This window comes from Streptomyces sp. NPDC002324 (assembly GCF_053593335.1).
On sequence record NZ_JBSFCF010000037.1, the window covers coordinates 1 to 57671 of the forward strand.

Here is a 57671-nt window from a genome sequence, read left to right on the forward strand (position 1 = left end):
GCCGGCCACCAGCTGGACGCCGAGCGCATCGCCGTGGCCGGTGACTCCGTGGGCGGCAACATGACCGCCGCGCTGACCCTGATGGCCAAGGAGCGGGGCGACGTCCCGCTGGTCCACCAGATCCTCTTCTACCCGGTGACCGACGCCTCCTTCGACACCGGCTCCTACCACCGGTTCGCCGAGGGCTACTTCCTGCGCCGCGACGCGATGCGGTGGTTCTGGGACCAGTACACGACCAGCGAGGAGCAGCGCGCCGAGATCACCGCCTCACCGCTGCGCGCCACCCCCGAGCAGCTCACGGGGCTGCCCCCGGCCCTCGTGATCACCGCCGAGGCCGACGTGCTGCGCGACGAGGGCGAGGCGTACGCGAACAAGCTGCGCGAGGCCGGGGTGCCGGTGACCGCCGTGCGGTACCAGGGCATCATCCACGACTTCGTCATGCTCGACGCCCTGCGGGGGACGCACGCAGCCGAGGCCGCCATCGGCCAGGCGATCGCCACTCTGCGCACGGCCCTCGGCACCGGCTGATCGCGGGACCCGGGGGAAAACAGCCGACCCCGGCCGGGACTGATCCCGGCCGGGGTCGGCGTCATGCGTGGGCGTGGGCTCAGGCGAAGTTCGCCAGCGCCTCGTTCCACGTGGCCGACGGGCGCATGACCGCGGCGGCCTTGGCCGGGTCGGGCTGGTAGTAGCCGCCGATGTCGGCCGGCTTGCCCTGGACGGCGATCAGCTCGTCCACGATCTTCCGCTCGTTCGCCGTGAGGGTCTCGGCGAGCGGGGCGAAGGCCTTGGCCAGGTCGGCGTCGTCGGTCTGCGCGGCCAGTTCCTGGGCCCAGTACAGGGACAGGTAGAAGTGGCTGCCGCGGTTGTCGATGCCGCCGACGCGACGCGAGGGGGACTTGTCCTCGTTGAGGAAGGTCGCCGTGGCGCGGTCGAGGGTGTCGGCGAGGACCTTGGCGCGGGTGTTGCCGGTGGCCTCGGCGTACTGCTCCAGGGACGGGACCAGGGCGAAGAACTCGCCCAGGGAGTCCCAGCGCAGGTAGTCCTCCTTGACCAGCTGCTGGACGTGCTTCGGGGCGGAGCCGCCGGCGCCCGTCTCGAAGAGGCCGCCGCCCGCCATCAGCGGGACGACCGACAGCATCTTGGCGCTGGTGCCCAGCTCCAGGATCGGGAACAGGTCGGTGAGGTAGTCACGCAGCACGTTGCCGGTCACCGAGATCGTGTTCTCGCCGCGGCGGATGCGCTCCACCGACAGCTTGGTGGCCTCGACCGGGGCGAGGATCCGGATGTCCAGGCCCTCGGTGTCGTGCTCCGGCAGGTACTGCTCGACCTTGGCGATCAGGTTGGCGTCGTGTGCGCGGGTGGCGTCCAGCCAGAACACCGCCGGGTCGCCGGTGGCGCGGGCACGGGTGACGGCCAGCTTCACCCAGTCGCGGATCGGGTCGTCCTTGGTCTGGCAGGCGCGGAAGATGTCACCGGCCGAGACCGCCTGCTCGATCACCACGTCGCCGGCCTGGTCGACGAGGCGGACCGTTCCGGTGGTCGCGATCTCGAAGGTCTTGTCGTGGGAGCCGTACTCCTCGGCCTTCTGCGCCATGAGGCCGACGTTCGGGACCGAGCCCATGGTCGACGGGTCGTAGGCGCCGTTGGCGCGGCAGTCGTCGATCGCGACCTGGTAGACGCCGGCGTAGGAGGAGTCCGGCAGGACCGCGAGGGTGTCGGCCTCCTGGCCGTCCGGGCCCCACATGTGGCCGGACGTGCGGATCATGGCCGGCATCGAGGCGTCGACGATGACGTCGGACGGCACGTGCAGGTTGGTGATGCCCTTGTCGGAGTCGACCATCGCCAGCGCCGGGCCCTCGGCCAGCTCGGCGTCGAAGGAGGCCCTGATCTCGGCGCCCTCCGGCAGGGCCTCCAGGCCCTTGTGGATGCCGCCCAGACCGTCGTTGGGGGAGAGGCCGGCCGCGGCCAGCGTCTCGCCGTACTTCGCGAAGGTCTTCGGGAAGTACGCGCGCACCACGTGACCGAAGACGATCGGGTCGGAGACCTTCATCATCGTGGCCTTGAGGTGCACGGAGAACAGCACGCCCTCCGCCTTGGCGCGGGCGACCTGCGCGGTCAGGAACTCGCGGAGCGCCGCGACGCGCATCACGGAGGCGTCGACGACCTCGCCGGCCAGGACGGGTACGGACTCGCGCAGCACGGTGGTGGAGCCGTCGTCGCCGACCAGCTCGATCCGCAGCGAACCGGCCTTGGAGATCACCGCGGACTTCTCGGTGGAGCGGAAGTCGTTCTCGCCCATGGTCGCGACGTTCGTCTTGGAGTCGGCGGACCAGGCGCCCATGCGGTGCGGGTGGGTCTTGGCGTAGTTCTTGACCGAGGCGGGGGCGCGGCGGTCGGAGTTGCCCTCACGCAGGACCGGGTTCACGGCGGAACCCTTGATCTTGTCGTAACGGGCGCGGATCTCGCGCTCCTCGTCGGACTTCGGGTCGTCCGGGTAGTCCGGCAGCGCGTAGCCCTGGCTCTGCAGCTCCGCGACGGCGGCCTTGAGCTGGGGGATCGACGCCGAGATGTTCGGCAGCTTGATGATGTTCGCCGCGGGCGTCTTCGCCAGTTCGCCCAGTTCGGAGAGGGCGTCGGGGATGCGCTGCCCTTCCTCCAGGTACTCCGGGAAGACGGCGATGATGCGTCCGGCCAGCGAGATGTCACGGGTCTCGACGGATACGCCGGCCTGCGAGGCGTACGCCTTGATCACGGGCAGGAACGAGTGGGTCGCCAGGGCGGGCGCCTCGTCAGTGTGCGTGTAGATGATGGTCGAGTCAGTCACCGGGTGCTCCGCTCCACGTCTGCAACATTGCTCGACATCAAGATATCTCGTGCGGGGGAGGGACTCGACAGGGGTCGGTGTGTGCGGGGGCTCACCACCAATCTTTCTCGCCCCCGTCAAGGACTCGGGGCTCCGCCCCGGACCCCGGTCGCGCAGTTCCCCGCGCCCCTGAAGAGGGGCGCGGGGAAGCGCGCGGCTACGGGGCGACCTCGACCGAGGACTCCCGCTGGTGGGGGATCTCCACGCTGCCGCCGCCCGTCTGGAGGGTGATCGCGCGGCGCGGCACGGGCACGCTGATGCCCTCGGCGCGATAGCGCTTGTGCAGCCGCTTGATGAACTCGTGCTTGATCCGGTACTGGTCGCTGAACTCCCCGACCCCGAGGATCACGGTCATCCCGATGCGCGAGTCGCCGAAGGTGTGGAAGCGGACGGCGGGCTCGTGGTCGGGGACCGCGCCGTCGACCTCCTTCATGGTCTCGGCGATGACCTCGTTGGTGACCCGCTCGACATGCTCCAGATCGCTGTCGTAGCCGACGCCCACCTGCACGAGCAGGGTCATGTCCTGCTCGGGCTGGTTGAAGTTCGTCATGTTCGTGCCGGCGAGCTGGCCGTTGGGGATGATCACCAGGTTGTTGGAGAGCGACTTGATCGTCGTCTGCCGCCAGTTGATGTCGACGACATAGCCCTCCTCGCCGCTGCTCAGCTTGATGTAGTCACCCGGCTGGACCGTCTTCGAGGCGAGGATGTGGATGCCCGCGAAGAGGTTGGCGAGGGTGTCCTGAAGGGCCAGCGCCACCGCGAGACCGCCGACGCCCAGTGCGGTGACCAGCGGGGCGACCGGGATGCCCAGGGTCTGCAGGATCACCAGGCAGCCGATGGCGAGGACCGTGACCCGGGTGATGTTCACGAAGATCGTGACCGAACCCGCGACCCCGGCCCGGGACTGGGCGAGCGAGCGCACCAGACCGGCGATCACCCGGGCCGACGTGATCGTGGCGACCAGGATGAACAGAACCGTCAGGGACTGGTTCACGTTGTGCTGCACGGTCTTCGTCAGCGGCAGCACCGCCGCCGCGGCCGCCGCGCCGCCGACGAACGCGCTCCAGGGGACGAGGGAGCGCAGTGTGTCGACGATGACGTCGTCGCCGCCCCAGCGGGTCTTCGTGGCGTGACCGCCGAGCCAGCGCAGCAGCAGCCGCAGCAGGAACGCGGCCAACAGGCCCGCGGCCAGGGTGATTCCGGCCACGAGGTAGTCGTCGAGGGTGAGGGCCCGGGTCATCGGCCGCCTCCCGAGGGACGCGGGGAGCGGCTCCAGAGCCGTATGTGATGTGTCGTCACCTTGCCACCTGCTCGAAATCGAGATGCACGATCAGCGCCTGCCCGGACGCGTGTACGACGTCGGGCGCGACCGCTCATCCTGCCGTATCCGCACGACTGATCGGCACCGGACCTGCGCGGATCGGCCGACGACCGGCCCCGCGTCCCCGGGAATGTCCGGATGTGCACCGCGGTACGGCCACCCTCCCGTTCCGGGATCGCCCGCATCCGCCCCCGGGCCCCCTCGGCCGGCATCCGGCCCCTCGCCCCCCTGTCTCACCCCACGTCAGATCACCTTCAGCCGGACCAGCGCGCCGAGCGTCAGCGCGCCCGGCAGCAGGGGGAGCCAGACCGTGATGACCCGGAACGTCAGCACCACCGCCGTCGCCACGGCGAGCGGGCCGCCGGCCGCGACCAGGGCGACCACGAGTGCGGCCTCCACGGTGCCGAGACCGCCCGGAGTCGGTACGACGGCGACCGCGACCGTGGCCGCGAGATAGGCGAGTGCCATGTGCGCCACCGGCACGCGAAGCCCCAACGCCAGCCCCACGCTGACCAGTACGCCCGCCTGGAGGGCCGGGAACGCGAGCGAACCTCCCCAGAGCGCCAGGACACGCGCCGGCCGGGTGTGCACCGCACGGGCCTCGCCCAGCGCCGTGCGCACGAAGCCGAACACGGCCGCGCGCAGGCGTCGTACGAGCAGCACCACGGCCACGGCGGCGCACGCGACGGCAACCGCCGTGACCAGCAGGGGAGCAGACGTACCGGCAGGAAGGAGCGGTCCGAGCCGCAGCGCCCTGGGGAACGCCAGCAGCAGGGCCAGCAGCAGGCCGACGCGGGCGACGGACTCGGCGAGCACATACAGCGCGAGCGCCGCCGAGGAGCGGGGCAGCGACACCCCGCACACCGTCATGAACCGCAGGTTCACCGCGCTCGCGCCCAGCCCGGTCGGCAGCAGATGGTTCGCCGCGCCCGCCGCGAACTGGGTGGCCAGCAACCGCCCCGCCGGCAGCCGCTCCACGAGCGCCCCCTGCCGGGTCACGGCCGCCGCCACCCACGTCAGGCAGGTCGCGCCGACCGCCGCGGCCAGCCAGGGCCGGCGTGCCGACGCCAGATGGGCGAGACCCTCGACGAGAACGTCACGGTGCCGCACCGCGACCACCAGCACCAGGGCGAGGGGCAGCAGGCAGAGGATCCGCCGTACCGGTACCCGCCCGGCCGGGCGTCGGGGGAGTGGTATCGCTGTCACACCGGGAGAGGTTCTCCGTGCCCGGCCAACAGGGGGTTGCGGGCGCGCGGACGGCGGTCGACCGGCGGCGGACTTCACCGCGCCCGGGCCCACCGTCCCCACCACGCCCCGGCGTACGCCGTCCCCGGCTTGACCTCAAGCTAGGTCGAGGTCCTAGCGTCCTTCGTATGAGTATGGAGACCACCGCCTGGACCCAGCTGCAGGGCCTGATGACCGCCCGGCAGCACAGCCGCCCCTTCGCCCGCGCGACGCTACGGCGTATCGGCGCCTTCGCCCGTCCACATCGTCGCCGTATCGCGTGGTTCGTCGCCCTCAGTGTCGTGACCGCGCTGCTCGCCGTGGCGACGCCGGTGCTCGCGGGGAGCGTCGTGGACGTGATCGTGTCCGACGGTGACGAGACACGCGTCGTCCGCCTTGCCGTGCTCATCGCCCTCATCGCGGTCGCCGAAGCGGCGCTCGGACTGCTCGGCCGCCGCCTGTCCGCGACGCTCGGCGAGGGACTCATCCTCGATCTGCGGACCGCTGTCTTCGATCATGTGCAGCGCATGCCGGTCGCGTTCTTCACACGTACTCGTACGGGAGCGCTCGTCAGTCGTCTCAACAACGACGTCATCGGCGCCCAACGGGCCTTCAGCAACACCCTGTCCGGAGTGGTGAGCAACCTGGTCACCCTGCTGCTCACCCTCGCCGTCATGCTCACGCTCTCCTGGCAGATCACCCTCCTCTCCCTCGTCCTGCTGCCCGTCTTCGTGATCCCCGCCCGCCGCATGGGCCGCCGGATGGCCCGGCTCCAGCGGGAGGCGGCCGACCTCAACGCGGCGATGGGCACCCGGATGACCGAGCGCTTCTCGGCGCCCGGCGCCACCCTCGTCAAGCTGTTCGGACGGCCGGACGACGAGTCCGCCGAGTTCGCCGAACGCGCCGCCCGGGTCCGGGACATCGGCATCCGTACGGCGATGGCGCAGTCGGCGTTCATCACCGCCCTCACCCTCGTCTCGGCCCTCGCGCTCGCCCTGGTGTACGGCCTCGGCGGCTGGTTCGCGCTGCGCGGCACCCTGGACGCGGGCGCGATCGTGTCCCTGGCACTGCTGCTGACCCGGCTGTACGCGCCCCTGACCGCGCTGGCCGGGGCACGCGTGGAGATCATGAGCGCCCTGGTGAGCTTCGAGCGCGTCTTCGAGGTACTGGACCTCAAGCCGCTCATCGAGGAGAAACCGGACGCCCGCGAGGTGCCCGAGGGCCCGGTGGCCGTGGAGTTCGACGACGTCCGCTTCGGCTACCCGTCCGCCGACAAGGTCTCCCTCGCCTCCCTGGAGGAGGTGGCCTCCCTCGACACCCGGGGCGGCACCGAGGTCCTGCACGGCGTCTCCTTCCGCGCCGAACCCGGCCAGACCGTCGCCCTCGTCGGTTCCTCCGGCGCCGGCAAGTCGACCGTCGCCCAACTGCTGCCCCGGCTGTACGACACGGACGCGGGGGCCGTCCGCGTCGGCGGCATCGACGTGCGCGACCTCAGCGCGGCGTCGCTGCGCGGCACCCTCGGCATGGTCACCCAGGACGGCCACCTCTTCCACGACACCGTGCGGGCCAACCTGCTCCTGGCCCGCCCCGACGCCACGGACGACGACCTGTGGGACGTCCTGCGCCGGGCCCGCCTCGACGACCTCGTCCGCGCCCTGCCCGACGCCCTCGACACCGTCGTCGGCGAACGCGGCTACCGGCTCTCCGGCGGCGAACGCCAGCGCATGACCATCGCCCGGCTGCTCCTGGCCCGCCAGCGCGTCGTCATCCTCGACGAGGCCACCGCCCACCTCGACAACACCTCGGAGGCAGCGGTCCAGGAGGCCCTCACGGAGGCACTGGAGGGGAGGACGGCCGTGGTCATCGCCCATCGTCTGTCGACCGTACGGACGGCCGACCAGATCCTCGTGGTCGAGGCCGGCCGGATCGTGGAACGCGGCCGGCACGAGGAGCTGCTGGCGGCGGACGGGCGGTACGCGGAGCTGTACCGGACGCAGTTCGAGAAGACGGCGGAGCCCGAGGTGGAGGCGCCGGTCGGCGCCGTGTAGGACCGGCCGAGAGGACGTACTCCCTCCAGGAGTCGGGCGCCTGAAGCCCCCTCAGCCGCTCCTCGTCGTAGGCCGCCACACCCGTGCTCGACGCGGGGCGGGCGCGCGGCCCCACCCGCTGCTCCTCGTCCCACTCGCTACCGATGCTGTCCGGGTGCTCGGACTCCGGCGAACCGCGCCGCACCAGCCAGACCGTGAGCAGGAGACGGAGGAAGAACGGCAGGTACTCGGACTGCCGGCTCTGCCGCCGTACGCCGCCGGTCGACCGACCCGCAGCCGGTCGCCGGCGGCAGGACGGCTCCCGCCGCCGTCCCCCGTCCCCGCCGCCAGGGCGTCCAGGGCATCCCGTCCGGCCGTCCACCTCGGTGTCCGGGGGACGGTGACCCGGCCCCGGGGCACACCACGGGTGCCGCGCGAGGGGCCGGGGCCGCCGTCCCCCGGCCGGGGCAGCGGCCGTTACGGACCCTCCGGCCGCGTGGTGCGCGGCGGGTGCACCGGCAGCCGGTACACCGCGAAGGCGCGCCGGATGACCGGCTGGGCGACATTGCGCACCCGCACCCCACCGCTCGTGATGCCGTGCTCGGTGCCCAGGTGGGCATGGCCGTGGACGGCGAGGTCGGCGCCGGACTCGTCCATCGCCTCGGCCAGCAGATAGCTGCCGAGGAAGGGGTAGATCTCCAGCGGCTCACCGACGAGCGTGTCCGGTACGGGGGAGAAGTGGGTGAGCGCGATCCGCACCGCGCAGCCGTCCCGCGCCAACGCGTCGAGGGCCCGGCGCAGCCCGTCCGCGAGCCCCCGGGTGTGGCGGACGAATGCCTTCATCTCCGGTTCGCCGAACTCGCTGCCGCTGCGCCCGGCGAAACCGCCGCCGAACCCCTTCGTCCCGGCGACCCCGACCCGTACGCCGTCGACCCGGACGACGGTCCCCTCACCCTCCAGGACGGTCACGCCCGCGTCCCGCAGCACGGCCGTCACGTCCTCGGGCCGCTCGGCGTGGTGGTCGTGGTTGCCGAGGACGGCGATCACGGGCACCGGCAGTCCCGCCACCTCGCCGGCGACGACGCGGGCCTCGTCCGGTGTGCCGTGGCGGGTGAGGTCACCGGCGAGCAGCAGCAGGTCGGCGTGGTCGGGCAGGGTGTCGAAGGCCGGGCGCAGCAGACCGCGGCTGTCCGGCCCCAGATGGATGTCCCCGACGGCCGCGACGCGGATCACGACAGCTCCTCGGGACGGTGGTCGGGCGCGGTGACGTCGGCCAGCGCGATGTCCGCCCGCAGGGCCACTCCCGGCAGTTCCTCCGCCGCGATGCGCAGGACGGTGTCGCGATCGGCCGCGGTGGACGCCGTACCGGTGATGTGCACGGCGTCGCCGCGCGCCTCGATCCGCATCCCGAGTTCGGCCAGATCGCTCCGGGCGAGCCGCTCCTCCAGATGGGCGATGCGGTACTCGGTGTGCGCGGCCGGGCGGGCGGCACGGTCGCCCGGTCCGCCGGCCGGTGGGTGGTCAGGTCCTGTCGCCATCGCCGGTCTCCTCCGGCTCGATCACGTCGAGGCGCTCCAGCAGGTACAGGAAGGCGGCCGGCATCGGCTCGGCACCGCACTCGCGCCGCACCCGGCTCCAGTCGATCTTCTCGCGCAGGGCACGGGCGATCGGCAGCACGGCACCGAAGTCGCAGTAGTGCTCGGAGAACGCCAAGAGCCGGCCGACGAGCAGATCCGTCGCCGCGAGCACGGGCATCCACACGGACTGGACCGACAGCGTCTGCGCCCGGTCCAGCTGCGCGCGGCTGACGGGCGCCCGGGACGGCCGGAAGATCAGGTCGACCTCCTGGCCCTGGCTCCGGGTCTTCAGCAGCCAGTCCTCGGGCGGCTGGACCACGGCCAGCCCCGCCGTCTCCAGCGTGGCGGTGACCGCGTCGATGTCCTCCGGCAGTACACAGAAGTCGACGTCGTGCTGGAGCGTCCCCGGCCCGCCGTGGGCGTACACCGCGACGCCGCCCGCCAGCGCGAAGGGGTGCCCACCGGCCTTCAGCAGCGAAGCGACCTCCTTCGCCGCTTCGAGGATGGCCTGGGTCCGGTCGGGAGGAAGCCCGTCGTCGTCCGGGCCGGCGAGATCGCCCATGCCTTCCACGATAGTGCGGCCCGGACCGATGGCCAGGCGTGCGGGCCCGGACAGGCGAGAGGCCCGCCGTCGCGGCCGGGCCGCGGTGACGGGTCTCGCGCGAGGGGGTCGGTCGGTCAGTCCTCCAGCGTCACATCGAACAGATCCAGCTGCAGCAGCGGAGTGACGGTGACGTTCCTGGTCCGGGTGGACCAGCCCGACTCCACCTTCTGGTACCACAGCGGAATCGCCGGCATGTCCTGCAGGATCTTCTCCTCCGCCTGCTGGTAGAGCGCCCAGCCCTCCTGCTCGGTCGGGGCCGCGTCCGCCTCGGCCAGCAGCGCGTCCACCTCCGGGTTGGAGTAGCCGGAGCCGTTGACCGCCGCGCCCGTGCGGAAGATCGGGTTGAGGAAGTTCTCGATGGACGGGTAGTCCGCGACCCAGCCGGAGCGGAAGACGGTGGTGATCTTCCGTTCGTTGATCAGCTTGCGGAACTCGCCGAAGGTCGGGACCGGCGCGTACCGTGCCTCGACACCCAGGGCCGCGGTGATCGTTTCGCAGGCCGCGTCGATCCACACCTGGTTGGCCGAGTCGTCGTTGGAGGTCAGCTCGATCGGCCCCTGGAAACCGGACGCCTCGAACAGCGCCCTCGCCTTCTCCGGCTGATAGGTGCACAGCTCCCCGCCGGCCCCACCGCCGTACCCGGGCACGATCGGCGGCACCAGCCCGTCGGGGAGCATCTTGTCGCCGTCGAACGCCTTGTCGATCACGTACTGCCGGTCGATGGCCATGGAGAGCGCCTGACGCAGACGCGGGTCGCCGAAGCGCTCGTCGTGCATCGGGAACGAGATCGACTGCACGCCCATGTACGGCTTGGAGACGCAGCGCCCGGCCAGCTCCTCCTTGTACCGGCCACCGTCGAGCGCGTCCGCCGGGACGAAGTCGAGATAGTCGAGCTTGTTCGCCACCACGTCCGCGTAGGCGTCCTCGAGCATCCGGTAGAACCGGAACTCCACACCGTCGACGTGCGGTTTACGGACTCCGGCGTAGGCGTCGTAGCGCGTCAGCAGGATGTGCTCGCCGGCGGTGCGCGAGTCGAAGCGGAACGGCCCGTTGCCGACCGGGTGGGCCTCGAACGCCTCGCGGTCGGAGAAGAAGGCGCGCGGCAGCGGGAAGAACGCGGTGTAGCCCAGTTGGGTCACGAACGCGGAGAACGGCGCCGACAGGGTCACCTCGAAGGTGCTGTCGTCGATCACCTTCAGGCCCGACAGCTCGTCCGTCGATCCGCTCTGGGTCGCCTCGTAGCCCTGGATGTGGGAGAGGTACTCGGCGCCCTGCAGTCCGTTCGGGCCGTAGGCGGTGTAGTTCCAGGCGTCGACGAAGCTCGCGGCGGTGACTGGGGTCCCGTCGTGGAACGTCCATCCCTCGTGCAGGGTGATCCGGTAGACCCGGGAGTCGGCCGAGTCCATCGACTTCGCCACCGCCGGGCGGGGTTCGGCCGTGTGCGGGTCGTACTCGACGAGGCCGGTGAACAGGGCGTTCACGATCTTCACGCTGTCGCGCTCGGTCGCGTCGCCCGGCACCAGCGGGTTCTCCGGTTCGGTGCCGTTCCAGCTGATGATGTTCATACGGGTGCGTCTCCTCATAGGTGTTGTCGGGTGGCGGTGATCAGCCGGCCGCGTACGCCGGGCGCGGGTCCCGGGCGTCGGCCCGGGCGCCGTGCAGCCACTCGACCCGGTCGTGCAGGTCCCGCACGGACAGCGCGCCCAGCACGGCGTCGCGCCGCCGGGCCGCCTCACCGGTCGCGTGGTAGAGCCGGCGGCCCATCTCACGGGCGGTCAGCTGGGCGGCGGCGGTGCGGTCGCGCCGTTCGTCGGCGAACTCCTCGAAGTGCCCCTCGAAGTCCGCCTCCTCGGCGCCGATCAGGTCACCGAGCACCACCGCGTCCTCCAGGGTCTGGCAGGCGCCCTGGGCCGCGTACTGCAGCATGGGGTGGGCCGCGTCGCCGACGAGGACCACCCGTCGGTCGGTCCACCGCCGGACCGGGTCGCGGTCGCAGAGCACCCACGAGCGCCAGTCCTCGCCGAGGCCGAGCAGCCTGCGGGGGGTCTCGCCGAGCCGGGGGAACGCGGCGAGCACCCGGGCACGGGACACGGGGGTGCCCGTCACCTCCTCCGTGGCCCCGTCGTCGACGGTGGCGGCCAGGTTCAGGAACCTGCCGTTGCCGATGGGGTAGTGGACGAAGTGCCGGTCGGGACCGGCCCACAGGGTGACCGTGTTCCAGCGCAGTTCCTCGGGTACCGCCTCCATCGGGATCACGGAGCGGTAGATGGTGTGACCGGACACCCGGGGCCCGCCGTCCCCGACCAACTGCCCGCGCACGGCGGAGCGGATGCCGTCGGCGCCGATCAGCGCCGCGCCGCGCACCCGTTCACCGGAGGCCAGGTGCACGGTCACGCCCGCGTCGTCCTGCGTGTAGTGCGCCACCCGGGCGCGGGTGCGCAGCCGGACGGCGGCCGAGGCCCGGCAGGCCTGCAGCAGCGGTGCGTACAGGTCGACGCGCCGGACCACCGCGTAGGGGTTGCCGAAGCGCCGACGGTACGTGTCGTCGAGCGGCAGGCCGGCGATCCGCCTGCCCGTGGTCCCGTCCATGAGGCACAGCTCGTCGATGTGGACGGCCCGGGCCCGGACCGAGTCGCCGACGCCGAGCCGGTCGAGCGCGTGGAACGCGTTGGGCGCCAACTGGATGCCCGCGCCCAGCTCGGTGAAGTCGCTGCGACCCTCCAGCACCAGCACCCGGTGGCCCTGGCGGGCGATGCTCAGCGCGGTCGCCAGCCCGCCTATGCCGCCACCTGCGACGATTATCTGCGCCATCTCGCTTCCCGACTCCCTGGTCGTGGCGGTTCGTTCGGTCGTGCTCGGGCCGCCGGCGCAACGGTCTCGACGGCGGGAAAGGCCGTGCGGCCGCTCCGGAACGCTCGCGGAATTCACGCTTCTCACAACGGAATTCATGCTTCTCGCGTCATCCCGCCGTCAATCGGCGGAGTTCGCCCGGAACGAGCGCGGGGCATTCGCGGAACTCGACCGAATTCCCGCGCTCGTGGCGGCCTCGGCTCAGAGGGCCTTGAGGCCGATGTTGAGTGCCGTCGCGATCTCGACCGCGCGGCGGGCCTGGAAATCGATCGCATCCAGCTTCTCCTCGCCGGGAGCGGTGGTGTCGTGCGAGACGTGGCTGGTGCCGTACGGATTGCCGTTGGCGGCGGCGAACTGGATCGGGTCCGCGTAACCGGGGGCGACGATGATGGCGCCCCAGTGGTAGAAGGTGTTGTTCAGCGCCAGCAGGGTGCTCTCCTGGCCGCCGTGGGTGGTGGAGGTGGACGTGAACGAGGAGACCACCTTGTTCACCAGCCGGCCCTGGTTCCAGAGGTCGCCGGTGCTGTCGATGAACTGCTTCAGCTGGGCGGCCGGCAGGCCGAAACGGGTGGGTGTGCCGAACAGGAGCACGTCCGCCCATTCCAGGTCCTCCAGCGTCGCCCGGGCGATGTCGGCGGTGGCGGCGAGGTGCTCGGCCCATTCCGGGCTCGCGGCGACCACGGACTGCGAAGCGGTCTCCTCGACCCTGCGCAGGCGCACCTCGGCGCCGGCCTTCTCGGCGGCCACGGCGGCCGCCTCGGCCATCGTGTGCACATGACCGGTGGACGAGTAGTAGATGACGGCGACGTTGGTCACGATCAGAACTCCAATTCGCAGGGGCTGCCGGACGGGGCGAACCGATGAGCGGGCCGCGCAGAAAGGACTCTTCCGCGACGGCCGGTGCGGCGGCGAACAGTCGGCCACGATTTCGTCACCTTGCGGGTCGCAGAAGCGCGGCCCGATCACCGGAGGGAGAAAAGGCCGTGCGCGATCCGATTCACCGCCGGTCTATGTCAAGTCGGCGCGCCACCCCGGCGATCCGGCTCCTAAGCTGTCCCGATATCCGAAATCCACCCTCCGACGCGGAAGGAGCGTCAACGATCCATGTACACGGACCGAACCCCCGTGGGCCGGACGCCGCCCGCGGACGGAAGGGGCAACCGCGTGGCGGTGCTCGGATCGCCGGTGGGCCGCTCCCTGTCGCCCACGCTGCATCGAGCCGCCTACGCGGCGATGCGACTGCGCTGGGACTACGAGACGATCGACTGCGACGAACCCGCCCTGCCGGCGCTGTTCGACTCGCTCGACGACGACTGGGCCGGACTCTGTCTGACCACTCCGCTGAAGCGGGCCGTCCTGCCGCTGGTCGACGAGGTGTCGGACCTGGCCCTGGACGTGGGCGGCGCGGACACGGTGGTCCTGCGGGACGGCCGGAGTTTCGGTGACCACTGCGGCGTGCACGGCATCGTCGCCGCCCTACGGCAGGCCGGGCTCGGCGCGCCGGAATCCGCCGTGGTGCTGGGCGGGGGAGTCGCGGCCTGCGCGGCACTGGCCGCCCTGCGGGAGGTGGGGGTCAGGGAGCCCGTCGTCGTGGTGCGCGAGCGCGGTCACGCCAGGGAGGCCGAGGCGGCGGCCGGACGGCTGGGCGTCGCGGTCGACCTGCACCGCTTCGAGGAGCTGGGCCGGCTGCTCCGGGGTGTCGGAGTGGTGGTCTCCACCCTGCCGGCCGGCGCGGCCGACGCCCTCGCCCCGACGGTCGCCCGCTCCGGCGCGGCCGTCCTCGACGCGGCGTGTTCGGCCTGGCCGACCCGGCTGGCCAAGGCGGCGGGATTCGTCGGCGGCACCGTCGTCCACGGACTGTCCCCGCTGTTGCACCGGGCCGAGCGGCAGATCGAGCTGCTGACCGGTCTGACCGATGTGCCGGTCGCGGCGATGCGCGCCGCGGCCCATGACGAACTGGTCCGGCGAGCCGGCCTGGAGGCCGAGCCCGCCGTCTCAGGCGGACAGTTCGTGTGAGACGCCGGGGCGCTGCCGGCGTGCCGAGGACAGCACCAGGATCGCGTGTGCCACGGAGCAGAGCGTCACATGGCGGTGCCAGCCGGCGTAGGAGCGTCCTTCGAAGTCGCGCATGCCGACCCGGGTGCTGACCTCCGTGAAGTCCTTGTTCGCCCGCCGGGTCAGCCGTCCCAGGCGCAGCAGCGCGGCAGGCGGCACGTCCACCAGATTGGACAGCCAGAGCTCGGGTGACCCGCCCTTCTGCATGGGCCATCCGCCGACGAGTGTCAGCGCCTGGTCGGGCTGTGCGGGCATGCCCGGCCTGCGGGCGGCCGGCATGGTCACCCTGGTACCGCTCACCAGGACCGACCGGGTTATCGAGTACTCCGGGTCGACCCAGCAGACCGGCTTGGACAGCTTCTTACCCCGCTCGACCAACTGCCGTGCCTGGAACAGCTGTTTCCCCGAACCGGACTGACCGGGGTCGAAGCCGAGCACCCGGGTCGCCCCGTCGACGCGCATGACGAACGGGATCCCGCGGCGTGTGATCTCCTCCAGCAGGGCGGGGGAGTCCAGGGTGCGGGCGTCCAGGACGACCGGCCGACGCCGTAACCCCCAGGCCGCGTCGGCGAGTTCGGCCGCCGTGTGCACCGCGCCCGCCTCCACGCTCATGGCCGTGGCGTCGTCCGGGATCCGGGCCCTGCGTCGCCGCTCCGCGTTCTCCAGCCACTCGGCGGGCAGGTTGAGGCCCCAGTTGACGGGCACGCTCAACTGCTCGTTGGCCAGGGAGACCCCGTAGGCCTGCTGGCTGTTGACGACCCGGCCGAGGTCGAAGCGGAAGGACTCCTCGACCCCGACGGAGTGCGCCCCGGCCTTGGGGATGGCCATGGAGCCGATCACCCATGCCTGCGGCAGCAGGACCCGGTCCAGATGGCGGGCGAGCGCTTGCCGTACGGGTGCCCACGCCCAGGAGGAGTCACTGATGAAGTGGTGCAGACTCTGTTCGGCGGCGCCGTGGTCGGTCACCGCGGCCAGGGCGCGCATGGACTTGCGGCCCGGCACGGACAGCAGTCCTGAGACGTACCACTCACCTCTGGTGCGCTGGTCACGTCGCTTCAGTGAGGCCAGCATCCGCCGGCAGAAGTCGGTGACGAAGTCGTCCGCGACGTCTCCCCAGGTCTGCGCCAGGTCATCGCTCTCCACGCCTTCCATGGCTCTCCCTCCTTCTGCTGGGCGTCGACAGACCGACCATACAATACCGGACGGTTGGTTTTCTATACTTCGTCATGTCGTCTCGTCCTGCAAGCGGTCTCGGCTTGAGGCAATAATATACCGCACGGTTGGTTTATTGTGGGAGTGTTCACCGGCTGCACTCTGGCGCGGGCCCGAGGTGAGATCGCCGTGACGAGGGAGAGGCCATGCCACGCCAAGAGCGAGCCGAACGCACGCGCGAGCAGATCGTCCGGGCCGCGGCCGTGTGCTTCGACACGAAGGGCTTCGGGGCGACGAGCCTGAGCGACATCGTGGAGACGGCCAAGGTCTCCAAAGGGGCCCTGTACTTCCACTTCACCTCGAAGGAGAAGCTGGCCCAGGCCGTCGCGGCGCGGTCGAGCGCGGACTGGCGGATCATCCTCCGCGCGGCCAGGGCGCCCGGAGGGCCGGTGCTGCAGGTGCTGATCGACACGACGCACGGCCTGGCCCACCGGATCAGGCACGACGTCGTGTTCCGGGCGGGTCTGCGGCTCTGCGACGAGCGCCGGCCGGGCGGGAGCGGCCACCCCGGCGCGTACCCGAGCTGGCGGCGGGCCGTGGCGCTCGTGCTCGCCCGGGCCGGCCGCCGGGGCGAATTACTGCCCGGTCTGGACCCGCGGCAGGCCGCCCGCATGCTCACGGCGGCCACCGCCGGCGTCGAGATGCTCTCCCGCCAGGACCGGAGCTGGCTGGCCGCGGCGACCGTCACCAGCGTGTGGGAGTCCTTGCTGCCCGCCCTCGTGCCGCCGGAGCGGCTCGGCGGCCTGCGCCCCTCCGGGCGACCGACGCTCCCGGCCCCGCGCGGGCCGTCACCACGGGGCGCCGGACCGCGAGAGCGCGGGCGCCCGGGGGAACGGGCCGGCGCGCCGGGACGGGCCGGCGTGGGCTGAGGGCGCGTGGGGGCAGGGCGGTGCGGGGTGCGGGCCCGCGCGCTGCTCGTCGGCGCCGGGTGCGTGTTGCGATCCGGCCCGGCCCTTGGCGCACACTTCCGTCACCAGGGCAGGTCCCCTCGGGCGGCGCTGGCCGGGACCCCGTAAGCCTCGCGGCCCTGGCCGGCTGCGCCCGGCCTGACCTGTCGGCGGGGGGTTTCGCGTCGCTTGGTGCGGGACCGCGTGCTGTTCGGCGGGGCCGGGTGCGTGTCCCGATCCGGGCCCGGCCCTTGGCGCACACTTCGTCACCAGGGCCGGTCCCCTGGTCCGGCGCCAGCCGGGACTCCGTAAGCCTCGGCGCCCTGGTCGGCGGCGCCCGGCCTGACCCGTCGGCGGGGGGTTTCGCGTCGCTTGGTGGTGCGGGGTGCGGGCGGGGTCCGTGTGCCGGCTGGTCGCGGTGGGGGGCCTTGCTGCTTCGTGGGGGTGGGGCCAGGCTCAGGCGGCTTCCGCTCGGGTATCGGCGGGGGATTTGCCTTGTCGCGCGTGCGTGCGGGACCCCGTGCACCGGTCGCTGTGTGGTGAGCCCCCCGCCCGCTCGTCCGTGTCGGTCGGGGGCGGAGCGGCTACGGCTCGGTCCGGCCGGGGGTTTTGTGCCGCTCGGCTGTGTGAGCCGGCCCGTGCGCCCGCTCGTCGCAGTCAGGTGAGCGCCCCCGCGTCGCCCCTGCGTGTGGGGCGACGCCCTCCGGCGGCTGCTCGGCGGCGCCCGAGATCCCCGCGTCGCCACCGGTGTGTGCGGGAACGCGAGGCCCCTGACCGAAGGGGGCACGACACTCCCGCCGCCGAGGTCGGGCGAGTGGCCGCCGCTGCCGCTGGTGCGGACGGGGCTGTCGTGGTGGGGCGGGTGACGCGCTGCTGTCGCTCGCGTGGGCGGGCCTGAGGGCCCGCGCGTCGCTCGGCGTCGCTGCGGGCCCGGGGGTCACTACACGGCGGCTGCCTGCTGTGCCTGCTGTGCCTGTTGCAGGCGGGCGCCGCGGTCGGGGGCCGTGTCGAGGCGGGCGAGGGCGGCCGGGATGGCGACGGACGGCAGGATGTGCTTCCACATCGCCGACACCCGCTTCTCCAGATCCAGCAGGGCCGAGCTGATCTGGGAGAACGCCTGGATCCCGGTGAAGGATCCGACGATCAGCTCCGCCGTCTCACGGCAGTCGACGTGCGGCAGCACCTCGCCGTCGCGCCTGGCCTGCTCCAGCAGTTCCTCGCACACCTTGGCCCACGCCAGGAAGGGGCTGTCCGACGCGAAGTCGATGGACCCGCGCTCCAGCGCCAGTCGGCTCCCGGCGCGCAGCATCGCGTCGTTCGGCAGCGCGTGCGCGACGGCCATGGTCAGGTCGATCACCTCCTGCAACTTGGACGTCTGGGGTGACACGTGCAGATGGAGCGTCTGCTCCTCCAGCACGCCGCGCGCCAGGTCCTCCTTGGACGGGAAGTGGAAGTACAGGGCGCCCTTGGTCACCGACACCCTGGACAGGATCTCCTTGATCGACGCCGCGTCATAGCCCATCTCATCGAAGACCAACGCCGCGCCCTGCAGGATGAGCCGCCTCGTCTCCACTGCCCGCGCCTGCTGTGCCATGCGGTTTCTCCTGTGCTCGAGTAATGCCACCGCCGACCGGAGCGGTACTCGGAACGGCCGGTACGACAACTTATCAAGTCGGTGCCCTCAGACGATGGAAAAAAACCGGCTGACCTGTATTGTGATGGAGCCGACAGGGGTTCGAATCTCCTTTTGGGGGGGACATGTCCGTATCAATGCTTGAGAACGACGTGGAACTGGAAGCCCCGCTTCCGCTGATCGACCGGCGTCACAGCTCCGATTCCGGCTCCAAGATCTTCATCCCGGCACAGAGAGGGCCGCAGCCCCGGTTCACCACCACGGTGCCCAAGGAGTACGTCCACCGCGCCGCCGTGGCCGAGGTCCTGCTGACGGGGTGGCAGCGCCTGGACGACACCCGCTTCGTGGCCTCCGCGCAATGGCCGCGTGCCCACAGCTACTTCACGTCCTCGTGCGGGGAGCACTACGACCCGACGCTGGTCGCGGAGACCATCCGCCAGGTCGGCACCCTGCTCTCGCACGCCGAGTTCGGTGTTCCCCTCAACAGCCACTTCATCCTGAACGGCCTCGAGTACACCTGTGACCCCGAGCAGTTGAAGATATTCGGGACGCCGGCCGAGCTGTCGCTGTCCATCACCACCGCGAACGTCCGGCACAGGGGTGGGCAGTTGGCGGGGGTGGACTTCCATGTCGAGATCATGCGCGACGGCCGGCCGGTGGGCTCGGGTGTGGCGAAGGCCAGCATGCTCAGGCCGCAGGTCTACAGCCGGATCCGCGGCGAGCGGCTGACGCCGGACGCCCGGACGCAGACGCCGCTGGCCGAACCGGTCGAGCCCACGCTGGTCGACCGCCGTTACGCCCCGGACGTGGTGCTCGCCCCCGGGGATGCTCCGGGCCGGTGGCTCCTGCGGGCCGACCAGCGTCACCCCATCCTCTTCGAGCACCCCAACGACCACATCCCCGGGATGGTGCTGCTGGAGGCCGCCCGGCAGGTCACGCGGGTCCTCGCCCCCGGCAGCACGGCGATCTCCACCGAGAACACCTTCGAGCGGTACGTGGAGTTCGACTCGCCCTGCCTGATCGAGGCGGAGGAGTGCGAGTCGGCCGATCCGGCGGTCAGGGTCGTGTCCGTGCGGGCCGTACAGGACGGCCGTACGGCGTTCACCAGCACCATCGTCCTGGCGGTGCCCACCGCGTAGACCGGCGCCTGGGGGCGGGCTCGCCCGACGCCACGACGGCGGCGAGCACCGGACGCGAGGAATGCGGGCAGCGCGAGAAGCACGACGAAACGGGGTTCCGCACCACGCGGAACCCCGTTTCGTCGTCCGGTCAGAGGATCGTGAACCCGCCGTCCACCGGCAGGATCACACCGGTGGCGAACGAGGAGCGGTCGCTGCACAGCCAGGCGGCGGCCTCGGCTATCTCCTCGGGCTCCGCCGTGCGCGACTGCGGGGTGAGCTGATGGAGCATCGGCTCCACGCCCGGGTTGTCCCGGAACCAGTCGTTCACCATCTCGCTGCGCGTCGTCCCCGGAGCCACCGCGTTGACCCGGATCCCCTGGCCGGCGTACTCGGCGGCCGCCGCCCGGGTCAGCCCGACGACCGCGTGCTTGGACGTGACGTACGGCGCCGCGACCGGGGTCGCCACCAGGCCGCCCACGCTGCTGGTGTTGACGATGGAGCCGCCGCCCGTCTCCAGCATCGCGGTGATCTCGTGGCGCAGGCAGTTCCAGACGCCGCGGACGTTCGTGTCCATGATCCGGTCGTATGTCTCGTCGTCCATCAGATGGAGCGGGGTCTGCTCCACTCCGTATCCGGCGTTGTTGAAGGCCACGTCCAGCCGCCCGAAGTGCTCGACGGCCGCCCGTACCGCCTCCGCCACCTCGGCGCCGCGCGCCACGTCGGCGACCGCGTAACGGGCCTTGTGTCCCTCGGACTGCAAGGCGTCGACCAGGTCGGCAAGTTGTCTCTCCCGTCGGGCGACGAGCAGCACACGGGCGCCTTCGCGTGCGAAGACCCGGGCGGCGGCGGCACCGATGCCGCTGCTCGCACCCGTGATGAGGGCCACCTTGTCGGCGAGAAGACCGTTTCCTGAGGATGTCATGCCCACTTCATAGCGCAGTGGGGACGTCACAGAACGGAATCGCGTCTATCAATTGGGCGATGCCGCAAGCTACTTCGTCTATCGGTCCCGCCAGCAGGTCCCGTCCGCCGCCTCGGCGTCCAGGGTGCGCAGCAGGTCCGCCCCTATCTCGGCCGGTGACCGCACCAGATGCCGTACGCCCACCGCGCGCATCGCCTCCCGCTGGAAGCCGTGCTCGAAGTCGCTGGGGCTGCCGACGAAGGGCACCCCGAGGCCGCGGGCCGTCTCGGCGACCCGTGCCACGTCGTCGATGACGAGCACCTGGTCGGGCCGGAGCCCGAACGTCTCGGTGACGAGCTCGCGGATCCCGGGGCGGTAGGCGTCGGTGCACACGTACCCGGGGTCGTCGAAGAGGCCGGCGTGTTCGCCGAGGGCGCTGTCGAAGTGGGAGCGGTCGAGGCCGCCGTAGCAGACCGTCCGCAGTCCCGCGGAGCGGAGCAGTCCGACCATGGCGAGCGCTCCGTCGAGAATGCGAACCCCGTGACGTTCGACGTACTCGGCCCGTTCGCGGAAGTACACCTCCAGGACCTTCTCCGGGGACCAGGCGACGCCCGCCGCCTCGGCGATCACCCGTGCGGCCTCGGCCTGCCGTTGTGAGAAGATCCGCCGTTCCAGCTCGGCCGTGTAGACACCGCCACGGCTGACGATGAAGTGGTGGATCACCGGACTGAACGTGTCGTTCAGCATCACCCCGTCGATGTTCACCGCAGCCGCACGCAGATGCCGCAGCCCTCCGCCCGTCATGCCCTTCCCCCTTCAGTCGGCGGGATCATCCTAGTGAGCGGGGGCGTGAAGATCCCGTCGTTCCGCGCGCGGGCCGGTGCGGATCCGGTCCGGACGCGAGGGGTGCTCCTCCAGGAGGGAGGTGAGCAGATCGGCCATGACGCTCAGGCCGTTCTGGCTGAGCACCGACTCCGGGTGGAACTGCACCGAGCGGAAACCCGGCCCGCGCAAGGCATGCACCTGGCCGTTCTCCTGGTCCCGGCACACATCCACGGCGTCCGCCACCCCGGGGGCGACGATCAGATCCGTGTCCGCGCGGGCGGCGAAGGTGTTGTAGAAACCGACCAGTTCGAGCCGGCCGAACAGATCGATCTTTCTCTGCACCCCCTGGTCGGGGTGGTCCTTGCGGACCAGGTCGAGGCCGAGCAGACCGCTCAGAACCTGGTGGCTCAGACACACCGACAGAAACGGCCGCCCCTCGTCCAGCAGCCGGCGCGTGACCGCGCGCAGACGGGCGATCTTCGGGTGCCGCGTCCGCCTCGGGTCCCCGGGCCCCGGCCCGAGCACGACGAGGTCGTAGGCGTCCGTGTCGTACGCGTCGTCGAAGCGGCGCACGGTCACGACCGGTCCCAGCGCGCGCAGTTGGTGGTCCCACATGGCGGTGAAGGTGTCCTCCGCGTCCACCACCAGCACCCTCCGGTCGACGAGCGCGGGCACCGGGTGGGCCCTCGGCCCGGTGTCCCCCAGCCAGAAGGAGGAGAGGGCGCTGTTGCGCTGCCGCAGGGCGGCGAGGACGTCGGGATGCCGGGCGAACGAGGCCGGCCGCGAACCCGGACCGGAGGGCGGTGCGGTCGGCTCGGGCCCGGGCGGGTGACCGAGGGCGGACAGCAGTCCCGCCGCCTTGGCCCTGGTCTCGGCAGCCTCCGCCCAGGGATCGGAGTCGCGGACCAGGGTGGCGCCGACGCCGAGGGTCATCCGGCCGGCCGCGTCGATGACGGCGGTCCGGATCAGGATGGAGGAGTCCAGCGCACGGCCGCCCTCGGCGTCGCGGCCGATGAGCGCCAGCACACCGCTGTAGTAGCCGCGGCCGTGCGGCTCGAATCTGCGGACGACCTTGGCCGCGCTCTCCAGGGGACTGCCGGTCACCGTCGGCGCGAACAGGGTCTCCCGCAGGACGTCGCGGACGTCGGCGGTCGCCCGGCCCTCGACGACGTACTCCGTGTGCGCCAGCCCGGCCATCTCGACGAGACGCGGACCCTTCGCCCGGACCCCGCAGTCGCTGACCCGGGCCATCATCTTCAGTTCCTCGTCGACGACCATCGACAGCTCGTCGGCCTCCTTGGCGTCGGCCAGGAAGGACAGCACCCCGGTCAGCGTGGGGCCCTGCGCCGGATACCGGTAGGTGCCGCTGATCGGGTTCATGACCGCGACCCCGTCCGACAGGCTCAGATGCCGCTCCGGGGTCGCGCCGACGAACGTCCTGCCGCCCGCGTGGACCACGAAGGTCCAGTACGCCCCCCGCTCCCGCTCCAGCAGACGGCGGAAGACCGCCAGGGCCAGCAGCGGCGAGTAGTCGGAGATGTCCGCGACGAAGGTCCGTCTGACCACGAAGTTGGCGCCCTCGCCGTTGCCGATCTCCTCCTCGACGACGCGGCGGACCAGGTCCGCGTACGCCGCGTCGTCGATGTCGAAGCCACCGCCGGCCAGATCGATCCGGGCGTCCGGCAACTGCGCCAGCGCCTCGGTGACCGGGAGCGACTCCTGCGTACGGACCCGCAGCGTGATCACCGGGGCCCCGTCGTCCACCGCCTCGAAGCCGCGCTCGGAGAGCTGCCGGTAGGGGATCACGACCAGTACCTCGTGCTCGGCGCGCCCGGTGCCCGGGTCCCGGCCGGCGGTGTCGCTCCGCAGCGGGATGTCGGCCAGGCGCGCCACTTCGGCCGAGTCGCCGACCAGCACCTCGATCCGGTCGGCGGGTCCGGTCCGCGGCCGGTGCAGCAACGCGAACTCCGGGTGCGGCGCCGCCAGGATCCGCCCGAGCGGCGATGCGGCGTACGGACCGCCGCGCGCTGTGTGCGTCATGGCGCCGCCTCCTGTCGCACGTGTCCGCCGTCCGCCACCGGCGAGAGCCGGTCGAGGACGGCCGCGGTCGTCAGCGTCATCGCGCACCGCTCGGCCGCGTAGCGCAGGGCGAACCGGTGGTGCTCGGGTGTGAAGTCGGCGACGGCGTCGGCGACGAGGAACGACTGGATGTCCGAGGCGAAGGCGTCCGCGCTGGTCATGAGGATTCCGACATGGGCGTACACACCGCACACGATCAGCTGGTCGCGCCCCCACTCCCGCATGGACGCCAGGAGCCGGGTGCGGTGGAAGGCGCTGTAGCGCCACTTGGTCAGCACCAGGTCGCCCGCACCGGGCCGGATGGGGTCGACCACCTCACGGTGCTCCCGCGCGATCGTCATCCCGGAACCCCAGAAGTCCCGCAGCAGACCGCGCTGTCGCTCCGTCATCCCGCCGGGCTGGGTGGTGTAGGCGACCGGGACGCCGAGCGCCGCGCACCGCTCCCGCAGGGCGGTGACATGGTCGACCAGCTCCGTCACCGGCGACCGGCCGGCGGGAAAGGGCTCGACGAAGTACTTCTGCATGTCATGGATCAGCAGGACCGCCCGCCGCGGGTCCACCGTCCACCGGGCGGTGTTCCGCGGCAACTCGTCCTCGGTCGGCATCGGGTAGGCCGTGATGGCCGGGATTCCCATACGGGAACTCCTCTCTGGGAGCCGGTGCGGCCCCGGGGACGGCGGGATACGGACTCGCACCCCACCCCGCGCCCCCGGGGCCCTGGTGATGGATCGCCGCGGCGTCGCGACACCGCCCCGGAGGCGACGGCCGACGCGGGCGCTGTGCGGGACTTCGGAGAGACCCCCTAGTGACCGAGCGCCGCGCCGCCGTCGACGGTCAGGTCCTGCATCGTGATGTGGGCGGCCCGGTCGGAGAGCAGGAACACCACCGCGTCGGCGATGTGCTGGGGCCGTGCGATGCGCCCCAGCGGGATGCCGACCCGGAAGGCGGACGCGACGCCGTCGATCGACGCCCGCTCGGCGCCCTCGTCCCAGAGCGCGGTCAGCATCGGGGTGTCGGTGGAACCGGGGGCCACCACGTTGCAGCGGATACCGAAACGCGACACCTCCAGGCCCAGACACTTGGTGAACATGGTCGAGGCGGCCTTGGACGCCGCGTACGCGGCCATGTCCACCCGGGGGGTGCCGGAGGCGTTGGACGCCACCGTCACGATGGCGCCCCGCCGGCGTTCGATCATGCGGCCGACCACGGCGCGCGAGACATGGAAGACACCCGCGGTGTTCACCGCGAAGGTGGCCGCCCAGTCCTCGTCGGTGAGGGCCCACGTCCGCCCCGGCCGCAACACCCCGGCACCGTTGACGAGGTGGTCCAGCGGGCCGAGGCGCCGCTCGACCCGTTCGACGACAGCCTCGACGGCGGCGCTGTCCGTCACGTCGGCGGGGAACGCCTCCGCCCGCCCGCCCGAGTCCCGCACCCGCGCGGCCAGTTCCTCCAGCCGGTCGGCGTTCCGGTCGAGCATCGCGACCACGGCACCGTGCGCGGCGAGGGTACGCACCACGGCCTCGCCCATGCCACCGGCCGCTCCCGTGACCAGGGCGACCCTGTTCTCTATTCCATCGACATCCATGACGAATCCAAAGATCGACGACGATCGGCCGCGGCCGACCAGGGATTTCGCGGTGGGACCGGAACGCGGCGCGTCAGCGCAGCGGCGAGGGGCCCTGCCAGGCGGCGGCGACCTCCAGTGCCTGCGCCGGATTCAGCCGCGGATCGCACAGACTCGTGTACCGGTCCCCGAGGGATGCGACGGATCGCGCGTCGTCCACGCACTCGACGACGTCGTCGGGGGTGGTCTCCAGATGCAGACCGCCCACGACCGCGCCGGCCTCGTCGATCGCCTTCTGGAACTCCCGCACCTCGCGGATCACGCTCTCCACGAGCCTGGTCTTCAGGCCGCCCGCCCCGCTGATCGTGTTGCCGTGCATCGGGTCCGACAGCCAGACCACCGGGTGCCCCGCATCGCGCACGGCCGCGGCCATGGCGGGCAGCCGGTCGGCCACCGCCTCCGCGCCCATCCTCGCGATCAGGGTGAGACGGCCCGGCTCGCGGTCGGGGTCCAGCCTTTCGCACAGGGCCAGCAGGTCCTCGACCCGCATGTCCGGCCCGACCTTGGAGGCCACCGGGTTGGCCACGGACGCCAGCAGCGCCACATGGGCACCGTCCAACTGGTTGGTGCGGTAACCGATCCACGGCCAGTGGGTCGAGGCGAGATAGCGCCGGCCCGTCTCGTCGTCGCGGATCAGCGGCGCCTCGTAGTCGAGCAGCAGCGCCTCGTGGCTGGTCCACACCGGGGTGACGAAGGCCGGGGGCTGCAGGGCGATCCGGGACCGCAGCGCCTCCATGGCCCGGCTCGCCGCGTCGTAGCCCGAGCGGAGCCGGCGCGGGTCGGGGCGCCGTGACCGCGCGTCCGGCTCGGGACCGTTGACCATGTGGCCCCGGTAGACCGGCAGTTCGACGCCGTCCACCAGCTCGGTGGGGCGGGAGCGCGGCTTGGCGAACTGGCCCGCCATCCGGCCGACCCTGAGCGTGGGCAGCAGGGTGTTCATGGACATCACCCCGGCGAGGGCCTCCAGCAGCGCCACCTTGCGGGTGACATGGCCGGGCTCGCACTCGGCCGGGTCCTCCGCGCAGTCCCCCGCCTGGACCACCTGGAACCGTCCGGCCACCACCTGGGCCAGCAGGCCGCGCAGTTCGGCCACCTCCCCGGCGGTCACCAGCCCCGGCCGGTCGGCGAGGTCGAACGTGACAGTGGCCAGGAGGTCGAGGTTCTCCCATTCGGGCTGCTGCCGTGCGGGCAGGGCCCGCCAGAGCTCCCCCCGGTCCTCCAACAGGGCCGGCCCGCCTGCGGCCGGTCGGGTCGCGATCGCGTCGCTGGTCACCAAGAACCTCCGTGGTCGTGAATGGTTCACCGTCTCTGAGAGGGCATGTCCGATACGCCGCACCGCTCCCCGCGCCGCGCGGACGGCTGACTCTCGCCGAGTGCGTTGTCGTGGCACGGGCGATCAACCGCGCGGCGGTCGACTCCGCCGGTTTCCACGGGACTTCGTCGTACGCCGGAATGCGAAGCCGTTCGGAACCGACGCCTTGAATCCTCCGCGACCGGCCACCGGCCCGATCCCCTTCTCCGGAAGTGCCGGGCGGACTCCGTCAAGTCCGTACCTTTCGCGCGCGTCGACGCCCCTGTCCGTGCTTTGCGCGCGCGCCACGCGTCACGCGCGTGTTCTCGGCAGGCCCGCGGCGGACCGACGGAAGGGCCCCCGGCAGCGAACGAACCGACCCCACCGCGGACTTGATTGCTTTCGCCGTTCAAAGCTCCCGGTCAATTCGGCCTCCTGTTGGACTCGGAGGTACGCGGACGCCGATCACCCCACCAGGACCGGACCGAACACACCGTCGACCTGGTCCGACGCGGACGCGCGAGACGTACGGGGCCCGGCCGACCGGGCGGCTCCGGCAGACCACCAGAAAGGGCACCGTGAACAGCGAACTGCTTGTATCCGACGTGAGCCACTTCCGGGTCGACTACGAGATCAACCCCTACATGGACACGGCCGTCCAGCCCGACATCGAGGCCGCGCACGCCGAGCACCAGGCCATCGTGGCCGCGCACCTCGCGGCCGGCCGCAAGGTGGAGTACGTGCCGTCCGCACCCGACTGCCCGGACATGGTGTTCACCGCCAACGCCGCCGTCGTCCGCGGCGAGCGGGCCCTGCTCGGCAGCCCCCCGCCCGAACGCAAGGCCGAGGTGCCATACTTCGCGGAATGGCTGACCGACCGGGGGTTCGAGGTCATCGAGGCGCCCTACGCGTTCAGCGGGCAGGGCGACGCGCTGGCCTACGGCGACCAGCTGCTCACCGCGTACGGCCAGCGCACCGACGAGCGGATGCTCCGGGTGCTGGCCCGCGAACTCGACTACGAGGTGGTGCCGCTGCGTACGGCGGGCTGCCGCTGGTACGACCTCGACCTGGCCGTCGGTGTCATCGCCCCGGGCCTGCTGGCGTACTGCCCGGACGCCCTCGACGCGCCCAGCCTGCGGACCCTGCGCGGCCTCGGGGCCGACCTGGTCGAGGTGTCCGCCGAGGAGGCCGCGAGGTTCGCGCTGAACCTGGTCAGCGACGGCACCACCGTGACCATGACGCGGGGCGCGCCGCTGCTCGCCGCCGCGCTGCGCGACCGAGGCCTCGACGTCGTCGAACTCGACACGACCGAACTGGCCAAGGGCGGTGGCGGGGTCCGCTGCACCGCCCTGACGCTCGACAACCCGCCGGCGCGGCAGGGTTCATGACGCCGGGGCCGTGCGCACCGGGGACCGGGTCCGCACGGCCGTCCGCACGCACGCATTCGTCGTCCCTCCCCGCCGGTGAGCGGGGCGGGACGATCGCCCACCGTTGGGGGAGCAGGCAGGTATGAACAGGGGATCCGCGCGGGTGCGCCGGGCTCTCGGCGCGCTGACGGCGGTGCTCGCCGCCGTGCTGATCGTGCTGGGCGGGGCCGGTACCGCGGCCGCCCACGCGGAGCTCGACTCCACCGACCCGGCGCCGGACTCGGTCGTGCCGAGGCAGCCGTCCGCCGTCACACTCACCTTCAGCGAGGGGGTGACGCTGCCCGCCGACTCGCTCCGGGTCCTCGATCCGGCGGGCGAGCGGGTCGACACGGGTACCCCGGGACACGCCGCCGGCCGGCCCGAGACCGCACGGGTGGCCCTGCGTGACGGCCTCGCGGACGGCACCTACACGGTGGCCTGGCAGGTGATCTTCGCGGACTCGCACCCGGGCGGCGGCGCCTTCACGTTCTCCGTCGGGAAGCCGTCCGCCAGCTCCGTCTCCGTCGCGGAACTCCAGGGCACCCGGACGGACGGCCTGATCGCCTTCCTGTACGGCACCGGTCGCGCGGTCGCGTACGCCGCGTTCGCGCTGCTGGCGGGGGCGGTGGCGTTCGTCCTGGCCTGCTGGCCGGCGGGTGCGGCGGTCCGACGGGTGCAGGGGCTGCTGGCGGCCGGCTGGATCGGTCTGCTGGGCTCCACCATCGTGCTGATGATGCTGCGCGGCCCCTACGAACAGGGCAGTGGCATCACGCCGTCGACGGATGCCGTGTCGGCGGAAGCCCATGTCCCCGTGGACGAGCGGATCTATGTCGCGCTGGCGATCCGTCTGCTGCTGCTCGCCGCGAGCGGTGTGTATCTGGTGCTGCTCGTGGGGCAGTTGGGCCAGCTGGGCCAGGCGCAGTCGCTGTCGCAGGGGCAGGGGCAGTCCGACGACGCGGCCGGGCGGTCCTGGTCCCGGGGTCGTCTCGGCGCGGTCGGGCTGCTGCTGGCGGTCGGCCTGTCGGCGACCTGGGTCATGACGAACCACGCCTCCGAGGGCGCCCAGGTCTGGCTGGCCCTGCCGGTGACCGCGCTGCATCTGCTGGCGATGGCTGCCTGGCTGGGCGGGCTGGTGACGCTGGCCGTCGGGCTCCGCCGAGGACTCCCGCCCGCCGCGGTGGAGCGTTTCTCGCTGGTGGCCGTCGGCTCGGTGACGGTCCTGGTTCTGACGGGGCTGTACCAGTCGTGGCGCGGAGTGGGTTCCTGGGAAGCGCTGTTCGACACCGAGTACGGGCGCCTGCTGCTGATCAAGGCCGGATGCGTGGCCCTGATGCTAGGGGTGGCATGGTTCTCCCGCTCCCGCGTCGCCCGCCTGCGCTCCGGGACGGAGACGGGAACTTCCGTCGCGCTGCCGGCGGCTGAGGCGGGAACTTCCGTTGCGCTGCCGGCGGCTGAGGCGGGAACTCCCGCCACCCTCACGGCGGCTGTGACGGGAACGTCCGCCACCCCTACGGCGGCTGAGGCGGGAACGTCCGCCACCCCTACGGCGGCTGTGACGGGAACGTCCGCCACCCCTACGGCGGCTGTGACGGGAACGTCCGCCACCTCCACGGCGGCTGAGGCACCGTCGCGATCCGGGGGCGACTCCGCGCGGGCAGGCCTGCGCCGCTCCGTCCTGGCGGAGTCGGCCGTGGCCGTGGCGGTGCTCGTGGTGACCACGATGCTCACCTCCACACCGCCGGCCCGCACGGCGAGCGCGGCCGGGTCCGCTCCGCGCGGCCCCGCCGCTGCGGCCGAGAGCCCCGCGCCGGGCCGCCCCCTCACGCTGACGATCCCGTTCGACACGGGCGGCCGGACCGCGAACGCGCAGGGCACGGCGGCCGTGAGCCTCCTCCCGGCGGCGACCGGCGGCCGCACCGTGAAACTGCGGTTGACCGGGGCCGACGGCCGCCCGGCGGACGTCCCCGAGGCCGCCCTGGCCTTCACCCTGCCCGCCGAGAACCTCGGACCGCTGGGGGTGACGCTCCGACCGGACGGCGCCGGACGCTGGGCGGGCGAGGTCCGGCTCCCGCTGGCGGGCCGGTGGACGGTGTCGCTGACCGTGCGCTCGTCCGACATCGACCAGACGACCGAGAAGCGGCGGGTCACGATCGGAGGCTGAACTCCCGCTCGGGCGATGGAAAGCGCGGACCTGACAATGTGTCCGCGCTCCGCTTTCCGGGCGGTCGGGCGTCGACCACGCTGGGCGAATGATTCGTCACAAGTTCATGTGGCCGTGGATGATCGCGGCCATCGGATTCGTCGCGCTGGTCGCGGCGGCTGGGTTCCGGGCGACCCCCGGTGCCCTGGTGGAGCCGCTGCATCGTGAATTCGGATGGTCCAACGGGACCATCGGTTTCGCCATGTCCGTCAACCTCGCCCTCTACGGCGTCACCGCGCCCTTCGCCGCCGCGCTGATGGAACGCTTCGGCGTGCGCAAGGTGACCGCGAGCGCCATGGCCCTGATCGCCCTGGGCAGCGGCCTGACCATCTTCATGACCGCGTCCTGGCAGCTGGTGATGCTCTGGGGCGTGATGGTCGGCCTGGGCGCCGGCGCCATCTCCCTGGGCTTCGTCGCCACGATCGGCACCCGTTGGTTCGTCAAGCAGCAGGGCCTGGTCACCGGCCTGCTCTCGGCGGGCGGCGCCACCGGCTCCCTGGTGTTCCTGCCGCTGGTGGCCAAGCTCTCCGAGGCACCGGGCGGCTGGCGGACCGCGGCGATCGTGGTGGCCGTGGTGGCCTTCTCCACGGTGCCGCTCGTGCTGATCTTCTTCCGTGAGCACCCCGCCGACGTCGGGATCCCGCCGTACGGCGCGGACGAGATCGTCCCCACGCCGCCGCCCGTCAACAACGCGGCACGGCTCGCCATCGACGGTCTCAAGAGCGCCGCCCGCACCAAGGCGTTCTGGTTCCTCGCCATGGCGTTCGCGATCTGCGGCGCCACCAGCAACGGGCTGGTGAACACCCACTTCATCCCCGCCGCCCACGACCACGGCATGCCGACGGTCACCGCCGCCGGGCTGCTCGCCCTGATCGGGATCTTCGACCTCATCGGCACGGTCCTGTCCGGCTGGCTCAGCGACCGCTACGACTCCCGGATCCTGCTGCTCGCCTACTACGCGCTGCGCGGGGTGTCGCTGCTGATCCTGCCGCAGCTGTTCAGCGAGCAGGTCACCGGCTTCATGCTCGTGTTCGTCATCTTCTACGGACTCGACTTCATCGCCACCGTGCCACCGACCGTCGCCCTGTGCCGGGAGTACTTCGGCATGTCGGCGCCGATCGTGTTCGGCTGGATCTTCGCCGCCCACCAGCTCGGTGCCGCCTTCGCCGCCACCGCGGCCGGCCTCACCCGCGACGGCTTCGGCAGCTACGCGCCCGCGTGGTACGTCGCCGGTGCCCTCAGCATCGGCGCGGCGTTCATGTCCGTGTCGATGAAGCGTCCGGCGCCCGAGAAGCCACTGCTGCAGGAGCCCGCGGTCGTTTGACGATCGCGATCCCTCCGCGTCCGCCCGTCCGCTCCGCCCCCTCCGACAGTTCCCTCCGACAGTTCCCTCCGACAGTTCCCTCAGATCCGTCCCCTCCGATCCGTCCCCTCCTCGTCCCTCCCTCCACCTGCACCTCCCCCCTACCTGTCCGTCCCCCTTCCTGTCCGTCCCCTCCCGAACCGGGGTGGCGCCCCGCTGTGCTCCACGGAGGCGCCACCCCGGACTCACGGACGGGTCACGGATCGCACCACGGGTCCCCCCACTGGTCCGGGCCCGAGACCCCGGTCGCGGATCGCGACCTGACGGAGTCACCCCGGTTCCGTCGACCGTAATTCCCGTTTAGGGAAGCATGTTGAGTAGATCCTCTTTTGTGAAAGGTGCCGTCATGGCGAACAATCAGCAGGTCAAGGCCGTCCTCCTCCGCGAACTGCACGAGAAGGGCGTACTGGTGCTGCCGAACGCCTGGGACGCCGGCAGCGCGGCGCTCATCGCCCAGGGCGGCGCCAAGGCCATCGCCACCACCAGCGGCGGCGTGTCCTGGTCGGCGGGCAAGCCCGACCAGCAGGCCCTCACCCGCGACGAGATGACGACCCTGGTGCGCCGCATCGTCGACGCCGTGGACGTCCCGGTCAACGCCGACATCGAGGGCGGGTACGGAGCCGCGCCCGAGGACGTGGCGCAGACCGTCACCGCCATGATCGGGGCGGGCGTCGTCGGCGTGAACCTGGAGGACTCCAAGCCGAGCGGCGAGCTGTTCTCGGCCGAGGAGCAGGCGGCCAGGATCCGCGCCGCGCGGCAGGCCGCGGAGCGCGCCGGGCTGCCCGAGCTGGTGATCAACCTGCGCACCGACGTCTTCCTCTTCCAGATCGGCGCACCCGAGGGCCGGCAGGCCGACGTACTGGCCCGTGCCACGGCCTGCGCCGAAGCCGGGGCGGACGTCCTGTTCGTGCCGGGCCTGCTCGACCTCACGGTGATCGCCGAACTGGTCAAGGGCCAGCCGCTGCCGGTCAACGTCATGGCCGGGCCGGGCGCGCCGACGGTGGCCGAGTTCGAGGCGGTCGGCGTACGCCGGGTCAGCGTCGGCACCGCCATCGCCCAGGCCGCCTACACGGTGGCCCAGCGGGCCGCCGCCGAGATGGTCGGCAAGGGCACGTACGACGTGCTGGCCGACGCGCTCGACTTCGGCGCGGTGAACAGCAGCTTCAACCGCTGAGACCGCGGGAGACCCACGGGAGAACCGCGCGGCCCGAAGACATACCCGCGCACGGGGGCGCGGGTCGGTCGGTGACACCGGACTGGTCCGCCCCTCGCGCTTTCCACAGGTATACGAGCCCATCCGATACGTATACGAGAGATCTAGGGGATGGAAATGGGGAGACCGGAGAAACCGGTGGACGCCGCGGGCGGAGCGGTAGCGGACTTCGCCGGCCGGCTGCGCCGACTACGGATCGAGGCCGGCAGCCCGACGTACCGGGACATGGCCAAGGCCGCCATGTACTCGGCCTCGGTCCTGTCCAGCGCGGCGAACGGGCACCGGCTGCCCACGCTGCAGGTCGCCCTGGCGTACGTGGCCGCCTGCGACGGTGACCGGGAGGAATGGCGCCGGCGCTGGCTGGCGGCGGCCGGCAGCGGGGTCCCGGTGACGCCACCGCGCCCGGCCGCGCCGCCGCCCCCGGAAGCGGCGGCCGGGGCCCTGCCCCCGCAGCCGCAGGGCCTGACGCCGACGCTGCCGAAGCCCTTCCAACTGCCGCCCCGCCCGCAGGGATCGGTGGGCCGCGCCGAGGAACTGGCCCGGCTCGCCGCCGCCCCGGCCGGTCCGGTGCTGATCAGCGGCCCGATCGGTGTCGGCAAGAGCGAACTGGCCCTGCACCACGCGCACGACCTGGCCCCCGACATGGTGGACGGCCAGCTCCACGCCGTCGTCGGTCCGGTGCCCGAGGGAGGGTACGACGTGTCCGCCCTGATCGGCGGTTTCCTCGCGGCCCTCGGGGTGCCCGAGGAGCGAATACCGGTGACGGTGGACCAACGGGCCGGGCTCTACCGCTCGTTGCTCGCCCAGCGCAGGGTGCTCGTCCTGCTGGAGGACGTGTACTGCGAACGGCAGGTCCGCCCGCTGCTGGTCGGCTCCTCCACCAGCACCACCATCGTGGTCAGCCGCTCCTCGCTGCTCGGCCTGCGCGACGTCCAGCGGGTCCGGCTGGAGCCGCTGCCGCGCGCCGACTCCGTCGCCCTGATCGCCCGGGGACTGCCGGAGCGCGCCCAGGCCGACCCGGCGAGCGCCGACCGGCTGGCCGAACTCTGCGGTGACCTGCCGCTGGCGCTGGACATCGCCACCCGCAAGCTGCTCGCCCGTCCCGAACTGTCGCTGCGCGGCGCCGTGGGCCGGCTCGACCGCCCGGAGGCGCTGCTGGACTGGCTGAGCGTCGGTGACCTCTCCATGCGCGAGATCCTCAACTCGGCCCACGTCCAACTCGGCGACCCGGCCTCGGACCTGCTCGACCGGCTGGCGAACCTGCCCCAGCCGGAGCTGCGGGGCGACGAATCAATCCTGGCCGGAGCCGATCAATTGATCGACGAGTTGGTCGAGGCAGGCATGCTCCGGACCACCGAACGGTTCGGCTCGTACCGGCTCGACCCCCTGGCGCGGGCCTTCGTCGCGGACCGCGATCCGGCCCACAACCTGCTGCCTCGTCGTTCGGTGCCGTTCCCCCGCATCCGGCCCAGGGCGGAGGCCCGGCAACTGACCTGACCTTCCGATCAACTCCGGGCCGAGGCCCGTTGATTGTCCGCTCCGGACAAGCCTGTCGATCAACAGCCGACCTCGTTGTACTCGTCCTATCGAACGGATCCGAACAGCACGACGGACCGTTCACCTGCTCGCTCGAACGAGCGGTAGGACGAGTCACGAGAGGCTGAGCATGACTAACCACGAGGTCGAGGTCCTGGCGATCGGCGCCGGCCCCTCCAACCTGGCCCTGGCGGTGGCGATCGAGGAGTCCGGCGCGACCGGGCTGGCGTCCGACACGCTGATACTGGAGCAGCACCACGACGTGGTGTGGCAGCGCAACCTGCTGCTGCCGTTCGCCCGCAGCCAGGTCTCCTTCGTCAAGGACCTGGTGACGCTGCGCAACCCCCAGAGCCGGTTCTCCTTCCTCTCCTTCCTGCACGCCAAGGGCCGGCTCGACGAGTTCGTCAACCTCGGCACCTTCAACCCCTTCCGCCGGGAGATCTCCGAGTACCTGCAGTGGGTGGCCAACTCCCTGGACCACGTGGGAGTCCGCTACAACTCCCGGGCCCAGAGCGTCGCCCCGCGCAAGGCCGACGACGGCACCGTGATCGGCTGGCGCGTCACCCTGACCGACGGCGACACCGTGGACGCCCGCGACCTGGTGGTCGGCACCGGCCGCGACGCCCACATCCCCGCCGAGTTCGCCGGCCTGCCGCACGACCGGCTGATCCACAGCACCCAGTACTCCACCCGTATCGCCCAGTACCCGATCGACCGCCCGGTACGGGTGGTGGTGATCGGTGCCGCGCAGAGCGCCGCCGAGATGTTCGTCGCCGTCCACCAGGACCTGCCGCTCAGTCAGCCGACCCTGGTGCACCGCTCGATCGGCCTGATGAACTACCAGACCAGCAAGTTCGTCAACGAGCTGTTCTTCCCGTCCTTCATCGACGAGTTCCACGGCAGCTCCCCGGACGCCCGCAAGCAGATCCTGGACGAGGTCCACCTCACCAACTACGCGGGTCTGGCGGCTCCGTTCCTCGACGAGATGTACATGAAGCTCTACGAGCAGAAGCTCACGGGCTCGCAACGCTCCGCCGTCCGGTCGATGACCGAGGTGATCGCGGCCCGTGAGGAGGACGGCGAGGTCGTCCTCGAACTGCGCGACCGCAGGACCGGCCGCGTCGAGACACTGCGCTGCGACCTGGTCCTGCTCGGCACCGGCTACGACCAGCGCATGCCAGCGATGGTCCGCAGCCTGGCCGGTCAGGTGGGCGTCGACCACGTCGAGGTGAACCGCCGCTACCGGGTGGACCTCGGCGAGGCCCGCGCCGGTCTCTATCTGCAGGGCTTCAACGAGCGCACCCACGGCATCTCCGACTCGCTGCTGAGCGTGCTCGCACAACGCTCGCACGAGATCACCACCGACCTGCTGGACCGCCGCAGCGTCGGCGCCACGACCGGGGTCCGCTGATGGAGATCCGTCGACTGGACCGCGCCAACCTGACCCCCGCCTACGGCATCGAGGGCGAACGCCTGCAGCCCTGGGACGCGCTCAACGCCCCCTTCGAGGGCGCCTGGTGCGTGGTCCGGGCCGGCGGTGAGTCCACCCCGCACAGCCACCACGAGTACGAGATCTTCATCGCGCTGAGCGGCCGTGCCGCCCTGGTCGTGGACGGCGCCGAGCGCGAGTTCGCCGCCGGCGACATCGTCCACCTGCCGCCGGGCTGCGACCACAAGGTGGTCAACGGCTCCGCCGAGGACTTCGAGTACTACGGGATCTGGTGGGACACCGACATGTCGGAGAGCTTCCTGACCCGCCATCAGAAGGAGAGCACAGCATGAGCAAGCGCGTGGCGGTGATCTCACCCGCCCCGACCGCCAACGGCGACCTGCACCTCGGTCATCTGGCCGGTCCGTTCCTGGCCGCCGACGTCTTCACCCGCTACCAGCGTGCCGTGGGCCGGGAGACCGTGTTCGGCACCGGCGCCCAGGACACCTCCACCTTCGTGGTCACCACCGCCCGTCGGCTGGGCACCACCCCCGAGGCCCTGGTCGCCGACTCCACCGCCAAGATCGAGGCCACCCTCGCCGCGATGGGGATCGCGGTGGACGGTTTCACCCGGGACGAGGAGCGCTTCACCAAGCAGGTGCTGCGGTTCGTCAGCCGGCTCCACGACGAGGGAAAACTGGTCCTGCGGCCCACCCTGTTCCCCTACGCGCCGAGCACCGGACAGTACCTGGTCGACGGCTTCGTCAAGGGCGGCTGCCCGAACTGCCTGGCCGAGGGCTGCGCCGGCCTCTGCGAGAGCTGCGGCCACCCGCTGGCCGCCGGCGACCTGATCGACGCCCGCTCCACCGAGAACCCCGAGGAGGTCCTGGAATGGCATGAGATCCCGGTGCTGGTGCTGCCGCTGGAGGAGTACCGGGGCCGGCTGCGGGAGTACTTCGCCACCACCGGCGCCGCGCTGCGGCCGCACATGGCCCAGGCCGTCGAGGAGATGCTGTCCCGTCCGCTGCCGGACTTCCCCCTCACCTACCCGATCTCCTGGGGCATCCCCGCCCCCTTCCCCGAGGTCGCCGGACAGTGCGTCAACCCCAACGCCGAGACGATGGCCTGGTCCATCTACACCACCGGCCTGTCCGCCGAGACACGCGGCGAGGTGCTGGCCGAGGACGACCAGCTCTGGTGGCCGGAGTCCGACACCGAGGTCGTCTACTTCCTCGGCTTCGACAACACCTTCCCGTTCGCCATCGCCGGCGCGGCCATGCTGCTCGCCCTGCACGACCGGTACGCCCTGCCCGCCGGCTTCGTCACCAACGAGTTCTACGAACTGGAGCACCAGAAGTTCTCCACCAGCCGGGGCCACCTGGTCTGGGGCCGGGAACTCGCGGACAGACTGCCGCGGGACATCGGCCGCTACCACCTGGCCGCCACCAGCCCCGAGAACCAGCGCACCAACTTCGGCTGGTCGGCCCTGGCCGCCGTCACCGGAGCCCGGCTGGTCGAGCCGTGGAACCGGGTGGCCGCCAAGGCCGAACGCTGGACCGGGCAGACCCTGCCGGTCTCCGCCGCCTCCCGTGAGGCCGCCGCCCGCATCACCGAACGGTTCGCCGCCACCTACGAACTCGGCACCTTCAGCCTCGGCCGGGCGGCGGAGACACTCGCCGAACAGCTGGGCCGACTGGACCGCTGGGAGGTGACCGACGCGCAGGCCGGCGACTTCTTCCACCAGGTGGAGACGGTCCTGCGGGGAGCCGCCCCCATCCTGATCGACCTCGCCGAACGCGCCGGCGTCGACACCCGCCTGACGTACGACGACCCGACGACCGAGATCACCGTGGGCCGGCTGCCGCGGCTGGACGGCGAGGCGATGTAGATGGCCACCGACAGACGACGCGTAGTGGTGGTCGGCGCCGGGGTGACCGGACTGCTCTCGGCGGTGCGCTGCGCACTGGCCGGACACCACGTCACGGTCCTCGACCGGGACGCGATCCCGAACCCCGGCTCCACCTCCTTCGACCAGCACCGCGCCGTCCGCGCCCTCGACCTGACGGACCGCGCCGCCTCCCGGCGGGTCGCGGTGGCACACCGCCGCTGGATGGCGCTGGAGGCCCTGACCGGGTCCAAGTTCTACCGCCGGGTGGGCATGATCACCGCCTGGGCCGCCGACGAGGTGGACGAGGTGATGGCCGCCGCGGCCGCCGCCGACCTGCCCGTCAGCGTGGTCGACCCGGACTCCGTACCCCACGTCCGCTTCCCCGAGAACACCGTCGGGGTGCTGGAACGCCACGGCGGCGTCCTGCTCGCCGACCACGCGCTGCAGGTGCTGGTCCGCTGGCTGAACGAGCAGCCGAACGTCACCCTCCGCCCCTGGCAGCAGGTCAAGGCGGTGGACCCGGAGACCGGCCGGGTGTACCTGCCCGACGCGGAGTTCCTGGACTCCGACCTCACCCTGATCGCCACCGGCCCCTGGTCCAAGGACCTGGTCGACCTGCCGATGGTGTTGCACCGGCAGACCCTGGTCTATCTCAAGCCGCCGGAGCAGCTGGCGTCGGCCTGGGAGAACACCCCGGGGATCGGCCGGATCGGCACCTCCGGCCTGGCCTGGCTGCTGCCGCCGGGGGACGGGACGCTGCTCAAGGTCAGCTCGGCCTCGGTCTGCCGCGAGGCGGACGCGGTCACCACCGGCTCCTCGGTGGAGGAACGCCGGTGGGCCGAACAGGTCCTGGCCGAACGGTTCCTGACCGACCCCGACCGCTACAGCGTGATCGCGGTCAAGCGCTGCCACTACCTGGTGGACGCCGAGACCGGCGCCGCCCATCTGGTCAAGATCGGCCCGCACACCTGGGCGAGGACGGCCAGCGGCGGAGACGGCTTCCGTACCGCCCCGCTGGTCGCCGAACGGATTCTCGAAGCACTCACCACAGACTTCCGGGAGGAGACGATATGAGCGCCGAAGACCGCGTGCTGCTGGTGATCGGCAGCGGACTCAAGGTCTACCGCGAGTACCTGATCGAGTCCGCCGCACGCCGGGCGGCCGAGCTGGACCTCAAACTGGTCCTGGTCAACAACCTCAAGCCCACCTGGCAGAACGACTACTTCGACGAGATCACCGTGGCCAACGTGTTCGACCACGACGAACTCCGCGCCGCCGCCAGGGAGATCGCGAGCCGCCGTACGGTCGTCGGACTGTTCTGCTACGACGAGCCGCTGGTGATGCCGGCCGCCGAACTGGCCGCCGAGTTCGGGCTTCCGGGCCTCGGACTGGCCGGCGTGCAGGGCTGCCGCGACAAGCACCGGACCCGGTCGATGCTGACCGCCGCCGGACTTCCCCAGCCCGGCTTCGAGCTGACCGACACCCTGGAGCAGGCCCGCGAGGTGGCCGCCCGGATCGGCTACCCGGTGGTCGTCAAACCACGGGCGCTGGGCGCCTCGATGGGCGTCGTCCTCGCCGAGGACGAGACCCAGCTGGACCGCGCCTATCTGGTCGCCTCCAACGCCAGCCTGGTCGGGGACGAGCCCTTCCGGGGCGGCGCGATCGTGGAGGGCTACGCCCGCGGTCCCGAGATCAGCATCGACGGCGTCGTCCACCAGGGCGAGTACCGGGCGATGTTCGTGGCCCGCAAGGAGACCGGGCACTACCCGTACTTCGAGGAGGTGGGCCATGTCGTGGACGCGGCGGACCCGCTGCTGCGGGACCCGGAACTGATCGACGTCCTGACCAAGGCCCACGAGGTGCTCGGCGTCGAGAACGGGATCACCCACACCGAGGTCAAGCTCACCTCGTACGGCCCGGTGATCATCGAGATCAACGGCCGGCTCGGCGGCGACCTGATCCCCTTCCTCGGCCGGATCGCCACCGGGATCGACACCGGCGAGGTACTGGTGGAGGTCGCGGCCGGGCACCGCCCGGACACCGCCTTCACCCGGCACGAGGTCGCGGGCATCCGCTTCGGCTACCCGGTGGAGGACGCCACCATCCACGCGGTCAGGGTGCCGACCGGACTGCCGGGGCTGGTGACCGCCTCCCCGATGGTCGAACCGGGCACCGAACTGCGGCTCCCGCCCGGCGGATACCTCTCCCGGCACTCCTTCGTGGTCTGCTCCGGCGAGGACACCGGGGCCTGCCGGGAGCGCCTCGCCACCGCCCTCGCGGCCGTCGAACTGGACGCGGACCCGCTGGAGCGCAAGGACGTCGCCGCACGGCTGGAGATGCCGGCCGGACTGCTGGACGCCGACGTATGAGCATCGACTACAACGGCCGCCAGTTCCGAAAACTGGCCGCGGCGGACGGGGTGACGGCCCAGTACCACCAGAAGGACGACCTGGTGTGGGCGGACTTCGCCGGCGGTCTCGTCCGCCGGGGGAGCGTGAACGGGATCTGCGAGCCGGACGGCACCCTCCGCCTCGCCTACACGATGGTGCTGGACGGCGGCGAGGTCATCGCCGGGAGCACCGTCAACACCCCGGAACAGGACATCGAGTTCGGTCTGCTCCTGCGCGAGGAGTGGAAGCGGTACACGCCGCGCTCGGAGACCGGCGTCTCGTACCTGACGGAAGTGACGGAACCGGAGGAAGCGGGATGACCGACTGGCAGGGCCTGCGCGAGCGGGTCGACGGAACGGTGCGGCTGCCGGGGGAGCCCGGCTTCGACGAGAACAGCAGCGCCTTCAACAAGCGCTACGCGGACATCCGTCCGGCCGGGGTGCTCTCGGTGGCGAGCGTCGCGGACGTCGCCCGGGGCATCGCCTGGGCCCGGGAACAGGGGCTGCCGGTGGTGGCCCGCGGCGGCGGCCACAGCTACGCCGGCCAGGCCGCCACCCCGGGACTGGTGCTCGACCTGCACGGCCTGAACGCCGTCACGGTGGACCGAGAGCGGGAACTGGTCAGGGTCGGCGGCGGAGCCCGCTCCGGCGAGCTGTACGCCGAACTCCAGCGCCACGACCTGGCGGTGCCGCTCGGCAACTCGGACGAGGTCGGCATCGGCGGCCTCACCCTCGGCGGCGGCGTGGCCGCGGTCTCCCGGGCCTTCGGCCTGACCTGCGACTCCCTGGTGGAGACCGAGATCGTCCTCGCCGACGGCACGCTCGTGGTCTGCGACGAGACCAACCACCCCGACCTGTTCTGGGCCAGCAAGGGCGGCGGTGGCGGCAACTTCGGGATCAACGTCTCCTTCACCTTCCAGGCCCGCCCGACGGTCGACAGCTCCACCTGTCTGGTGGTGTGGCCGCTGGACGACGCCGAGGCGGTCCTGCCGGTGATGCAGCGCATCATGCGGGACGCGCCGGACCGGTTCGCCGCCCGGATCGGGGTGAGCCGGGCCGGGGACGACGACGGGATCGTCTCGGTGATCGGTCAGCACCTGGGCCCGGCCTCGGAGCTGCGCGCCCTGCTGGCCCCCGCCCTGGCCACCGGCTCACCCTCCACGGTGGAGATCGAGGACCGCGGCTACTGGGAGGCCAAGGACTACCTGCGCCACGAGACCTCGGGGGACCCGTTCGCGGTCCGTACCCGCACGGTCGGCGAGCCGCTCACCGAGGCCGGCGTGGACACCGTCCTGACCGCCCTGCGCAAGTGGCCCGGCAGCGGTAACCCCGACGGCGCCGGTATCGCCCTGTTCACCTGGGGCGGCGCCATCAACCGGGTGCCCGTCACCGAGACCGCCTTCCCCCACCGGGACGTGCTCTTCCTGATCTCCATGGACACCTCCTGGTCCACCGACGACCCCGCGGACGTGCGCCGCGCCAACCTCGACTGGCTGACCGAGCTGCACGCCGCGATGGGCGCCCACGCCCGGGACGCCTCCTACGTCAACTTCGCCGACCCCGACCTGCCCGAGGCCCAGGCCGCCTACTTCGGCCCCAACCTGGCCCGGCTCCGCGAGATCAAGCACCGCTACGACCCCGACCGGGTCTTCACCTTCCGCCAGGCCGTCTAGCACCGAGGAGAAGCCGTCATGTCACCCGATCTGCGCGGCACGATGCGCAACTTCGCCACCGGAGTCTGCGTCGCCACGACCTACACGGACCGCGGGGGCCTTCGCCGCCACGACGCCGTCACACTCAACTCGCTGACCTCGGTGTCGCTCGACCCGCCGCTGGTCTCGCTCTCGCTGCACCGCGACTCCCAGTTCCTGGGCGATCTGCTGGAGACCAAGAAGTGGGCCGTCTCCATCCTGGACAGCGACGCGGAGCCGCTGGCGCGGGGCCTCGCCAAGGGCCGCGACGCCCGCGCCGAGGCCGTCGCCGCCCTCGACGCCAACCCCGGCCCCGCCACCGGAGCCCTGATGCTCGACGCGCAGAGCAGCCTGGAGTGCGTGCTCTGGGACAGCTTCGACCTCGGCGACCACACGATGCTGATCGGCGAGGTGGTCTCCACCGGCGTCCGCGACCAGCAGCCTCCCCTGCTCTTCCTGCACGGCAACTTCCACCAGCTCGCGACCGCCACGGCCAAGGAGTCCTGACATGACGCACACCCAGACGATTCCCAACACCGCCGCCGAGATCCTCGCCGCCTCCCGGGCGCTGGCCCCGCAGCTGCGGGAGCGCGCGGTCGAGATCGAGCAGAACCGCCGTCTGCCCGCCGACGTCGTCGAGCTGATCCGCTCGACCGGCGCGTTCCGGATGGGCTTCAGCAAGGCATGGGGCGGCCCGGAGCTGACCTCGGTCGAGCAGACCGAGGTGGTGGAGGCCCTGGCCTACGGCGACTCCTCGGCCGGCTGGGCCGTGATGATCGGAATGGACTCCGGGCTGTACGCCTCGTTCCTCGACGAGCGGGTCGCCAAGGAGATGTTCCCCCGGCTGGACATGACCACCGCCGGCCTGCTCTTCCCCACCGGCCGGGCCGAGCGCGTCGACGGCGGGTACCGGCTGACCGGGAAGTGGCAGTTCGGCAGCGGCATCACCCACGCCGACTGGGTGATCTCCGGCGCCTTCATCTACGAGAACGGCGAACCCTACCTGGTCGACGGGTCGCACGACTCCATCCTGCTGATGGTGCCGCAGTCCGACGTCGAGATCATCGACACCTGGAACACCACCGGCCTCGCGGGCAGCGGCAGTTGCGACTACGCCATCCACGACGTCTTCGTCCCCGAGGGCCGCACGCTCACCTTCGGCACGGTACGCAATGGCGAGGGCCCGCTGGCCCAGCCCGAGGTGCACATGCGCAACATGCCCGGCGTCCCGCTCGGCGTCGCCCGGGCAGCGCTGGACTGGGTGCGCGAGCAGGTGGTGGCCAAGTCCCCGCCCGGCGGTGGCGGCTGGGCCGACAACTGGCGCATCCAGGTCGGACTGGCCGAGTGCGAGGCCGACTTCAACGCCACCCGTGCCGCGGTCTACGCAGCGATGGAACGCCAGTGGGAGGTACTGGCCGCCGGCGGCACCCTCGACGACCTCACCCCCGACGAGCGCGCCGCACTGCCCCTGTCCCGGGTGCACGCCTTCCGCTCCGCCCGCTCCATCGTGATGCGCCTGTACGACCTGATGCAGACCGCCTCGATCTACAAGCCCAGCCCGCTCGACCGCTGGCTGCGCGACACCATGACGATGTGCCAGCACGTGGTGGCCCAGGACAAGATCCTGCAGTCCGCCGGCGCCCACCTCCTCGGCGCCAGGCCCGCCTTCCCCCTCAGCCTCGGCATCACCGGCTGACCGCGCACCAGCGCCCGGCCGACCCCGTACCCACTTCGAAGGGACACCCCTGTCATGACCGAACTCCTCGCTCCCGCGCTGGAATTGATTGAGCGTCAGACCCGCACCCGGGACTACGTGATGTGCCGCCCCGAGCACTTCGAGGTCACCTACAGCATCAACCCGTGGATGAACCCCGAGAAGCCCACCGACAAGGCGCTGGCCCTCGCCCAGTGGGAGGACCTGCGCGCCCTGTACGTCGAACTCGGCCACCGGGTCCGCACGATCGACGCCGCCCCCGGCCTGCCCGACATGGTGTTCGCCGCCAACGGCGCCCTCGTGGTCGACGGCAAGGCGCTGATCTCCCGGTTCCGCCACCCCGAGCGTCAGGCCGAGGCCGGGTTCTGGGCCGACTGGTTCCGGGGCCGGGGCTATACGGAAGTGGTCCAGGCCGCCTTCACCAGCGAGGGCGAGGGCGACTACGTGACGACGGCACGGGCCGTCCTGGCCGGCAACGGCTTCCGCTCCGACCCCCGCTCCCAGGACGAGGCCCGGCAACTGTTCGGCCGCCCGGTGATCAGCCTGAAACTCGTCGACCCGCGCTTCTACCACCTGGACACCGCCCTGGCCGCCCTCGACGACGACGAGATCGTGTACTACCCCGGTGCCTTCGACGCCGAGAGCCTGCGGGTGCTGGAGAGCCTGTTCCCGAAGGCCGTCCTCGCCGACGAGGAGGACGCCCTGCTCTTCGGACTCAACCTCGTCTCCGACGGCCGCAACGTCATCCTCCCCGAGCCGGCCACCGGCCTGGCGGCCAAGCTCCGCGCCCACGGCTTCCGCACCCACCACGTGGACCTGTCCGAGCTGCTCAAGGCGGGCGGCAGCGTCAAGTGCTGCACGCTCGAACTCCGCCACTGACCCCCGACCCGCGCCCCGGCCCCCCGCCCCGGCCCCCCGTCCCGGCACTGGAGAAGCATCATGACCGAGCAGCAGCCCTGGATCATCGTCGGATACGTCAACATCCTGCCCTACATCAAGGAGTTCGCCCCCAACTCCGTGATCGTCATCGACGAACCGGACGTGATCCGCAAGCAGGACGTCAAGAACGCCCTCGAAGGCGCCGAGATACTCCGCGAACTGATCGAGTGGGAGTACCAGCTCCCCGCCGCCGCGGACGAGTTCTACAACACCTACCCCGACCTCGCCCCGGCCGTGGTCGCCCCGCTGGTCGAGTACGCCACGCCGTTCGCCGCCCGGCTCGCCGAGCGGTACGGCCTGCCCGGAGCGGGCGCCGGCGCGGCCGCCCTCATGCGGGACAAGTCGCTGCTGCGCCGGGTCACCCGGGCCGCGGGTGTCCCCAATCCGGCGTCCCGGGAGGTCACCTCCCCGGACGAGGTACGGGAGTTCGCCGCCGCCCACCCCGGCTCGCTGGTCCTCAAGCCCGCCAACCGGCAGGCGTCCGTCGGCACCAAGGTGCTGCACTCGCTGGACGACCTGGACGCGGCCTGGGAGGAGTGCACCAGCCAGGACGAGGGCGACCGGGTGCCGGACCGGGAGCGCGAACTGCGGATGATCATCGAGCAGTACGTCCGCGGCGCGGAGTACAGCGTCGAACTGCTGGTCAGCGAGGGCGAGACGCTGTTCTCCAACGTCACCGGCAAGCTGCTCTTCCCCGGCCCGCGCCCCATCGAGCTGGGCCACACGGTGCCGGCCGCCGGACTCCCCGCCGACCTGAACGACCTGATGGTGTCCCAGACCGAGGCGGTGCTGCGCGCGGTCGGCTTCGGCAGCGGCATGGTGCACTGCGAGTGGATCGTCAGCGACGGCCGCCCGTACCTGGTGGAGTGCGCCGGCCGGTTCCCCGGCGACGGCATCCCGATGCTGATCGAGGAGGCGTACGGGATCGACCTGGCCGGAGCCTTCTACACGGTCATGCGGGGCCTCCGCCCGGAGCCGCTGCCGCGGAAGGCGGCGGGCGGCGCCGCGGTCCGCTTCATGGAGGCGGCGCCCGGCGAGGTGGTGTCGGTCGACGGCGCGGAGGAGGCGGGCAGGCGGGATGACGTCCTCTCCCTCTCACTGCATCTGAAGCCCGGGGACACCGTGCGTGAACTGCAGAGCTCCTGGGACCGCGTGGGCTCGGTGATGACCAGGGGAGCCACGTCGGCGGACGCCCTGCGCACGGCGGAGGAGACGGCCGACGCGATCCGGATCACCACCGTCTGAACTCCACCGACACCACGCACGCCGATGCGACCGGGGGCCGAACCAGGTCCCCGCTTCGCGTTGCCCGCCCACCGACCGCCGCCGCAGCGGGCGATCTCCAACGCCTCGCCGAGCAGTTCCACGAGCCGCTCGGCGGCCTGCCGCGCGGGCCCCTCCGGCGCCTCGTGCTCCTCGTCCATGCGCAGGACGTCCGTGCTCCCGGGCCGCACCTCGGCGGGAGTGCCGCGGCGGATCGTACGGGTGGCCGCATCCAGGACGTCGGCGGCCGCGTCGAGCAACTCCCGCGCGCGGTCCCGCCCGGGTCCCTCCGCCGGGGCGCCCACGTCCGGGTCGGCGAGTGCGGCGACGACCGGCCGAATGCGGTCCCGGGCCGTCACCTGGCAGCGGGGCGACTCGTGACGTTCCTCCCGCTGCCGGCCGTATGGGCCTTTGCCGCGGGAATGGCGTGGCCGTCGGATCCACCGCCGGGATCGTCGCAGCGACGACGGTCGGCAGCATGCCGGTGACCGTCACCCTGCCCACGAGCGTCGGGCGAGCCCTGGAGCACGCCGGGGTCATCGCGCTCGGGGGCGTGGCGCAGGCCGTGCTGATCCTGGTGTTCCCGATCCGGAGTCAGTAGCCCACGAAGGTGCTGAGCGCCAGGCCCGCGCCCCGCCGAGCGCGATCACCTTGCGTGGACGCCAGGCGCGCTGGAAGGCGGCCCACCCGCGGAGTAGGCGCCGAGGACGGCGGACGGGGCATACGCGGGGGAGGCCAGCCACAGTGCCGGCCCGACGACGATCGCCACCCCGGCGGCCGTGCGCAACGCGAGCAGGGGCTCCAGCAGCGTCTCCCCGATGGTGAGCCCGGATCGCACGACCTCCCGAAGGCCCGCGCCACCTATGTGAGGCTAGCCGGAACGCCCTGTCAGGGCGCGTCGGCCTGGTCGAGGTGCGGCAGCCGTGCGGTGCCGCGGCACGACCGCAGCGGAATATTCGTACGCGGACGACCATCAACCACCAGCGCATCTCCGGCTAGTCGCCGTCGTCGACCCGGAGCATGTGGCGGCGTTCCTGTTCGCGCTTGGAGTAGGCGGCTGCCCGGATCGCCTCGTCGCTCTCCAAGCCTGATCCCAGCGCCCCGCCCACCGTCGCGACCGAAGCGACGAACCAGGACAGAATCCAGTATTCCGCGGCGTGAAGCGGGGTTCCTGTCGTGGAGGCGAACACTTGGCCGTTGAGGATGAACAGGGCCCACACCAAGTTGATGACGATCAGACCCGAGTAGCAGACGAGCACCCCGATACCCACGGTCATGATCGTCGAGGCGTTGTAGAGCCTCGCCCTCTGCCTCGCCTCGGGCGAGTGCTCTGCCGTTCGATGCCACAGCTGCGCGTCCACGATCAGCCAACCGATCATGAGCACGACCGACCCGACCGTGGCGATCACGAGGCGCGGCGCGCTCAGGGACTCGGCCAGGTTCCAGATGGTGGAGTTCACGGTGGCGACCGCTCCCGTGGCGAGTGCGGCCGCCAGGGCTTTCGACAGGCCCGGCACCAGGCGCCACGGCCGGTTGGCGCGGACCATACCGACGAGCACCCTCAGGTAACCGCGCGGTCCACTGACGATGTACCGCAGATCGGCGGTCTCCCCCTCACCGACCTGGCCCGGGTGAATGGGCGCGAATCGACTGACGAAGGGAGCCGGCAGCGGCTGAGTCCGCGGAGGTCCCTCCGTCCCGCCGGCCCGCCGGGCCGCCAGACTGAGCACGGTTTCCTCCACGGCCCGCCGGGCCCTCGTCTGCAGCCGCAAGCCCCCCAGCGTGGGAAGGGACAGCAGTGCCAACCCGTGTTCGTGACTCAGATCCACCACGAGCCTGAGCCCGTGCGAGTGCAGCGGAAGGTCGGTGAGGGCCACGACGATGTCCCAACGCTCCGCTCTTCCGCGGTCCATGATCCGGCGCATCAAGGTGGGCAGGTCCTCGGTCCCCGTGGTGAAGGGCTCACTGATCACCTCGACGTCGAACCGTCGCCCCTGGCCAGACTTGTCGGCGAGCCGAGCAGGAAGTATCCGGGCCATGCGCTGTGCGACCTCCGTGGGCGCGTCCGGATCCGCCAGGAGAGCCACGACCGTAACGCCCTGAGACGACATCCGCATGCCTCCTTCTCGTCGGCTGCCCCCGCGCTCGCCCGTGCCCACAGGATGCCCCCGAGGTATCGCCGACGCCGCGTGACACGCTGGCCCCTCCCAGCAGGCGCAGGCGGTACGGCCGGTTCTCCTCGTCCATACCCGTGCAGGCCTGCTTGACGAGAACCTCCGGAAGGGTGGTCTCCAGCAGCAACGCCACCCTGTCGGCGTCCGCCGACAGCGGAGTGCGCGCCACCCAGGGCCGTGAATCGAAAACGGATCCGGGACACTCCCGACGCTCGTGTGAGCGGGGCCCGGTGACGGCGCCTGCCGCGCGTTTCCCGGCGCGATCAGGTAATCAGGAACGGTGAACGCGGACGCGACCGACCCCTTCGTGCATGTCCGGGGCGCCAGTGAGAACAACCTGCGGAGCATCGATGTCGACGTTCCGCGGGACGCGATGGTCGCCTTCACCGGCGTCTCCGGTTCGGGCAAGTCCTCGCTCGCGTTCGGCACGCTCTACGCGGAGGCCCAGCGGCGCTACTTCGAGTCCGTAGCACCGTACGCCCGAAGGCTGCTGCAACAGGTCGGCGCACCGCACGTACAGGAAATCACCGGACTCCCACCGGCCGTGGCCCTGCAGCAGCGACGCGGGTCGCCCAGCTCGCGCTCGACGGTCGGCACCATCACCACGCTGTCCAATCTGCTGCGCATGCTGTACTCCCGCGCCGGCACCTATCCGCCCCGGGCCGCACGGCTGGAAGCCGAGTCGTTCTCACCCAACACCGCGGCCGGCGCCTGCCCGGAGTGCCACGGACTGGGCGTCGTGCACGACGTCGCCGAGGACCTGCTCGTCCCGGATTCCTCGCTGAGCATCCGCGAGGGGGCGATCGCCGCCTGGCCGGGCGCCTGGCAGGGCGCCAACCTGCGCAGTGTCGTGAACGGCCTGGGGATCGACATCGACCGACCGTGGCGCAGGCTCAGGAAGAAGGACCGGGACTGGCTGCTGTACACGGACGAGCAGCCCTCCGTGTACATCGAGCCGGAGGAGGACCGCGTCGACTACGGCTACCAGGGCAAGTTCTGGAGCGCCCGCAAGCACGTCATGCACGTCCTCGCCGACTCCAAGAGCGAGAGGATGCGCGAACGGGCGCTCCGGTTCGTCAGGAGTGTGCCCTGCCCCGAGTGTCACGGCAGCGGACTGCGGTCCGAGGCGCTCGCCGTGACCTTCGCCGGACGTTCCATCGCCGAGATCAACGCGATGCCGCTCGCCGAGGTCGTGGTGCTGCTGCGGCCCGTCGCGGCACGGTCCGAGGCCGACGCCACCACGTCGACCGCCCGGTCCGGGGAGACGACCGAGGTCGCGGTCCGGATCTGCGGCGATCTGGTCGCGCGGGTCGACGTACTGCTCGACCTGGGCCTCGGATATCTCAGCCTCGGACGCCGCTCGACGACCCTGTCGCCCGGCGAGGCGCAGCGCCTGCGCATCGCCACCCAACTGCGCTCGGGGCTGTTCGGCGTCGTCTACGTCCTCGACGAACCCTCCGCGGGCCTGCACCCGGCTGACGCCGAACCGCTGCTGGACGTGCTGGACCGCCTCAAGGCGGCCGGCAACTCGCTGTTCGTCGTGGAGCACGACATGGACGTCGTACGGCGGGCGGACTGGGTGGTCGACATCGGCCCCGGCGCGGGCGAGGGCGGCGGACGCGTGCTGTACAGCGGCCCGGTCGCCGGTCTTGAGCGGGTCGGGGAGTCGGCCACGAGCCGGTACCTGTTCGGGCGCGCCCAGCCGCTCGATCACCGCCCGCGCACACCGCACGGCTGGCTGCACCTGCGCGGCGTCTCCCGCCACAATCTGCGCGACGTGTCCGTCGACGTACCGCTCTGCGTACTCACGGCGGTCACGGGCGTGTCCGGTTCCGGAAAGTCGACGCTGGTCACGCAGGTGCTCGCCGAGGTCGTCCGCGGCCACCTCGGAGTCGTACCCGAGGAGCCCGACGAGGCGCAGCTGGAGGTCGACGTCCAGGACGCGTCGGGGGTCGAGTCGTTCGACCGGCTGGTCCGGGTCGACCAACGGCCCATCGGCCGAACTCCGCGGTCCAACCTGGCCACGTACACGGGGATGTTCGACGCGGTGCGCAAGCTGTACGCGGCGACGGACGAGGCCGGGGCGCGCGGCTACTCGGCCGGGCGGTTCTCCTTCAACGTGCCCGAAGGGCGGTGCGAGACCTGCCAGGGTGAAGGATTCGTCGCGGTCGAACTGCTGTTCCTGCCCGGCACCTACGCGCCGTGCCCGACCTGCGAAGGCGCCCGGTACAACGCCGAAACGCTGGAAGTCACCTACCACGGCAAGAACATCGCGCAAGTGCTGGCGCTGTCCGTCGACGCCGCCGCCGAGTTCCTGTCCTCCGTCCCGGCCGCCTCCCGCAGTCTGGAGACGTTGCGCGAGGTGGGACTGGGGTACCTGCGGCTGGGCCAGCCCGCGACGGAACTCAGCGGTGGTGAGGCGCAACGCATCAAACTGGCCACCGAACTGCAACGAGCCCGCCGCGGGCACGCGCTCTACCTGCTCGACGAGCCGACGGCGGGGCTGCACCCCTCGGACATCGCGCTGCTGCTGCGACAGCTGCACCGGCTCGTCGACGCCGGCAACACGGTCGTCCTCGTCGAGCACGACCTGGACACGATCGCCACCGCCGACTGGGTCATCGACCTCGGGCCGGGCGGTGGTGACGCGGGCGGGCGGGTGGTCGCGGCGGGCCCGCCGGCCAAGGTGGCGAGGGCCCGCCGCAGCGCCACCGCGCCCTATCTCGCGGCCCGGCTCGCCCTCTCCTGACGGCGGCACGAAGGGCTGAGCACCGGTCAGCGGGGTTGGAGCGCCGCCGCGCGTCGCCATGCCGCGTTCCAGCTTGTGGCGGGTATGGCTCGCGCGGTGTCCCGTCCGTGCCACCCGGGTCGGCGTGGCTCCGGGTGCCGGGGCCACGGCACCCAGTGCCTCGACCTTCAGGAGTCGCCCCTGCGCGATCGGGGAGCAGGCCGTGACCGTCACGGGGAGGGTGGTCGGCCCGGCCGTGTCGGCGACGTCCGGATCGCTCCCGCCGGTGGTGTCCGCCCTGCGCCGCCGCCCTTCGGCCGCGACAGCTGCCGCAGCATCCGCTGACGCTGTGTGACAGGGCAGCTCGCCCGACGCTCCTGACCCGCTCGCGAACGGTTCTGGCGAGGCGATCAGCCGGGACCACCCAGCACGATCTTCCACACACGGGTCGCCACCTGGAGGTTCAGCCGGTCCTCGACGTTCGCCAGGTCGTAGCCGCTGATGTCGCGGATGCGCTGGAGCCGATAGCGCAGCGTGCTGCGGTGGATCGTGAGGGATTCCGCGGTCTCGTCGTAGTTGCCGCCGCAGTCGAAGTACCGGGACAGGGTCTCGACCATGGCGGAGTTGTGCAGGGAGTCGTAGTCGATGAGCTGCCCGAGCCACTCCTGGACGAACGTCTCCAGTTCCCGGTGACCGTTGCCGGGTCCCAGGATGCGGTAGAGGCCGAGTTCGTCGAAGAACGTCGTGCCGTAGCGCTCACGGGAGTGACGGCGCACTTCCATGGCGCGCTGCGCCTCCTGGTAGCGGCGAGGTATGTCGTCCAGGGAATCGCAAGGGGCGCTCACCCCGATCGTCCCGGACCGTGTCCCGGTCTCCTGGGCCAGCGCCTCGTACAGCGCGCGGGCGGGCGGCCTGTCGTCGGCGACCAGGACCACGTGGTCGGAACGGCGGGTCAGCAGCGAGCGCATGCCCACGGCGGAGGCCGCCCGTCCCACGGTCCGCGCGAAGGAGTCGTCCGCGGTCCGGTTCGGCCACTGCACCACGACGATGTAGTGACTGCGGTGCAGGTCGTGTCCGACTGCCTCGGACCGGGCGTAGGCGCTCGCCCCATCCGTCCCCGCCAGGAGGTCGTCGACCAGCTCGCGGTGCAGCCTCAGCTCCACTTCGGCCAGATCGCGCAGGTGCGTCAGCTGCGGGGCGAGCGACGCGGCGGCGTGTTCCAGCGCGAGCACGGTGTGCTCGTCGGCCTCGGCCCGGGCATCGACCAGGCCCAGCACGCCCAGGATCTCGCCGTGCGGGCGGACCAGGGTGATCAGCCGGCCCTTCACTCGCACCGGCCCGGCCTGACGGGCGACGGCGTGCAGCATGTCGTCCTGGCGCACGGGGTCCGGCTCGGGATAGGGGTCGGGGCGGCCCGGACCGGTCCAGGACCTCAGCCGACCGAAGCGGTCCTCGACCAGCGCGGGGAGTCCGGTGAGCCTGTGCAGTGCGCGGGTGATGGCTTCCTCGCCGCCGCCGTTCGAGGCGGCGACCTCGGCCATCAGCGCGTGAACGGCCCGCTGGTACCCCAGCTCCGCCACGACGGAGATCAGCTGCCGCTGGAGGGCCGTGCGTTCGTCCCTCAGCCGGTGCAGCTCCCACGCGTCCTCGCGTCGGCGGCGGTGTGCGAAGGCGACCGACAAGGCGGCAGTGGTGTGCCGGACGATCGTGGCGAGCAGGGACAGCTCGGCCTCGGACGGCCGGGAGCGGGACGTCACCACGAGGTAGCCGTGGAGTCCCTCATGTCCGCGTAGCCCCAGAGCCCGGCCCCAGGGCCTGCCGGGTACGGTCACGGGGCCGTCCCGCCCGACCAGATCCCGCACCCTACGGCCCACGGCCGAGGCGGACCTCTGCCCGTTCCTCGGGCTGGGGACCAGGTGGCCGCCCACGTTGAGGTATCCGGTCTCGGCGCGGTATGGCCCCGCGGCGGCTATGTGGTCCATGGCCAGTCGCAGGATCGCGCCTTCGTCCTGGGTGTCGAACAGGGCGCGGGAAAGCACCGTCAGATCGCGGAGGGCACGGTCGGCCGGGGTACGAGCGGGTGGGCGCAGCCGTGGGCGCGCGGCCGTGGGGTGCCGCCGGGCGCTGCCCCGCGGAAGGCTGCTCGCCCGGTCGGAGCGGTGGTGGTACAGGCTGTTCGTCCTACTGCCGGCCATGGGATCACTCCGTTCTCCATGAGCCTTCAGGGAGGCGAGCGGTATGTCGCGTACCCGCTCCCGGCCTGCCTACCCGAGATGCTCCGGTTCTTTCCCTCGTACTCGTGGGGCGACCGGACCCGCGCAATCCTGACTTCCCAGGCGCAGGCGTGGAGCCACCCGGTTCGTCACCCTGGGGAGTGCTCGAGATCCTCCGTGCGCACCGGTGCGAAACCGGCGGAGGCTCGACCTCTACCTGAACGAACGCGATCCGGAGAGTCGGCGCAGGCGCCGTACCGGGAGGAGTTCCCCATGGCCAAGGCAGTGGGCATCGACCTGGGCACCACCAACTCGGTGATCGCCGTGTGGGAGGGCGGTGAGCCGTCCGTCGTGCCCAACAGCGAGGGCAACCGCACGACACCGTCCGTGGTGGCCTTCACCGACACCGGGGAACGCCTGGTGGGCCAGCTGGCCCGGCGCCAGGCGATCCTCAACCCCAAAGGCACCATCTACTCGGCCAAGCGGTTCGTCGGCCGGCACTTCGACGAGATCTCCGACGAGGCCAGGGCGGTGGCGTACGACGTCGTCGAGGGCGACGGCGGGGCCGCCCGCTTCAAGGTGCGCGACAAGTTGTACGCGCCTGAGGAGATCAGCGCACAGGTGCTGCGCAAACTCGCCGACGACGCCTCCAAGCAGCTGGGGGAGCGGGTCACGGAGGCGGTCATCACGGTGCCCGCCTACTTCAACGACGCTCAGCGCACCGCAACCAAGGACGCGGGACGGATCGCCGGACTGGAGGTGCTGCGGATCATCAACGAGCCGACGGCGGCCGCCCTCGCGTACGGCATGGACAAGAAGGAGCACGAGACCGTCCTCGTCTTCGACCTGGGCGGCGGCACCTTCGACGTGAGCATCCTCGACGTCGGCGACGGCGTGGTGGAGGTGCGCTCCACCGCCGGTGACAGCCACCTGGGGGGCGACGACTTCGACCGGCGCCTGGTGGATCACCTCGCGGACGACTTCCAGAAGGAGAACGGCATCGACCTGCGCAAGGACCCGCAGGCGCTGCAACGCCTGTTCGAGGCGGCGGAGAAGGCCAAAACCGAGCTCAGTTCGGTGACGCAGACGCAGGTCAGCCTGCCGTTCGTCACCGCCGACGCCTCCGGGCCCAAGCACCTCACCGACTCGATCATGCGGTCCACGTTCGAGCAGATCACCGGCGACCTGGTGGAGCGCTGCCTGGGACCGGTGCAGCAGGCGATGGCCGACGCCAAGGTCGGTGACAGCGACATCGACGAGGTCATCCTCGTCGGCGGTTCCACCCGCATCCCCGCTGTCCAGACCCTGGTCCGCCGGCTGACCGGCGGCAAGGAACCCAACATGAGCGTCAACCCCGACGAGGTCGTGGCCCTGGGCGCCGCGATCCAGGCCGGGGTGCTCAAGGGCGAGGTCAAGGACGTCCTGCTGCTCGACGTCACACCCTTGTCGCTGGGCGTGGAGACGCGCGGCGGAGTGATGACGAAGATCATCGAGCGGAACACCACCATTCCGGTGCGCCGCAGCGAGACCTTCTCCACCGCCGAGGACAATCAGCCGGCCGTCGATGTGGTGGTCCTCCAGGGCGAGCGCGAGCGGGCCGCCGACAACCGGGTGCTGGGCCGGTTCCAGCTCACCGACATCCGGCCGGCGCCGCGGGGCGAACCACAGGTCGAGGTCATCTTCGACATCGACGCCAACGGCATCCTCAACGTCAAGGCCCGCGACCGGGACACCGGCAAGGAACAGGGCATCACCATCAGCGAGAGCTCCAACCTGGACCGCGGTGACGTCGAACGCATGGTCCAGGAGGCCGAGAGCAACCGGGGCCAGGACCAGGCACTGCGCGAGGCCGTCGACGCCCGCAACGAACTCGACGCCGTCGCGTACCAGGTCGAGAAGCGTCTCGCCGAACTGGGCGACGCGGCGCCCGCGCACGAGAAGGCACGCGCCGAGATGCTCGTGTCCGACGCCCGGGCGGCGGTCAAGGAAGAGGCGGGCGTGGAGCGCGTGCGGCCTCTGACCTCCGAACTCCAGCAGGTGCTCGCTGGGCTGACGGCTCATCAGGACGCAGGCGCCACGGGCGGCGGTCCGGGCCAGGACGCCGCCGCCGGCGGTCCCACGAGTGGTGGTGGCGATGAGGACGATGTCATCGACGCCGAGTTCGACAAGGGCTGAGGCGCGCCATGGCCACCCCCCAGGAACCCGACCGAGCCGCGTCGGATCCGGTCGCATCGGTCCCGGAGGGCGTCGGACGCCCCCCGCGCGGGGATCTGCCCCGTCCGGGCCCGCCCCGGTCCGAAGCGGCGAACGGCGAACCGGGACCCGACGCGGCCGGTCCCGCGCGTGCCGAGGACGAGTACACGACCGCGATCCGGGAACTGGAGGACCGCTGGCGGCGCGCACTCGCCGACCTCGACAACCTTCGCAAGCGTCACGCCAGGGAACTGGAGCGCGAACGGGCGGTCGAGCGGTCCCGCACGGCGGCCGCCTTCCTGCCCGTCCTCGACAACCTCGAACTCGCCCTGACCCACGCGGGCGCCGATCCGGGCGCGATCGTGGAGGGCGTCCGGGCCGTACGCGACCAGGCGGTGAACGTCCTCGAACTGCTCGGCTACCCGCGGCACGCGGAGACCGGCGTCGCCTTCGACCCGGCCCGGCACGAGGTGGTCGGCGTCGTCCAGGACCCCGACGCCCCACCGGGCACGGTCGTCCAGGTCCTGCGCCCCGGCTACGGGGACGGCGACCGGCAGCTCCGGCCCGCCGCCGTGACCGTCGCGAAGCGGGAGTGACCGGTCATGGCACGGGACTTCTACGAGGTGCTGGGCGTGTCGCGGACCGCGAGCCAGGACGAGATCCAGCAGGCCTATCGCAAACTCGCCCGCAGGCATCACCCCGACGTCAACAAGGACCCCGGGGCGGAGGCACGTTTCAAGGACCTCAACGAGGCCCACAGCGTCCTGTCCGATCCCAAGACGCGGGCCCGCTACGACCGCTTCGGCGAGGACTTCCGCAAGATCCCCGAGGACTACGACGAACAGGTCGCGGCGGGAGCGGGCGGCGGCTTCCGCGGTCGCGGGACCGCAGGCGGGGGCGGTCCTCGTGTCCGGTACGCCACCGGCTTCGGCGACGACTTCGGTGCGGAGGGCATCGACATCGAGGACCTGTTCGGCTCCATGTTCGGAGCCGGCGCCGCCCGGGGTGGCGTCCCCGGAGCGGACCAGGAGGCCGAACTGCCGCTCACCGTCGAGGAGGCGTACCGAGGCGGCCGTCGCACCGTCACGCTCGCCGGTCCCGCCGGGCAGCCGCGGCGGTACGAGGTCGACGTGCCGCCGGGCGTCACCGACGGGCAGCGCATCCGGCTGTCGGGTGAGGGCGGCCGCGGCAGTGGTGACGCCGGCGCGGGCGACCTGTACCTGCGGGTGCGCATCCAGCCCCACCCCCGGTTCCGGCTGGACGGCCGGGACGTGCACGTACGAGTCCCGGTCACCCCCTGGGAGGCGGCCCTGGGCGCGACCGTGCCGGTGCCCACCCCCGGCGGCGGCACGGCCAAGGTCACGGTGCCAGCGGGCTCGTCCAGCGGCAGGCGGCTGCGGCTGCGCGGCGAGGGCATGCCGAACCCGCGGGGCGCGAACGGCGACCTGTACGCCGAACTCCGCGTCATGGTGCCGCCGACCCTCGGCGACCGGGAGCGCGACCTGTTCGAGGAGCTCGCCGCCACTTCCTCGTACGACCCCAGGAGGATGTGATGAAGGACCGACCCGCGGGAGCGGCAGGCATCGGCCGGGCCGGCGTGAGCGCCCGTCCGGTGCGGACGGGCGCCGACCTCACCGCCTCGACGGCTGTCCGGTACGCGCTCGTGCCCGTCCCCAGGCTCTCCCTGGCCGCCGTGGCCCTTCGCTCGGGCCTCCACCCCGATCTGATCCGCCGGTTCGTCGCCCTCGGCCTGGTCGACGCCGAACGCGACGCCGCGGGGCGCCTGGTGTTCGACCCCACGGCCCCGGCGGTCCTCGCCCGCATCCAGCGGCTGCGCACCGGCCTCTGCCTCAACTACGCATCCATCGGCCTGGTGCTGGACCTGCTCGACCGCATCAGCCTGCTCGAAGCCGCCCTGCGCGGCCGTGGCACGAGGAGTGAAACACCCCCATGGACATGAACCGTCTCACCCAGAAGTCCCAGGAAGCCCTCCAGGAGGCCCAGACCGCGGCCGTCGGCATGGGGCACACCGAGGTCGACGGGGAACATCTGCTGCTCGCACTTCTCGATCAAAAGGACGGTCTGATCCCGCGGTTGCTGCAACAGGCCGGCGCCGAGCCGCAGGAACTGCGCGCCGCCGTGGGAGAGGAACTCTCCCGCCGCCCGAAGGTCACCGGCCCCGGCGCGGCACCCGGCCAGGTCTTCGTCACCCAGCGCCTCGCCCGCCTGCTCGACGCCGCCGAACGGGAGGCCAAACGCCTCAAGGACGAGTACGTGTCCGTGGAGCACCTCCTGCTCGCGCTGGCCGAGGAGAGCTCTTCGACCGCCGCCGGGCGACTGCTCAAGCAGGCCGGCATCACCGGGGACTCGTTCCTGAGCGCGCTCACCCAGGTCCGCGGCAACCAGCGCGTCACCTCCGCCAACCCCGAAGTGGCCTACGAGGCGCTGGAGAAGTACGGTCGCGACCTGGTCCTGGAGGCTCGGTCCGGGCGGCTGGACCCGGTCATCGGCCGGGACGCTGAGATCCGCCGTGTCACCCAGATCCTCAGCCGCAAGACCAAGAACAACCCCGTCCTGATCGGCGATCCCGGCGTCGGCAAGACCGCCATCGTCGAGGGCCTGGCCCAGCGCATCGTCCGCGGCGACGTTCCCGAGGGCCTGCGCGACAAGACGGTGTTCGCCCTCGACATGGGCTCCCTGGTCGCCGGCGCCAAGTACCGCGGCGAGTTCGAGGAACGCCTCAAGGCCGTGCTCAGCGAGGTCAAGGCCGCCGAGGGACGGATCCTGCTCTTCGTCGACGAGTTGCACACGGTCGTCGGCGCGGGCGCCGCCGAAGGGGCCATGGACGCGGGCAACATGCTCAAGCCGATGCTCGCCCGCGGCGAACTGCACATGATCGGCGCGACCACCCTCGACGAGTACCGCAAGCACATCGAGAAGGACGCCGCCCTCGAACGCCGCTTCCAGCAGGTCCTGGTCGAGGAGCCCAGCGTGGAGGACACCATCTCCATCCTGCGCGGACTGCGCGAACGCCTGGAGGTCTTCCACGGTGTCAAGATCCAGGACACCTCGCTGGTCGCGGCGGCGACGCTCTCCCACCGCTACATCACCGACCGTTTCCTGCCCGACAAGGCCATCGACCTCGTCGACGAGGCCTGTGCCCGGCTGCGTACCGAGATCGACTCCATGCCAGCCGAACTCGACGAGATCACCCGCCGGGTGACCCGCCTGGAGA

46 protein-coding genes and 2 pseudogenes (1 of these 48 running past the window's edge) are annotated in these 57671 nt (G+C 71.7%); 27 read left to right on the plus strand and 21 right to left on the minus strand.

Annotation, left to right across the window (positions count from 1 at the left end; all coding sequences use genetic code 11):
* Positions 1-528 (plus strand): alpha/beta hydrolase (locus tag ACWCRJ_RS34745; RefSeq protein WP_450943011.1); only part of this gene is annotated, 528 nt, incomplete at its 5' end.
* 79 nt (positions 529-607) lie between these two features.
* On the opposite strand, the gene ACWCRJ_RS34750 is transcribed toward ACWCRJ_RS34745, so the two are convergent.
* The 3 genes from ACWCRJ_RS34750 to ACWCRJ_RS34760 form a co-directional block, all read right to left on the minus strand.
* On the minus strand, positions 608-2827 hold the full coding sequence (locus tag ACWCRJ_RS34750; RefSeq protein ID WP_450943012.1) for an NADP-dependent isocitrate dehydrogenase: 2220 nt from the start codon (positions 2825-2827) through the stop codon (positions 608-610).
* A 196-nt stretch (positions 2828-3023) separates the two neighbouring features.
* Positions 3024-4106, minus strand: coding sequence for a mechanosensitive ion channel family protein (locus ACWCRJ_RS34755; RefSeq protein ID WP_450943013.1), 1083 nt, complete (start codon positions 4104-4106; stop codon positions 3024-3026).
* A gap of 324 nt (positions 4107-4430) precedes the next feature.
* Positions 4431-5393 (minus strand): lysylphosphatidylglycerol synthase transmembrane domain-containing protein, encoded by a 963-nt coding sequence (locus tag ACWCRJ_RS34760; RefSeq protein ID WP_450943014.1) that lies wholly within the window; start codon positions 5391-5393, stop codon positions 4431-4433.
* A gap of 173 nt (positions 5394-5566) precedes the next feature.
* On the opposite strand from ACWCRJ_RS34760, the gene ACWCRJ_RS34765 reads away from it, so the two are divergent.
* A complete protein-coding gene (locus tag ACWCRJ_RS34765; protein ID WP_450943077.1) occupies positions 5567-7459 on the plus strand; it encodes an ABC transporter ATP-binding protein in 1893 nt (630 codons plus the stop codon).
* Positions 7460-7556: 97 nt separating this feature from the next.
* Here the strand turns inward: ACWCRJ_RS34765 and ACWCRJ_RS34770 are convergent.
* From ACWCRJ_RS34770 to wrbA, 7 genes and pseudogenes are all read right to left on the minus strand, one after another.
* Positions 7557-7820: pseudogene (locus tag ACWCRJ_RS34770) on the minus strand (DUF6766 family protein); the annotation flags it as partial.
* A gap of 95 nt (positions 7821-7915) precedes the next feature.
* Positions 7916-8671 (minus strand): metallophosphoesterase family protein, encoded by a 756-nt coding sequence (locus tag ACWCRJ_RS34775; protein ID WP_450943015.1) that lies wholly within the window; start codon positions 8669-8671, stop codon positions 7916-7918.
* Positions 8668-8976 (minus strand): BON domain-containing protein, encoded by a 309-nt coding sequence (locus ACWCRJ_RS34780; RefSeq protein WP_450943016.1) that lies wholly within the window; start codon positions 8974-8976, stop codon positions 8668-8670. Before ACWCRJ_RS34780 ends, ACWCRJ_RS34775 begins: the two co-directional genes overlap by 4 nt.
* Positions 8960-9577: a nucleotidyltransferase family protein gene (locus tag ACWCRJ_RS34785; RefSeq protein ID WP_450943017.1), complete on the minus strand. Its 618-nt coding sequence runs from the start codon at positions 9575-9577 to the stop codon at positions 8960-8962. Before ACWCRJ_RS34785 ends, ACWCRJ_RS34780 begins: the two co-directional genes overlap by 17 nt.
* 116 nt (positions 9578-9693) lie before the next feature.
* A complete protein-coding gene (locus tag ACWCRJ_RS34790) occupies positions 9694-11184 on the minus strand; it encodes a peptide ABC transporter substrate-binding protein (protein WP_450943018.1) in 1491 nt (496 codons plus the stop codon).
* 40 nt (positions 11185-11224) lie between these two features.
* Complete coding sequence (locus ACWCRJ_RS34795; protein WP_450943019.1) at positions 11225-12430, minus strand: 3-hydroxybenzoate 6-monooxygenase; 1206 nt, start codon at positions 12428-12430, stop codon at positions 11225-11227.
* A 240-nt stretch (positions 12431-12670) separates the two neighbouring features.
* A complete protein-coding gene (gene wrbA / locus ACWCRJ_RS34800; RefSeq protein WP_450943020.1) occupies positions 12671-13285 on the minus strand; it encodes an NAD(P)H:quinone oxidoreductase in 615 nt (204 codons plus the stop codon).
* 288 nt (positions 13286-13573) lie between these two features.
* On the opposite strand from wrbA, the gene ACWCRJ_RS34805 reads away from it, so the two are divergent.
* A complete protein-coding gene (locus ACWCRJ_RS34805) occupies positions 13574-14485 on the plus strand; it encodes a shikimate dehydrogenase (protein WP_450943021.1) in 912 nt (303 codons plus the stop codon).
* On the opposite strand, the gene ACWCRJ_RS34810 is transcribed toward ACWCRJ_RS34805, so the two are convergent.
* Positions 14465-15676 (minus strand): IS701 family transposase, encoded by a 1212-nt coding sequence (locus ACWCRJ_RS34810; RefSeq protein WP_450943022.1) that lies wholly within the window; start codon positions 15674-15676, stop codon positions 14465-14467. The genes ACWCRJ_RS34805 and ACWCRJ_RS34810 overlap by 21 nt on opposite strands.
* Before the next feature lie 206 nt (positions 15677-15882).
* Between ACWCRJ_RS34810 and ACWCRJ_RS34815 the strand changes: the two genes are divergently transcribed.
* Positions 15883-16605 carry a ScbR family autoregulator-binding transcription factor gene (locus ACWCRJ_RS34815; RefSeq protein WP_450943023.1) on the plus strand — a complete coding sequence of 241 codons (723 nt, stop codon included), beginning with the start codon at positions 15883-15885 and terminating at the stop codon, positions 16603-16605.
* A gap of 958 nt (positions 16606-17563) precedes the next feature.
* Here the strand turns inward: ACWCRJ_RS34815 and ACWCRJ_RS34820 are convergent.
* The gene (locus tag ACWCRJ_RS34820; RefSeq protein ID WP_450943024.1) at positions 17564-18217 is read right to left on the minus strand and encodes a ScbR family autoregulator-binding transcription factor; all 654 of its coding nucleotides are present in this window, start codon (positions 18215-18217) and stop codon (positions 17564-17566) included.
* Between the two features lie 176 nt (positions 18218-18393).
* On the opposite strand from ACWCRJ_RS34820, the gene ACWCRJ_RS34825 reads away from it, so the two are divergent.
* The gene (locus ACWCRJ_RS34825) at positions 18394-19395 is read left to right on the plus strand and encodes a ScbA/BarX family gamma-butyrolactone biosynthesis protein (protein ID WP_450943025.1); all 1002 of its coding nucleotides are present in this window, start codon (positions 18394-18396) and stop codon (positions 19393-19395) included.
* Positions 19396-19525: 130 nt separating this feature from the next.
* Here ACWCRJ_RS34825 and ACWCRJ_RS34830 read toward each other — a convergent pair whose 3' ends face one another.
* The 6 genes from ACWCRJ_RS34830 to ACWCRJ_RS34855 all read right to left on the minus strand — a co-directional run bounded on the left by ACWCRJ_RS34830 (position 19526) and on the right by ACWCRJ_RS34855 (position 26079).
* A complete protein-coding gene (locus ACWCRJ_RS34830) occupies positions 19526-20299 on the minus strand; it encodes a glucose 1-dehydrogenase (RefSeq protein WP_334536368.1) in 774 nt (257 codons plus the stop codon).
* Between the two features lie 78 nt (positions 20300-20377).
* Positions 20378-21082: an HAD family hydrolase gene (locus ACWCRJ_RS34835; RefSeq protein ID WP_450943026.1), complete on the minus strand. Its 705-nt coding sequence runs from the start codon at positions 21080-21082 to the stop codon at positions 20378-20380.
* Positions 21083-21112: 30 nt separating this feature from the next.
* Positions 21113-23143 (minus strand): anthranilate synthase family protein, encoded by a 2031-nt coding sequence (locus ACWCRJ_RS34840; protein ID WP_450943027.1) that lies wholly within the window; start codon positions 23141-23143, stop codon positions 21113-21115.
* A complete protein-coding gene (locus ACWCRJ_RS34845) occupies positions 23140-23817 on the minus strand; it encodes an isochorismatase family protein (RefSeq protein WP_450943028.1) in 678 nt (225 codons plus the stop codon). The genes ACWCRJ_RS34840 and ACWCRJ_RS34845 overlap by 4 nt, the downstream gene beginning before the upstream one ends.
* Before the next feature lie 167 nt (positions 23818-23984).
* Positions 23985-24767 carry a 2,3-dihydro-2,3-dihydroxybenzoate dehydrogenase gene (locus tag ACWCRJ_RS34850; RefSeq protein WP_450943029.1) on the minus strand — a complete coding sequence of 261 codons (783 nt, stop codon included), beginning with the start codon at positions 24765-24767 and terminating at the stop codon, positions 23985-23987.
* Between the two features lie 73 nt (positions 24768-24840).
* A complete protein-coding gene (locus ACWCRJ_RS34855) occupies positions 24841-26079 on the minus strand; it encodes a 3-deoxy-7-phosphoheptulonate synthase (RefSeq protein WP_450943030.1) in 1239 nt (412 codons plus the stop codon).
* Between the two features lie 596 nt (positions 26080-26675).
* Here ACWCRJ_RS34855 and ACWCRJ_RS34860 point away from each other — a divergent pair.
* The 16 genes from ACWCRJ_RS34860 to ACWCRJ_RS34935 all read left to right on the plus strand — a co-directional run bounded on the left by ACWCRJ_RS34860 (position 26676) and on the right by ACWCRJ_RS34935 (position 45110).
* Entirely contained in the window at positions 26676-27485 is an 810-nt protein-coding gene (locus ACWCRJ_RS34860) for a dimethylarginine dimethylaminohydrolase family protein (protein WP_450943031.1), read from the plus strand.
* Between the two features lie 121 nt (positions 27486-27606).
* The gene (locus ACWCRJ_RS34865; RefSeq protein ID WP_450943032.1) at positions 27607-29664 is read left to right on the plus strand and encodes a copper resistance CopC/CopD family protein; all 2058 of its coding nucleotides are present in this window, start codon (positions 27607-27609) and stop codon (positions 29662-29664) included.
* An 88-nt stretch (positions 29665-29752) separates the two neighbouring features.
* Positions 29753-31027, plus strand: coding sequence for an MFS transporter (locus ACWCRJ_RS34870; protein ID WP_450943033.1), 1275 nt, complete (start codon positions 29753-29755; stop codon positions 31025-31027).
* Positions 31028-31412: 385 nt separating this feature from the next.
* Positions 31413-32240: an isocitrate lyase/PEP mutase family protein gene (locus tag ACWCRJ_RS34875; protein WP_450943034.1), complete on the plus strand. Its 828-nt coding sequence runs from the start codon at positions 31413-31415 to the stop codon at positions 32238-32240.
* A 156-nt stretch (positions 32241-32396) separates the two neighbouring features.
* Positions 32397-33776 carry a helix-turn-helix domain-containing protein gene (locus ACWCRJ_RS34880; RefSeq protein ID WP_450943035.1) on the plus strand — a complete coding sequence of 460 codons (1380 nt, stop codon included), beginning with the start codon at positions 32397-32399 and terminating at the stop codon, positions 33774-33776.
* A gap of 169 nt (positions 33777-33945) precedes the next feature.
* Positions 33946-35226: a lysine N(6)-hydroxylase/L-ornithine N(5)-oxygenase family protein gene (locus ACWCRJ_RS34885; RefSeq protein ID WP_450943036.1), complete on the plus strand. Its 1281-nt coding sequence runs from the start codon at positions 33946-33948 to the stop codon at positions 35224-35226.
* Positions 35226-35597 (plus strand): cupin domain-containing protein, encoded by a 372-nt coding sequence (locus ACWCRJ_RS34890; RefSeq protein ID WP_005484439.1) that lies wholly within the window; start codon positions 35226-35228, stop codon positions 35595-35597. Before ACWCRJ_RS34885 ends, ACWCRJ_RS34890 begins: the two co-directional genes overlap by 1 nt.
* Positions 35594-37132, plus strand: a complete 1539-nt coding sequence (locus ACWCRJ_RS34895) for a class I tRNA ligase family protein (RefSeq protein ID WP_450943037.1) — start codon at positions 35594-35596, stop codon at positions 37130-37132. The genes ACWCRJ_RS34890 and ACWCRJ_RS34895 overlap by 4 nt, the downstream gene beginning before the upstream one ends.
* The gene (locus ACWCRJ_RS34900; protein WP_179859962.1) at positions 37133-38206 is read left to right on the plus strand and encodes an FAD-dependent oxidoreductase; all 1074 of its coding nucleotides are present in this window, start codon (positions 37133-37135) and stop codon (positions 38204-38206) included. It begins immediately after the preceding gene.
* The gene (locus ACWCRJ_RS34905; RefSeq protein WP_450943038.1) at positions 38203-39501 is read left to right on the plus strand and encodes an ATP-grasp domain-containing protein; all 1299 of its coding nucleotides are present in this window, start codon (positions 38203-38205) and stop codon (positions 39499-39501) included. The genes ACWCRJ_RS34900 and ACWCRJ_RS34905 overlap by 4 nt, the downstream gene beginning before the upstream one ends.
* Positions 39498-39842: a hypothetical protein gene (locus tag ACWCRJ_RS34910; RefSeq protein ID WP_005484431.1), complete on the plus strand. Its 345-nt coding sequence runs from the start codon at positions 39498-39500 to the stop codon at positions 39840-39842. The genes ACWCRJ_RS34905 and ACWCRJ_RS34910 overlap by 4 nt, the downstream gene beginning before the upstream one ends.
* On the plus strand, positions 39839-41194 hold the full coding sequence (locus tag ACWCRJ_RS34915; RefSeq protein WP_450943039.1) for an FAD-binding oxidoreductase: 1356 nt from the start codon (positions 39839-39841) through the stop codon (positions 41192-41194). Before ACWCRJ_RS34910 ends, ACWCRJ_RS34915 begins: the two co-directional genes overlap by 4 nt.
* Positions 41195-41212: 18 nt before the next feature.
* Positions 41213-41719 (plus strand): flavin reductase family protein, encoded by a 507-nt coding sequence (locus ACWCRJ_RS34920; RefSeq protein ID WP_450943040.1) that lies wholly within the window; start codon positions 41213-41215, stop codon positions 41717-41719.
* 1 nt (position 41720) lies between these two features.
* Positions 41721-42908: an acyl-CoA dehydrogenase family protein gene (locus tag ACWCRJ_RS34925; protein WP_450943041.1), complete on the plus strand. Its 1188-nt coding sequence runs from the start codon at positions 41721-41723 to the stop codon at positions 42906-42908.
* Positions 42909-42962: 54 nt separating this feature from the next.
* A complete protein-coding gene (gene ddaH, locus ACWCRJ_RS34930; protein ID WP_450943042.1) occupies positions 42963-43805 on the plus strand; it encodes a dimethylargininase in 843 nt (280 codons plus the stop codon).
* Positions 43806-43865: 60 nt separating this feature from the next.
* Positions 43866-45110, plus strand: coding sequence for an ATP-grasp domain-containing protein (locus tag ACWCRJ_RS34935; protein WP_450943043.1), 1245 nt, complete (start codon positions 43866-43868; stop codon positions 45108-45110).
* A 128-nt stretch (positions 45111-45238) separates the two neighbouring features.
* Here ACWCRJ_RS34935 and ACWCRJ_RS34940 read toward each other — a convergent pair.
* Positions 45239-45993: pseudogene (locus tag ACWCRJ_RS34940) on the minus strand (FUSC family protein); the annotation flags it as partial.
* 130 nt (positions 45994-46123) lie between these two features.
* Positions 46124-47239, minus strand: coding sequence for a hypothetical protein (locus ACWCRJ_RS34945; RefSeq protein ID WP_450943044.1), 1116 nt, complete (start codon positions 47237-47239; stop codon positions 46124-46126).
* A 343-nt stretch (positions 47240-47582) separates the two neighbouring features.
* Between ACWCRJ_RS34945 and uvrA the strand changes: the two genes are divergently transcribed.
* Complete coding sequence (gene uvrA / locus ACWCRJ_RS34950) at positions 47583-50051, plus strand: excinuclease ABC subunit UvrA (RefSeq protein ID WP_450943045.1); 2469 nt, start codon at positions 47583-47585, stop codon at positions 50049-50051.
* 389 nt (positions 50052-50440) lie between these two features.
* Here the strand turns inward: uvrA and ACWCRJ_RS34955 are convergent, their stop codons facing one another.
* Entirely contained in the window at positions 50441-52225 is a 1785-nt protein-coding gene (locus tag ACWCRJ_RS34955; RefSeq protein WP_450943046.1) for a PucR family transcriptional regulator, read from the minus strand.
* A gap of 291 nt (positions 52226-52516) precedes the next feature.
* On the opposite strand from ACWCRJ_RS34955, the gene dnaK reads away from it, so the two are divergent.
* The 5 genes in view from dnaK to clpB are tightly spaced (at most 8 nt apart) and all read left to right on the plus strand, a layout consistent with a single transcriptional unit that may run on beyond the window.
* A complete protein-coding gene (gene dnaK / locus ACWCRJ_RS34960; protein ID WP_450943047.1) occupies positions 52517-54418 on the plus strand; it encodes a molecular chaperone DnaK in 1902 nt (633 codons plus the stop codon).
* Positions 54419-54426: 8 nt separating this feature from the next.
* Positions 54427-55032, plus strand: coding sequence for a nucleotide exchange factor GrpE (locus tag ACWCRJ_RS34965; RefSeq protein ID WP_450943048.1), 606 nt, complete (start codon positions 54427-54429; stop codon positions 55030-55032).
* A 6-nt stretch (positions 55033-55038) separates the two neighbouring features.
* Positions 55039-55989 carry a DnaJ C-terminal domain-containing protein gene (locus tag ACWCRJ_RS34970; protein WP_450943049.1) on the plus strand — a complete coding sequence of 317 codons (951 nt, stop codon included), beginning with the start codon at positions 55039-55041 and terminating at the stop codon, positions 55987-55989.
* Entirely contained in the window at positions 55989-56396 is a 408-nt protein-coding gene (locus tag ACWCRJ_RS34975) for a chaperone modulator CbpM (protein WP_450943050.1), read from the plus strand. The genes ACWCRJ_RS34970 and ACWCRJ_RS34975 overlap by 1 nt, the downstream gene beginning before the upstream one ends.
* Positions 56387-57671: the 5' end (the start) of an ATP-dependent chaperone ClpB gene (gene clpB / locus ACWCRJ_RS34980; RefSeq protein ID WP_450943051.1), read on the plus strand. The gene runs 1355 nt beyond the window's last position; only the first 1285 of its 2640 coding nucleotides appear in the window; the start codon lies at positions 56387-56389; the stop codon falls past the right edge of the window. The genes ACWCRJ_RS34975 and clpB overlap by 10 nt, the downstream gene beginning before the upstream one ends.

Coding starts and splice junctions, on each gene's coding strand:
- ACWCRJ_RS34900 (WP_179859962.1), top strand. CDS start 37,133: ATGGCCACCGACAGACGACGCGTAGTGGTGGTCGGCGCCGGGGTGACC.
- ACWCRJ_RS34885 (WP_450943036.1), top strand. CDS start 33,946: ATGACTAACCACGAGGTCGAGGTCCTGGCGATCGGCGCCGGCCCCTCC.
- ACWCRJ_RS34805 (WP_450943021.1), top strand. CDS start 13,574: ATGTACACGGACCGAACCCCCGTGGGCCGGACGCCGCCCGCGGACGGA.
- ACWCRJ_RS34790 (WP_450943018.1), bottom strand. CDS start 11,184: ATGAACATCATCAGCTGGAACGGCACCGAACCGGAGAACCCGCTGGTG.
- ACWCRJ_RS34840 (WP_450943027.1), bottom strand. CDS start 23,143: ATGACGCACACAGCGCGCGGCGGTCCGTACGCCGCATCGCCGCTCGGG.
- ACWCRJ_RS34795 (WP_450943019.1), bottom strand. CDS start 12,430: ATGGCGCAGATAATCGTCGCAGGTGGCGGCATAGGCGGGCTGGCGACC.
- ddaH (WP_450943042.1), top strand. CDS start 42,963: ATGACCGAACTCCTCGCTCCCGCGCTGGAATTGATTGAGCGTCAGACC.
- ACWCRJ_RS34965 (WP_450943048.1), top strand. CDS start 54,427: ATGGCCACCCCCCAGGAACCCGACCGAGCCGCGTCGGATCCGGTCGCA.
- ACWCRJ_RS34780 (WP_450943016.1), bottom strand. CDS start 8,976: ATGGCGACAGGACCTGACCACCCACCGGCCGGCGGACCGGGCGACCGT.
- ACWCRJ_RS34915 (WP_450943039.1), top strand. CDS start 39,839: ATGACCGACTGGCAGGGCCTGCGCGAGCGGGTCGACGGAACGGTGCGG.
- ACWCRJ_RS34925 (WP_450943041.1), top strand. CDS start 41,721: ATGACGCACACCCAGACGATTCCCAACACCGCCGCCGAGATCCTCGCC.
- ACWCRJ_RS34880 (WP_450943035.1), top strand. CDS start 32,397: ATGGGGAGACCGGAGAAACCGGTGGACGCCGCGGGCGGAGCGGTAGCG.
- ACWCRJ_RS34825 (WP_450943025.1), top strand. CDS start 18,394: ATGCTTGAGAACGACGTGGAACTGGAAGCCCCGCTTCCGCTGATCGAC.
- ACWCRJ_RS34910 (WP_005484431.1), top strand. CDS start 39,498: ATGAGCATCGACTACAACGGCCGCCAGTTCCGAAAACTGGCCGCGGCG.
- ACWCRJ_RS34935 (WP_450943043.1), top strand. CDS start 43,866: ATGACCGAGCAGCAGCCCTGGATCATCGTCGGATACGTCAACATCCTG.
- ACWCRJ_RS34920 (WP_450943040.1), top strand. CDS start 41,213: ATGTCACCCGATCTGCGCGGCACGATGCGCAACTTCGCCACCGGAGTC.
- ACWCRJ_RS34850 (WP_450943029.1), bottom strand. CDS start 24,767: ATGGATGTCGATGGAATAGAGAACAGGGTCGCCCTGGTCACGGGAGCG.
- ACWCRJ_RS34845 (WP_450943028.1), bottom strand. CDS start 23,817: ATGGGAATCCCGGCCATCACGGCCTACCCGATGCCGACCGAGGACGAG.
- ACWCRJ_RS34870 (WP_450943033.1), top strand. CDS start 29,753: ATGATTCGTCACAAGTTCATGTGGCCGTGGATGATCGCGGCCATCGGA.
- ACWCRJ_RS34875 (WP_450943034.1), top strand. CDS start 31,413: ATGGCGAACAATCAGCAGGTCAAGGCCGTCCTCCTCCGCGAACTGCAC.
- ACWCRJ_RS34975 (WP_450943050.1), top strand. CDS start 55,989: ATGAAGGACCGACCCGCGGGAGCGGCAGGCATCGGCCGGGCCGGCGTG.
- ACWCRJ_RS34820 (WP_450943024.1), bottom strand. CDS start 18,217: ATGGCACAGCAGGCGCGGGCAGTGGAGACGAGGCGGCTCATCCTGCAG.
- ACWCRJ_RS34765 (WP_450943077.1), top strand. CDS start 5,567: ATGGAGACCACCGCCTGGACCCAGCTGCAGGGCCTGATGACCGCCCGG.
- ACWCRJ_RS34785 (WP_450943017.1), bottom strand. CDS start 9,577: ATGGGCGATCTCGCCGGCCCGGACGACGACGGGCTTCCTCCCGACCGG.
- ACWCRJ_RS34865 (WP_450943032.1), top strand. CDS start 27,607: ATGAACAGGGGATCCGCGCGGGTGCGCCGGGCTCTCGGCGCGCTGACG.
- ACWCRJ_RS34815 (WP_450943023.1), top strand. CDS start 15,883: ATGCCACGCCAAGAGCGAGCCGAACGCACGCGCGAGCAGATCGTCCGG.
- ACWCRJ_RS34755 (WP_450943013.1), bottom strand. CDS start 4,106: ATGACCCGGGCCCTCACCCTCGACGACTACCTCGTGGCCGGAATCACC.
- ACWCRJ_RS34890 (WP_005484439.1), top strand. CDS start 35,226: ATGGAGATCCGTCGACTGGACCGCGCCAACCTGACCCCCGCCTACGGC.
- ACWCRJ_RS34955 (WP_450943046.1), bottom strand. CDS start 52,225: ATGGCCGGCAGTAGGACGAACAGCCTGTACCACCACCGCTCCGACCGG.
- ACWCRJ_RS34895 (WP_450943037.1), top strand. CDS start 35,594: ATGAGCAAGCGCGTGGCGGTGATCTCACCCGCCCCGACCGCCAACGGC.
- ACWCRJ_RS34945 (WP_450943044.1), bottom strand. CDS start 47,239: ATGTCGTCTCAGGGCGTTACGGTCGTGGCTCTCCTGGCGGATCCGGAC.
- dnaK (WP_450943047.1), top strand. CDS start 52,517: ATGGCCAAGGCAGTGGGCATCGACCTGGGCACCACCAACTCGGTGATC.
- ACWCRJ_RS34810 (WP_450943022.1), bottom strand. CDS start 15,676: ATGGAAGGCGTGGAGAGCGATGACCTGGCGCAGACCTGGGGAGACGTC.
- ACWCRJ_RS34970 (WP_450943049.1), top strand. CDS start 55,039: ATGGCACGGGACTTCTACGAGGTGCTGGGCGTGTCGCGGACCGCGAGC.
- ACWCRJ_RS34830 (WP_334536368.1), bottom strand. CDS start 20,299: ATGACATCCTCAGGAAACGGTCTTCTCGCCGACAAGGTGGCCCTCATC.
- ACWCRJ_RS34905 (WP_450943038.1), top strand. CDS start 38,203: ATGAGCGCCGAAGACCGCGTGCTGCTGGTGATCGGCAGCGGACTCAAG.
- ACWCRJ_RS34835 (WP_450943026.1), bottom strand. CDS start 21,082: ATGACGGGCGGAGGGCTGCGGCATCTGCGTGCGGCTGCGGTGAACATC.